Source organism: Sporosarcina sp. JAI121 (assembly GCF_013408665.1).
In the GTDB taxonomy this organism is placed as follows: domain Bacteria; phylum Bacillota; class Bacilli; order Bacillales_A; family Planococcaceae; genus Sporosarcina.
In genome coordinates, this window is record NZ_JACCCL010000001.1 from 386,498 (window position 1) to 444,168 (window position 57,671).

The following is a 57,671-nucleotide window of genomic DNA, read 5'->3' on the forward strand; positions in this document are numbered from 1 at the left end:
AGTGTCCAACAAACGGAGAGGTTTCCAACATAACCTTTAGAGTGTCCAACGGAAGTCGGTAATTGTCCAACCAACGTAGTGGAGTGTCCAACCAATGTTGGGAAGTGTCCAACAAACGGAGAGGTTTCCAACATAACCTTTAGAGTGTCCAACGGAAGTCGGTAATTGTCCAACCAACGTAGTGGAGTGTCCAACCAATGTTGGGAAGTGTCCAACAAACGGAGAGGTTTCCAACATAACCTTTAGAGTGTCCAACGGAATTCGATAAGTGTCCAACCAAAATACCGGCGTTGGAGTAAGAATTTATATGGTTGGTATTTCCAATTTAATTAAAACCTGTTAAGATAATCTTATAGAACATGGGGACGTCTTCCGCCTGATCGCTATGAATGACCAGGCATCGGGAGGCGTCTTTTTTCTTGCAGCACAAAAACTAGAAAAGGAGGCCGTAACTATGAAAAAAGTATGTACCGTATTACTATCAATTGCGATTGCCGTCAGTTTCTCATTCAGCGCCGGGCAAGTCGAGGCCGCAACTCCAAAAGCCGTGACCTATAAAAACTGCACTGAATTGAACAAAGTGTATAAAGGCGGCGTAGCAAGAACAGCCTCAGTTAAAAACGTAGGCGGTAAAACAAATTACCAACCATTCGTATCCCAGGCACTTTACGACGCAAACAAAAAAAGTGACCGTGATAAAGATTTGATTGCATGTGAAAGGTAAAAATAGAAACAGCTCCATCCGGGTTTTATTATCCGGATGGAGCTGTTTTTTTGTGAAGTTACCCAATTGAGTAATTATCGGAATAGTTTCAGAGTAGACTGGGTGACTGTCACCTTTTGGGGGGCGTCCAACGTAAATGGTAGAGTGTCCAACCATGCCGGCGGGGTGTCCAACAAACCATGGGAAGTTTCCAACGAACCTCGTGAAGTGTCTAACAAAACCAGAAAAGTGTCCAACCAACGAAGAAGTGTCCAACAAAACCGGTAGAGTGTCCAACCATTCCAAGAAAGCATCTAACCATTCCCCGAAATCTCTGAGGGAAAATGACAGAAACCCTAATCAAATCCCTTATAAGTAGTCTCGAATTTAACAATTAGATAAGATTGGAGGTAAATGATCGTGTCAAAGTTTTGTATTGAATGTGGCTCGACGCTGAAAGTGGAAGAACGATTTTGTCCTTCATGTGGGGTGGAACAAAGGACGCCCGCCGAGCAAACCATAGTTGAAGAGGTATTGCCAAAGCGGACTGTAGAGAAAGCACAGAAGGAGAAAATGTCGGTAGGGAGGAAGGTGCTGCTCTCTCTGGCACTAGTTATCATTGCAACCGTCGCCGTCGGTCATTTGACGATTAAATCGATGACAGAGCCCGATAAAACAGTTCTTCCTATTTTCAACGCAATTCTTGATGGCAATGAAGCGGAGTTTTTCGCTAATCTCACAATGCCAAAAGACGTTGAATATGATGCGAAAGCCTACATATCTCACGTAGCGAATCAGCAAATGGACCATTTTCAGAAAACGGTAATGGAGGCGGCAAATCATGTTTGGGACGATGGGATTACTCGTGTTGTTAAACATGAAGATGGGTCAGAACTCTTCCGTTTGAAGGAGAAAAAGTTCTTTTATCTTTATCCCACAGTCGAGGTCATTCCGATTGGATCGGATGTACAACTTGAAACAGATATAACAGGGGCGCAGATTTCATTAAACAAAAAAGAGTATGAATTGAATGGTGAAAATATCGAACTTGGAACGTTTCTACCTGGAAGCTACAACATGGAAGTCACTACAGAAAACGCAATCATTCCTAATAGCGCTATGTGGCCGATTCCGATTACTACGAATGAAAAAGTGAATCTTATTTCATTACTGAATGATGATTTTATGGTGTCGTTGGATGGTGACCAACTGGATAGCATCGTATTTGTGAACGGCAAATCAACGGAAAAGCCCCTTTCAGAATTGCAGAAAATCGGTCCTATTTTCAGTGATACTGAGGTGAAGGTTTTCATTCAAAAGGAGACGCCTACTGGTGAATTGGCAAAAAGTAACGAGGAAATTGTCACAATTGGGTCGGACGTCTATTTATCCTATCCATCCGACGTCAGCTTTGTCGTAAAAACACCTGAAGAAATTGCGGAGGAGACATTTGACCGGAATGACTTAGGGCAATTTGTCATAGGCTTTAGGGATGCCTACCAAATAGCGTTGAACAACAAAGATTTCGCCATCATTGAACCGTATTTAGCGCCTGGATCAATCGCTTCCAAGGAAATTAAGGACTTCATCGGTGACATAGGCAATGAGTATTACAATTATAATTTCACGCGTAACGAAGTGCGTGGAATCGAGTTGAAGGTGGATGAAGCATCCGTTAAAACGTATGAAGAATTCTACTTCACAAATCACAAAAATGACGTCATTTTCTACGAGCGTGATAAACAGTACGATATTCAAATGGATGCCAATGGAGATTTTAAAGTATATAAAATCCACATCTCCGATACGAAACGAAATCGATAAGAAAGTTGATTTTATAATAAAAAATGGGGGAGAATTCGAATATGAATTGTGTGAATTGTGGTCATTCACAACAAATAGGTAAATTTTGCGGGAAATGTGGGACGCCTTTCGCCCCTATAAATAATGGAACAGAAATGCCGGAGAAGGCGGCAACAGCGCCAAATATAACGCATGCACAACAAGCTTCGGTAGAACCAAATATTCATGTAGAAAAGATTAAAGGCCAAACAAAGATCTACGGAAACTATTTTATGCAACACCTGAAACGGCCTTCGCACGCATTCAACCGATCCCATGAAGGCTTTCAAAACGGGCTGATTAGCGTTATTCTATTAGGTGTCTTTTTCGCATTAACAGTATCCGCCTTTTCAAGTGGTTTGCTTTCCGGGAATGGATCGAATTTCATTTCAGTTTTCAGTAGCACAATTTTTTCAATAGTAATTATGATGGGTCTTCCGATAGTTAGTTTATTCATCATCAATAAACTTTTTGGACCGCAGTTTTCATTCAAATCGATTATCAGTATCTATGGTGCGCATTTATCGCCATTAATCATCGGAGCCGGAGCGGCCTTTTTACTGGTATTATTGAAGTCTTTTATAGTTGGAAATATAATATTGGTCGTCGTACTCCTATTCGCCATCTTCATTTTGCCCTTATACGTAATTAGTGCCTTACTAACAAAAAAATCGACAAACACACTTGATCCGCTTTATGGATTCACCCTTTATCTTGTCTCATTTGCCATCCTACTCATCATCTCCATCACCATTTTGGCTGACTCCGCCCTCGGCGAATTCATCGAGATGTTTGAAATATGGTAATGATATTTTTGAGGAACACCATTAAAAACAGCCCCAAACCAGACATCATACCTGGATTGGGGCTGTTTTTTGTTGTACTTCTTGATTTTTATTATTGTCAGAATTGTTTCGGATTTGACTTGGTGACTGTCACCCACTATTGATAAATGAAAATATCCGAAATCCGGTAGTACCCGGATTCGTCAATAATGACCGTATAGTCTTTTTCACGTTCGTAGTAGATAAGTTCACCTGCAGCTGTAGTAAAGTCGAATTGTTCAAGTGTCGATACGGTCGCAAATTGGTCATGGATCTCGATGCCAGTGACCGCATTATTCTTGAAATCAAATGTCATTCCTTGACCCGCAATCTCCGCTACATAGTCTTCCAGCTCGTTGTACGCCGCACCGCCCGGCATCAACATATCCTGGATCCAGTAGAAGTCTTCATCCTTTAGTGCCAGTGCATAATAATCGCGAAACTCGAGGATGAAACTTTCCAAGGTAGCTTCATTGAAAGAGGCATTGGCATTGACTTCTTGCTCCTCGACGTAGTCCTCATAATAGGACTCCGCTTCCGTACTAGCACTGTCATCGATGTAATCATCGTAGAAATCGAATGCCCCGGCAACTTGATTGGTCGTCATAGGTGACTGCGCCCAAGAATCCAGGAGATCGACCATGCTATACATCGGAATCGAGAATGCGAAATTATTTTTATTCGTATATAAGAGCGAATTGATTCCAATCACTTTTCCAGTTTTGGCATCCAAAAGCGGGCCGCCGCTGCTTCCTTGATCAATCTGTGCATCAACTTGGTACACATTTTCATAGCTGAAATCAAAATCGATATTGCGATTAATGCCGGTCAAATAACCGACGGAAGCGGAGTTTTCAAAACCTTGAGGGCTACCGAGCGCAATCACCTCGGTTCCAATCATCGATTCGTTCTTCTCGACGGAAAGCGGTTCCACATTTGCATAGTCCGCAACCCGGATCAATGCGACATCATAGCGATCCGATATGCCAATAACCTGCCCGTGTGTGTCCTTGCCATTCGAATTCCTGACAATAACATCCGAGTAACCCGCCACAACATGCGCGTTCGTGACAATCAAACCGCCCTTTTTATAAAGGAATCCGGATCCCAATCCATCTTGTGTGAAAATCGTATAAACCTTCGGCAACGAATCTTTAATAACCGCCGTCTTCTCTTTTTCAAGACTCTTTGCCTTCTGGACGACAGGTTGCACAACGGCCTTTTCGACAGGTTTTTTGACCTGTTTCACTTCTTCCGGTTCTTCTGCAACAACACTCTCCACAACTTCGCTCGGCTTCTTCTCGTTCAATACTTGAACCAGCGTATATCCGACGCCAGCCATGACGAAAATACTAACGAAAATGCCTATCCATAACCATACTCTTCCCGTTGAACTTCCCGATTTCTTCAAAGGGGTGCCACAACTACCGCAAAACTGCGCATTCGCTTCATTCTTCCCCCCGCACTTCTGACAAAACATAGTAAAACCCCCAGTAGTTTATTACTATTAGTATCGGCCTATTCACATGGAAATGAAAGGAGTTTTTGAAAGTTCTCCTTCCGAATTGAGGGGGAAGTGAGGGCGGGAATTCTAAGAATGGAATAATTATCTGAATAGTGTCTGATTTGACTTGGTGACTGTCACCCAGTGGAGTGTAAGTGTCCAACGAAGTTCATCCAAGTGTCCAACGAACTCAGTAAAATCTCCAAACAACCCGCGTAGATGTCCAACGAACCCAGCCAAGTGTCCAACGAATCCACGTAAGTGTCCAACAAACAGGAGAGTCTCCAACGAAACTCTCCAAGTCTCCAACGAATCCAATAAAGCCTCCAACCAATCCCCAATAGTGTCCAACCATACCAAGAAAGTGTCCAACCAAACCTTCACCGGACACCAATCACACCTAACTTCCCGTCACAAAAACCATCTCATAATCCTTCCCATGCTCCACAAACAGCAATAATCGATAGGTCGTCCGAGGAAGAAGCAATCCGGTAGGGGAAACTATAATCTCTTGCTCTTTGATATTGGATGTCAACGTCGTCTTAACTTCCTTATCCCCTCTAAGCAGCTTAATCTTAACCACGTCCCCATCGGTTAATTGCCGATCGAATGTAATCGTCCATTTTGCATCCAGCGGAACATTGCGTTGCTCTGGAAATGGGATATATTTCGTGGAAGCTGTATCTTCTTTATTTACAAAAAGTCCTTCATCATAGCTCGTGACATTGACGATCCCTTCGCCGAAGAGGGGGTCCCATCCAGTGGCGCCGCGGTCGTCGACGTATTTCTTCAGCAATCGGTCGATGTCCGCAACCGATCTTGTTGGGTCTTCCAGTTTCAACATTGTAGCAAGCCCGCTTACGAATGGGGTCGCCATCGATGTACCGCTCATACTGGCGAATCCATGGCCGGGCATGCTTGAAATGATGTCGACTCCCGGTGCGGATACGTCAATGGACGCACCTGTATTACTGAAACTCGCTATCGAGTCACGTTTGTCCGTTGCGGATACGACAATCACTTTATCTTCAGACGCCGGATAAAAATTTTTGGTATCTATGCTTTCATTCCCAGCAGCGACAACGACTGGCACGTTTCTTGAAAGGGCATATTCAATCGCGTCCGCCAAGTAGGGGGAGTACTCTTCACCGCTGAAACTTAAATTGATAACATCCGCCCCATTATCCACAGCAAACCGGATGCCGTTTGCAATATCCGAATCATACCCTTTGCCTTCCTCATTAATGGCGCGAATCGGCATAATTTTAACATTCGCGGAGGTCGTTTCCGCGATGATACCCGCAATATGCGTGCCGTGGAAGTGCACATCCATCGGGGTCGTATCGTTGTTAATAAAATCAAAACCACTCACAATCCGATCTTTCAGCAATGGATGTGTGTAGTCGACGCCTGTATCGATAATAGCGACAATGGCGCTGCCCTCAATCGGGTTGGTTATTGATTTCAACCTATTCGCTCCGACCCGTTCAGTTCCCCAAGAAACAGTTTTGACGCTGTTTTCTTGTATGTCAATCGAACGGATGAAGTCAGGCTGAAGCACTTCCACAACCCGTAATCCCTCAACTTCTTCCAGCAATACACTTTCCACAGACTGATTGCCTTCATCGTCCACCACTTGAACAATGATGCGATCAGTTTCCTCAGCGAATACAGGGGACGCCAAAAATACGCCTGTTAAAAAGACGGTACTTGCCAATAAAAACTTCCTCAATTACAACACCTCGGATTCATAGTTACTGCTGTATTTATCGGCTATAACTATGAAGTATTGAACTGCATGCTGATTATATTTCATTAGTCATTTCATGAAAAATCCCTCCATCGGCACGTCATATTCCATGAAAATATCACTAAATAATGCCTCATTAATCAATTTACGCAAGACGCCATCGTAGTAGCCGGGGATATTACGAATATCTTTATGCTTGGATGCCTGCACGGAAATTTGAAGAGCCCGAATCGCTAACTCCTCGAATAAATCGCCCTTATCCTCGTAGATGCTGAACTTCAACATACGAACCGATTGACTCCGATAGACGCCAAAAATACGACGTGCCAACGTGCTATCCCCAATTGTCGATGCAAGTAAAGCCTTCATTTTCCCGAACAGCGTTGTAGGGGACAGTTCCGCAGGAGACGTTCTCTTAAGATCTTTAGTTATTATAGATTTAGAAAATAATGGTTCAGAGTCGGCATTATCCACCTGCGGCTTACTGTCACAAGGCTTCACAGCTTCTTCAGGAGTGGTCAATTTCGACTGGTCAATGAAAGGCAAAATGATATAAATATTGGCGCCCAGACCGCTCATAACGGGACGGATGAAATGTATGCGCTCGATGATACCGAGCTTCTCCAACTTACGGATCGCCCGCCGAACAGTCACATTAGACTTAACCACACCTTTTGCCATCGTGTCATGTTTCAAATGGGCGGCACCATATTTAACCGAATAACGGCGAATCAAATCAAGAACAGCCCGATCAGTAGCGTTCATTTCATTCCAGTTGGCAGCAATATGCCGCTTCGCAGCCTCGTCCATATCATGCTTGTCCGTAAACTTTGCGTACTCTGTTAAGTAAGTCGTCATCGAATGTAATCCCCTTTATTCTTTATATAGAAGGAAAACACCAAATAGGGGACAAAAATGTGAAATGATTTTTTGAAATTGGAAAAGCCCCTCGATTGGATTGAGGGGCTGGAGATAAGGTGGTGTCTAACATAGTTAGGGAAGTGTCCAACGAAGCCGGCTAAATTTCCAACCAAACCGCGGGAGTGTCCAACGAAGGGAAGAGTGTCCAACCAAAACGGTAAAGCGTCCAACCAATCTGGTGAAGCGTCCAACAAAGCCGGTTAAGTTTCCAACCAAACCGCGGGAGTGTCCAACGAAGGGAAGAGTGTCCAACCAAATTAGTGAAGCTTCCAACCAAGCTGGTGAAGCGTCCAACAAAGCCGGTTAAGTTTCCAACCAAACCGCTGAAGTGTCCAACGAAGAGACGAGTTTCCAACCAAACTGGCGAAGCTTCCAACAAAGCCAGCCAAGTGTCCAACCAACTCCCTGAAGCCTCCAACCAAACCCCGAAACCCTCCAACCATCCCCAGTCTGATCTCCCAATCCACACCAAAAACGCCAAGGAGAAAAAATCCCCTTGGCGTTCCACCAATCCTAGTTATTCACCCCATGACTAATCAAGTTCGTCAATATCCGATATCCTCCAGGAACCTGACTTTGCGTTTGGCGATAAAAGACAAGGTTCGTATAAAGGTAAGTGCCTTTACCGTGTTTGGCCATCAAGATGCCGCCTTCGAAAGGAGATTCGTCGGGGTCGGCCATGCTGACGAATGTTTCAAAATTGGATGCCCATTCCATCGGGTAATAGAGGCCCCGTTCTTGGACCCAGTTCGCCCAATCCGAATCGCCGACTTTGTTCGGGAATGAAAAGAGTGTGGAGTCCGGTTGTGTGACAGTTACTTTTGCATTTTCGTCCGTTACGCGCCACTTAATGGATGGATTTCCGATGACCAGCTTGAATGGAGCGGATGAATCTGCATTCCAATTGTCATTTGGTTTGTGGTATTGCATAACGACGTGTCCGCCGTCTTCTACATATTTCAATAGGCGGTCATTGTTTTCGAAGAGATCTTCTCGTGACAAATATGCCCGAATGCCAACGACAATCGTATCGAATTGAGATAGATCTCCGCTTTCAACGTCTGCGGGGGATAGTTTTGTGATGTTCATTCCGGCGTTTGTCAGTTCGTCTGCAACGGTATCGAATCCGCTTTCGATATAACCGACGTTAAGTTTTTCAGGAATATTTAATTCAAAAGCGACTGCATTGAGCTGGGCTTTAGATTCCAAATAGTATTTTCCGATATGGTCATATTCGATTTCTTGGATGACGGATGTGAATTGCTTGCCATTCCACTCGGCTGTGATAGCGATTTCGAGTGAACCTTCCATCATTTTAGCGGGTGGAGTCAAATGGAACACGACTTCTTGTGTTTCATACTTTTTAGTGAATGTTACCTTTTTTTCATTAGAAGGAGTCGTCCACCCTTCTGGAACATCAATTTTGATCGTTGGTTCTGCAGCGCCGTCTTGGTAGTTTTTCACTTGAACTTTTATTGGGATTTCTTGTTGGGGATGAAGCGTATTCACCACAACGCTGGTCGGATCGGTTGTTACGCTGAATTCGGGCAGAACCGCAACTGTCCCCTCGAAATTTTGAATATGACGGACTTCTTCACCAAGCTCTTTAAATGTAAGTTCAGCTTGCAGGGCAGGTTCATTGTACGCGTGGTAATAAGCTGCATCTTTCGGGACAGTCACTTTGAAATCAATCGTTGCAGATTCACCGGGCTTCAAAGTCGACACTTTAGACGTTTGGACAATCTGCCAATCCTTATCAGATATAAGGGAAGGCGAAAGATTTTTCAAGTTAGCTGTGCCGTTGTTCGTGATCGTTACTGTTGCAGTCGCTTCTTCACCAGCTGTCAGAACGTTGTCGGGTAACATTGCGACGATCTCTACACTTGATGCAATATAAGACGTTTCTTGTAATTGCTCATTTTTCGTTTGAAGTTTGCTGAGCAATTTTGTTTTTGTAGCATCGGGAAGCTTGGATTTGTTTACATCTTTCATTAGACTGCGAACTTCCTTTAAGCTTTTTTGAGAAAGTTCAAGAACCGCTGAACGATCTGGATAGGCGAGTTGTGTTTTATCCAACGCGTTTTGCAGGGAAATGAATTTTTTTGCTAAGCTTTTATCTGTGTTTTCGAGTTGCTTTGCCCAGTCCGAAAAGTCATAGGGAACTCCGGCGAATAGGGAAGGATCGTCTGTTTGATTGAAAGCAGTATGAATTAATTCAAAATTAACGGTTCGCGGCTCGACTTTAATCGTGGATCCCATACCTTGGCTCTTATGCATAAAGCGGGAAGCTTCTCCTAGTTGGGGGTAACTCATCCCGTAAATCTCATCATACATGCCGATTTCAATACCGAGAGTGGCGGTTTCCGCAGAAGCAGCCGGCAAGTAAAGTTTCTCGATTTGCCACGGCGCTAAGCCTTCTTTAAACTGTTCAGGGAAAATCGTTGGATCTGCAGCATCCTGAAATGCCTTTTCCGTCAAAATGGAAATCGTTCTATGATGTCCATGCTGAGAATCAACATTTCTGAATGAAGGCATGACAATATCAGGCTGATAACTGCGAATAAAGCGGATCAACCTTTCATATGTGACCTCTTCACCCCACTTTTTCAGCGTTTCTTCAGGCGTCTTTTCAAACCCGAAATCATAGATGGAATCGGAAGTCGTTTCACTTAAATGATACGCTTTCACATTGGTGATTTTCGCAGCTTCGATCATTTCCTGGGAGCGAATGATACCCAATGCATTCCCGAGTTCAGTGCCGATTTCATTTTGTCCGCCTTCCCCGCGATTCGCGATTAAGCTGGACGTTTTCACACCTACCCCTCGGGACAGGTAGGCTAATAAATCGCTGCGCTCGTCATCGGGATGCGCGCCAGTGTTTAGAAAAGAGATAGTCGTATCGAGAGGTTTCAGTACATTCCACAATTCCGTATCGTGCTGTTCTTCGGACGACGCGGATCTCGGAAATCCACTGATGGTGGAAAGGGCCAAGAGTAAAGAAAAGAAAAGTATCGCGGTTTTCTTCATTGCAATTTCCCTCCTTATTTTTGGAGGTTATTTGCTGAACAAGGGGGGAGTATCTAAGGTGATTTGACAAATAACCTTACATTTGATGCTATAGGTAACGTGCTTATAAGTAAAGTGAGTGTTCAGTTTACTCGTCAAAATGGTAGCAAGCTCCCTTTAAAACCGGTGAATCGGTGACTTTATACTTACTGGGATTTAGGAGATTAAAAAGAAGGACAGTTCGTTTTTCGTGAGTGAATTGTGTCAGAATTGACTGGGTGACAGGTACTATCTGGTGACGTAAATTGTCAGAATAGTTCCGGATTTGACTTGGTGACTGTCACCCCACCAACCCCAACCAACCCTATCCACCCCTCATCCACGCTCATCCAACGCACTGTCCAACCAACTCGAAGGAGTGTCCGACAAAAAAGAGGAAGTCTCCAACATAGTGAAAAGTCTCCAACAAACCTGTCAAAGCGTCCAACCAAACCCCGCATATATCCAACCAACTTGGCTGAGTGTCCAACCATCTCCGCAAAGCCTCCAACAACCAACCCTTATACACGCTCAGAAAAAAGTCCTCATTTCAAGCATCTTTATATCGAGATATCGGTCAAACATACAAAGAATGTAAAATGAATCTAAAGTATCAAATGTGAAACGGTAATCTTCATAATTTACCAAGTAAGTACCAGTTAACTAGATTACTATCAACTAATTATCACCTAATAAAAGTTAAGGCTATCTATTTAGTGGGCTGAACGGTCTACGTCTAATTCATTAATTACTGGAGTTATTTGACAGTAGGTTATCCAAATGATATTTATTAATATAATGGAAAATCTGTGTGAATTAATGAGGTAAACTTTATAGAAGTGTGACTGAAATCTACTTTAGAAATTTGAGGTGTAGTAGTTGAAGAGTGGCTATAAAAAAATACTGGCACTAACTTTGGGCTCATCGATACTAGTAGGAGGATGTACGGGTGTGGACAATTTAACTAATAGGGAAAAAGTAGAGGTTACTAAACCGTCAACTGAAAATAAGAAAAATGCCTATGAAACAGAGAACTTCGTACGCATACAAGACTACAAAGGGGAAGGCTATAAATTGCGAGATAGCCGACCAGAAACGGGGCAACTGGCTGAAGAAAATCGTGAAGAAATTGAAGAAGCGGTACAACAATTCTTCAACAGTACCTATAAAACGGAAGTCATTGTCCATAACATCGTCGGGGCTGAAGATGGTGCTTCCGTGTTCGTTGAATCGGTGGGTGAACCTCATTTTTACACGTATGCGATTATACCCATCGATGTGGAAAATAAAATCGTGAAAACCGACAATGTATATTCTGAAGCAGGGCAAGTGGAAAATGCGATTCAAGGCGCATTATATGCAATGGTTTATCATCAGGAATTTTCAGCGTTAGATGACTACTTGGAAACCGTGATTCAAGAATATCCTGTTGTAGGGATACCGATAGAAGCGGTGGAAAAGGTCGGGGGTTCGGGTTTCTCAAATTCGGTATACAGAACAAGTAAGCTAGGTAAGGAACTTGAAGGGATTTATAATTTATATTTGAAAAACCCGGAAGTGAGTAAAGAAGAATTAAAAAAGAAGTTGAGTGAAGCTAATTTCAAGCCGGATCAAATGTTGATACTTATCGAATTATATATGAAAGAATCTGATGTGGAACCCGATCAGGCAGTCTTTGATAAAATCGTTTCAGATATTGAGGAAATGAAAGGCATACCAAGTGGTTCATATTCAATTATTTTAAATGATAATTTGATTGATAAAAGAAGAGGAATCGGGACAAAGGATAATTCGTTGGAAAGAACGATGCGTAATGGAATCATGAAAGAATAGGGAAGGAAGGAGAGCGATGCCAAAAGACACTGATGTTTTGCATTCTACTAGTAAGCCCCCTGTTCAAGGGCCAGTTGAATCAGTGAGTATGGAAAAAGTGAATCAAGTCTCGAATACTGCGACAAATGATAAAGATTTAGTTGAATTGGCAGGATATCATGCCTATAAGCATCATGCCACAACAGATGTAATCAATGTTAACGGAACAGATTTTAGTGTAATCCATACTAAATACAACACTGAATCAGGCCTTGACGCATTAACTGTTGAAAACTTTGACACGAAAGAATTGACGATTGTCTTTGTTGGAAGCGAACAATTAAAAGAAGACTGGCTTGGCACGAACTTGAAGTTATTAAGTGATACACCGCCTACACAACTAAAAGAAGCCGTAGACTATTTCAATGAAGTAAATAGGGATCATGGAAAAGTCTCCTCTGTAACAGGAAACTCACTGGCAGGCGCTCTAACAAATGCTGTTGCCATAGAAAATCCTAGCGTCAAAGCAGTTACATTAAATCCGGCTATGCTTCCTGAAGGCATGGTGAATCCCGCAAAAAATTACTCCAATATAACAAACTACTACAGCAAGTATGATTTCCTGACAAGTACACAAGGCACGATTCAATTGGAAAATCGTATTCCAGGCAACAAATATAGCATCAACAACGGGCTCCCGCTATTCTCCATGTTCACATCCAATCATACAGGTTATGTGAAAGCAGACGAAAATGGCAACCATACCATTCAGATAGGACTTGAAGGAGAACCGGGTTACGGCTTCATACATATCGGAGCAGCCGACCATATTGTGACCAGCCTCTGGACAGGGTCCCCCCTTTACGGCGGCTCAGCTGAAAAAATCGCCATCAATCATGAAAACATGACAGCTCTTGCGAACGGAATAAAGGAACATGTGAAAGGTCGAATGGGTTTGGCAACCGGTTATTTGGAAAAGTCCGTCAGTATCGTGGATGATGAAAGTGCCCGTTTTTCTTTACGCGTAACAGTACTGCAGGAAATGTTCAAACAAAAACTGGAAGAAACGGCTGGCGACCCACTTTTCATTGGCATTGCAGGCACAGGTCATCTGATAAAGGGGTGTATTGATAGTCTCATTTCACTTCTGGACAAAGCGGAGGAAAGATGCCGGTTTTTGAACGCAGTTTTGAATTCGAAACCCGCAGAAATTATTGAATACGTAATGTCCATTAACATTAGTGTGGATAGTCTCTTTGCTCCTGTAAGAAGCTACTTACAAGACTTGAAAGATGATGTTGATAACTTAGTCGCTGGTGCGCAAAATATTATTACAAAAGACATACCTGACTTCTTTAGAGGTGGAAAAGATCACTTCGTCGACGCGGTTGTCGGGGAATTGACTGCACACTATGCCGTGATTTTTGCAAATAAAAACAAAATGCATGGGCAGTTGAATGAGTATGAAAACCAAGTTCAATCCGTGGCAGATGCATTTATTAATAAAGACAATAGCTTGGCGGGAGTCATCAGCACAAATGCCTCGACACTTGGTGATACCGATTCAGTACAAAAAACGTCTGTCTTTTCTCTCGATCCCTCGCCGTACTTGGAGACGAGAATGAAGATCAAAGAAATACAAGTCGACTTCGCCCATGCCAATATTACAACAGTAACCACGATGATCCTTACGCCCATTCTTTATGCGATGGAATTTGTACTGTCATTAATAGAGGCTGCTCTGGCAGCAATCGTTTCGAGTATTCATGCGGTCGTAAATGTCGGGTTGTACGGAAATCCTGTCGGGCTGATTGTCAGTCTGTTTTCGGATTACGATCAAAAAGTGAAAGCCGCCGCAAATCGTGCACTGGAACCGATTAAAGAAATGCTATCAACAGTTGAAGGTCTTCGGAACGGGGTCGGTAGAATGATTGTGAACCTGCCCGAAATGATCAGTAATTTCAAACCCTATATTGATACAGCTATTTTTGAACCGGGTAAGTTTGAGAATGTGCGTTTATATAACGTTGCAGCCTCAGCAATCATGGATGAAATGGAAATTCTTTTTAAAGACATTACATTCCAATTATCCCATGAAAAAGGGGATGCAATTGAAGCCTCATTGGAGATTTCGGAAAGTGTGTTACACAATATTCAACTTTTAAGTGAACAGGTGGATCGGGGAACAATTCAGTGATTCATCCACCCAGTAAAGGAGGTGATGCCGCAAAACCTACCGCGGCGAACTTGGAAGTACCTGTAACGAAACGGCTTGCCGTTATCAATACAGTTATTTTATAAAGAAACTAAAATTCTATCTTAAAGGGAGATGTTTTGAATGTCAGGAATTATTCGCGTAACACCAGCAGAACTGGATGCAATGGCATCACGCTACAACCATGAATCAGGGGAGGTTGCTTCACAAATCGGCCGTTTGGACGGAATGATCGGTGAATTGCAATCGATGTGGGAAGGGGCTTCAAGTGCAGCGTTTGCTGAACAATACGAGCGCCTAAAGCCAAGTTTCAATGAAATGCGTGAATTGCTGAGCGAAGTCGGCGTACAACTAAGCCGCGCAGGACAAGCATTGCAAGATGCGGATCAGCAAATCGCAGGACAAATCCGCGGGTAATTGCCCGGATTCAGAAGTTGAAAATAGAGAAGCGTCATTCCTTCAAGGGAAGGCGCTTTTTCCTTCAGTGGGGTGAAAAGGCATGTATATAGAAATTACGGTGGATCTTTCAAATTACGAAGGCGATGTGATCGACCTCAGATTATCCGATTATTATACGATGAAAAAACTGGTTGATATTGCGTGGCAAGCAAATTCCATTTCACAAAGCCCGCGCGAAGGTCACTGGATCCGTGTAGTGAATAAAGACAAATTATTTCCGGGACATTTGACGCTGGCACATTGCGGAATTACGACAGGAGACCGTATTGAAATCATTTGAAGGAGTCAAAAGAATGGCAACTAACAACCATACATATGTAAAAGATCTCATTGGTGCGGACATTACTGAAGAATCAAACAAAAGCACATTTGTCTTCCAAAAAGAACGAATCGGTTTGAAAAAAAGTACGGAGATCACCTTCTTACAAGAAGTCAGTCCAGAAATCGAAAAAGAGATTGTACTGACGGATGACGAATTGATCATCCACGCAACGATACCAAGTTCATTGAAACGTTTCGATGAAATCCAAACGGAAGACGCCAAGTCTAGATGGATTTTTGCGCATCAGCTTGTCAAAAAAGTCGATGCCCACCCATATCCCCGTCTCAATCAAATCGTCAGCCCCGAAAACATCGTTTACAGCAAAGGGATGACACCCGTTTTCATCTATTACGGGGTAACGGAAAGTTTGCCGCCGTTTAAAAATAACGCAGAACGTGTCTGGCTGGAAACAAAAGCGGCAGTTGCAGCTGCGGTGGATGATTCGTTCACATTTGAAGACTATTTAAAGTATAACGAAGTGCTGGAGCTGAAAGAAACCGGCGCGAAAGTGATGGAAATGCCAGATAGCCAATCACTGCTCGACTATATCGCGCAACAACTAGAACTGTTGGAGGTGAAAGAAAAGACTTATGTGAAACTGCCGCGTAAAAAGTGGAAACTGACGAAATGGTTATCTATCGGGCTTGGTGTGCTACTTATTCCCGCTCTTATATTTGCAACTTTCTATTTCATACACGAAAAGCCGAAAAACGAAGCGTACATCGATAGCCATGAATACTTTCTATTGCGGAATTACAGTCAGGTCGTCACAATTCTAACTCCCTACAGCATAAAGTCGATGCCTTATGTGGTGCTCTATGAGCTGGCACACTCATCCGTGGCGAATGAAAGACTGGACGAAGAACAGAAAAAGAATGTATTGACGAATATCACGCTGCAGACGGATACGGATTACTTGAAGTATTGGATTTACATCGGTCGGGGAGAAGCCGAAAATGCGCTTGACCTGGCCAGGTCCATGGAAGACGGCGAGCTTATCACTTTCGCATTAGTGAAAAGGCGGGAAGAAATCCAAGCTGATGATAAACTAACCGGTGAAGAAAAACAATATCACTTCCAAGAAATCGACCGTGAATTGGAAGAATATAAAAAGTTAATGGAGCAAAATGAGGAAGAAACTGAAGAAGATAAAGAAGTTGAAGTAGAGAAGCCAGAAAAAGTGGATGCGGTAGAAAAGGAAGTTGAAGCAGAAGCAGCAGATAAAGTGGAAAAGGAAGTCAAAGTAGATTCGGTAGAAAAAATAGAGAAGCCAGTAAAAGTAGAGAAAACGGAACCAGTAGACAAAGAACAAGTAGACAAAGAACCTAATTCGTAAAAGGAAACGATATATATACTTGGTACTCAACAAATGGAAAGTTAGTGGGTGTTTTGTGAGTATTGGAAAATAGTTTCCAATGCCGCTTCGTCGCTTGGTGATGGCCTCTCGTAATGAGCCCGCCAGAAAATCACTAGGGAGGGATTGAACTGCATCCCTCCTAGGTCCCATTACTTCGGCTCACACTTGTCGCTCTTTCGCTGGAGTCGCGCGATGTATAAGGCGATTATTATAGTTTCTATTGAATACTAAATTGATAGTGCCGAATATCTAGATAGGAATTATGAATATTAAATGGAGTCATAAATATTACAGGGAAATCTAGCGAAGGCGCCTAACAGCGGTAGCCGAAGCGAAAAGACTGGCGGTGGTTTTCTGCCTGGCTTATCGCGAGAGGCATCCGCAAGCGCCGAAGCGTGTACTATGGGAAACATTTAGTTAAGTCTATATACTCGGCACTCAACAAATAGAAAGTAAGTGAGTTTTTTTGTGAATCTAACTAGCAAGTAGTTTCCAATACCGCTTCGTCGCTTGGTGATGGCCTCTCGTAATGAGCCCGCCAGAAGAACACTGTCAGTCTCATTACTTCGGCTCACACTTGTCGCTCCTTCACTGGAGTCGTACGTTGTATAAGACGATTATTATAGTTTCTATTAAATACTTATATACCCAGCATTTTTAAAAGTAGAAAATAAGTAAACTTTTTGTGATTAGTACTGGTTAGCAGTTTCCAATACCGCTTCGTCGCTTGGTGATGGCCTCCCGTAATGAGCCCGCCAGAAGATCACTGTCAGTCTCATTACTTCGGCTCACACTTGTCGCTCCTTCACTGGAGTCGTGCGTTGTATTAGGCGATTATTACAGTTTCTATTGAATTCGAAATTAAGAGTGCCGAGTATATAGATAGTAGCTATATACGTTGAGCATTTGACTACAGCGAAGGCGCCTTACAGCGGTAGCCGAAGCGAAAAGACTGGCGGCGGTTTTCCGCCCGGCTTATCGCGGGAGGCATCCGCAAGCGCCGTAGCGTGTAGTATGGGAATTCTTTCTTTCAGTCTATATACCTGGCACTTAACAACTGAAAATTTAGTGAGTTATTTATGATTACTACTAGGAAGCAGTTTCCAATACCGCTTCGTCGCTTGGTGATGGCCTCCCGTAAAGAGCCCGCCAGAAGATCGCTGTCAGTCTCATTACTTCGGCTCACACTTGTCGCTCCTTCGCTGGAGTCGTACGTTGTATAAGGCGATCAATACAGTTTCTATTGAATACTAAATTAATTGTGCCGAATATATAGATATTAAATGTAGTCATAAATATTAAAGGGAAAACCAGCGAAGGCGCCTAACTGGGGTAGCCGAAGCGATAAGACTGGCGGCGGTTTTCCGCCCGGCTTATCGCGGGAGGCATCCCCAAGCGCCAAAGCGTGTATTAGAGGAATTCCCAATATCAATTTATATAAAAAAAGAAGGTGTACAAGATGAATCAACTATGGGTGTTTTACGACGAACATTATCAACGCATCGATATCGACGAAAAAGCCGTTACCTCCCTAACAATCGGACCGGCTATCGAAAACGACATTACTATACTGTCATTTCCATTTACATCAGGACCTCTAACCGTAACAAGTGATGAGGGCGGCTTCACCGTTCACGATGGAACCACCACCATCGGCCGGTTATCAGCCGAGGAAAGCCTGAAAATCGAACAAAAAGAACAGGTACTCGACTTCTGCCTAGTACCCGCTCCCGCCTCTTCCAACACATATTTTCTGGACTATGAAAATGAAATTTCATTTGCAAGAACAACTGAATCAGCGACATTCAATAGAGGAGAAACTCAATTTCCGGAAGCCGAACCCGGTCAATTTTCACTGAACAAAACATCTGCAGGCTGGATTATCAAGAAAAGTTACAATTGCCCACTCTACGTCAACGGAAAAAGATACGAACTGAATGACCCCCTTCAAATCGGCGACGTCCTTCAGTGGGGCTTCATGGAAATGAAATTAATTGAACAAGATGTTTTAGAAATCCATTCCGCTGTTGAGTACACAACGAAGTTGTCGGAAATCGACTTGCGGGAGTCCGAAATCGTCAGCATGTATCCCGACTATAGGCGAACCCCGCGAATGATCTACGATTTGCCCGACGGAAAAGTATCGCTGTCCTTTCCGGCGCAGGAAAGTGAAGATTCAGGTCGCGGGCTTTTACTAATCATTGCACCACCGCTCGTGATGCTCGTAGTCATGGGGCTTGTTGCAGTTTTAATCCCGCGCGGAATATTCATCATCATCTCCATTTCGATGTTCCTGATGACACTTGTGACGTCGACTGTACAATATTTCAAAGACAGGAAAAGACGCAAGAGGAACGAAGCAAAGAGACGCCGTGTCTACACCGCCTACTTGCAAAATATGCGCGAGGAATTGTATGAGCTGTCCCATAAACAGAAGAACGTATTGGACTATCACTTCCCGCCATTTGAACAGATGAAACAGTTGACTGCTCAATTATCAGGGCGGATTTGGGAGAGAACGCTCGACAGTCACGACTTTCTGGAATTCAGGCTTGGTACAGGCAATGCGCCCGCCAGTTACGATATCACGCTATCGTCCGGGGATTTGGCGAATCGGGAAGTCGACGATTTGCTGGAACAAGCGCAGCGCATGGAAAAGGTATACAAGGAAATCCCGGACGCTCCCATTACAGCTCCATTGTCAGCAGGGATTTTAGGGCTTGTCGGAAAAGAATCGATCATTAAACGTGAACTGGACCAGATTGTTGGGCAGCTTGCCTTTTCACATAGTTACCACGATACGCGTTTCATCTACATCTTTAAGGATAAGGACTATGCAGACGTCGAATGGATGAAGTGGCTGCCTCATTTCACACTGCCTAATAAGCACGCGAAAGGGTTGATTCATAATGAAGAGACCCGTGACCAGCTGCTGTCGTCGCTTTATGAAATAATCCGCGAGCGTGATATGGATGAAATGAAAGGGAAAGTAAGATTCTCGCCTCATCTCATTTTCATCGTCTCCAATTATCCGTTGATTGCAGAGCATGTCATTTTGGAGTATTTGGAAGGCAAAAACAATGAGGAGCTTGGCATTTCTGTCATCTTTGCCGAATCGGCGCAAGAGCGGATGACTGAAAATGTCCATACCCTAGTCCGTTATGTTAATGAACAAGAAGGTGACATTCTCATCAATGCCGGGAAAGCGGTGGATACGCCATTCAAGCTAGATCAGTATGACCGGACCACGAATGAACGGTTCGCTCGGATGTTGAAGACGCTCAACCACCAAGTCGGCATGAAAAATTCGATTCCGAACTCCGTCAGTTTCCTGGAAATGTTCGGTGTGAAAGACGTGGAAGATGTTCCGATCGGCCGCAATTGGCTGATGAATGAATCGGCGAAATCCCTGGCGGTGCCAGTCGGATTCAAAGGGAAAGAAGAACGTGTCGAATTGAATCTGCATGAAAAAGCGCACGGCCCCCATGGATTGTTGGCGGGAACGACCGGTTCGGGTAAAAGTGAGTTTCTTCAAACGTATATTTTATCGCTTGCCGTCAATTTCCACCCCCATGAAGTGGCTTTTCTGTTAATCGACTATAAAGGCGGAGGAATGGCACAGCCGTTCAGGAATATCCCCCATCTTTTAGGCACGATCACAAACATTGAAGGCAGTAAAAACTTCAGTATGCGAGCACTTACTTCTATTAATAGTGAACTGAAACGAAGGCAGCGTCTTTTCGATCAATATGTCGTTACGCATATCGATGATTACACGACGCTTTATAAGGAAGGGAATGCAGCGGAACCGTTGCCGCATTTATTCCTCATTTCGGATGAATTCGCAGAGTTGAAAAGTGAAGAACCCGAATTCATCCGCGAACTGGTCAGTACAGCCCGGATCGGTCGAAGCCTTGGCGTCCATCTCATTTTGGCGACACAAAAACCAGGCGGTATCATCGATGAACAGATTTGGAGTAATGCCCGGTTCCGTGTTGCCTTGAAAGTGCAGGATGCATCAGATAGTAAAGAGATTTTGAAAAATGGCGATGCCGCCACGATTACGCAAACCGGTCGGGGCTATTTACAAGTAGGCAACAATGAAGTGTACGAATTGTTCCAATCCGCATGGAGCGGTGCACCGTATATGGAAGAAACGCTGGAAGGGGAAGATGACATCGCAATCGTCACGGACCTCGGCCTGTATCCACTTTCCGGCATCGAAACGAATGTCAGCAAGAAGAAAAGCGGCCTGACCGAAATGGAAGCCGTAACAGCAAAAATTGCCCAAACTCAGGCGGAAATGTCCATCCGAAAACTGGCAAGTCCGTGGTTACCACCACTGGCACTGCGAATCGAAAAAACGGAAGAAAACACTGTAGTACAAAACGGTTTCGCAATCGGCATGATTGATGAACCCGAAAAACAAAGTCAAACGCCGATCGGCTATGACTGGACGAAAGACGGCAACCTGGGCGTTTTCGGTTCTTCAGGATATGGAAAGTCGTATACATTACTGACTGTACTTCTTGGGATAGCCGATAATCTGACGCCGAATGAAGCGCACATCTATATATTGGATTACGGCAATGGATCGCTGCTTCCACTCAGACAACTTCCTCACACAGCCGACTACTTCACGCTGGATGAAGAGTTGAAACGTGAAAAACTCGTCAAGTTGTTGAAAGACGAAATCGCGAATAGAAAAGTGATATTTCAACAGGCGGAAGTCAGCAATATTAACATGTATAACGAAATCTCTGCCCATCCTTTACCGCGTATCTATCTTGTCGTCGATAATTACGATATCGTCCGTGAAGAGATGGAAGAGCTTGAAATGCAACTCATTCAATTCGCCCGGGACGGACAGTCGCTCGGTATTTATCTGTTCATCGCAGCGACAAGGGTGCAATCCGTTAGACAATCGCTCATGAATAACTTGAAAACGAAAGTCGTCCATTATTTGATGGATGCAACGGAAAGCTTTACAGTCATTGGACGTGTGCCATTCGAGTTGGAGCCGTTCCCTGGAAGGGCCATCGTGAAGAAAGAGGACCCGCATTTCGCGCAAATCCATCTTCCAGCGCACGGAGCAGATGATTTCGAAGTGCTGGAAGCCATCAAAACGAACGCACGGGCACTGAAAGAGACATACCGCGGGCACGAACTTCCGCAGCCGATTCCGATGTTACCGCTGGAATTGACTTCGACCATTTTCCCTTCTTACGTAAAAGAAGAAAAGGAAAATGGACTTGTCGCCCTCGGTTTGGATGAAGAAACGGTTCGTCCTGTGATGATTGATTTCAGGAAAAACCGCCACTGTATTTTAGTCGGTCAAGCACAGCGTGGAAAAACGAATACATTGAAGTGGATGTTGTACAACTTGATGGAACAAGAACCGGGCTTCATCGCCATCTTCGACTCATTCGACCGTGGATTGGCTATGTTCGCCGATGAATCGAAAGTCGATTACTTGGAAACGAAAGAACGACTCGTCGAGTGGATTTCAAGTGCTGAACAATACTACGCACAAGTCGAAAACGAGTATTTGGAAAAAGTTCAGTTTGGAAATGGGGCGGCAGAAATAATCCCTTCCTATTTCGTTATCGACGGTTATACAAGATTTTTACAAACTGCGGATATCACAATACAAGACCGGCTCTCGAAACTGATGAAAAAGTATTCCCACTTAGGATTCAATGTCATCATTTCCGGTAATAACGCAGAAATCACGAAAGGCTACGATGCATTTACGAATGAATTGAAACTCGTTCGTCAAGCGCTCATCTTCATGAAAAAATCGGAACAGACGCTGTATACGGTTGCGTACGAACGGAAAGAAACGGAACTTCCGTTAGGATTCGCCCATTATATTCTGAACGGCAATGCAAGAAAAGTTCAAATTCCGTTAAGTGAGATTGAAAGGAAGATCCTGCAATGAAAACGACTAACAATATGAAGATGGTAAAAATGGCTGTAGGAATTGTGCTGATTGTAGCGATTCCGATTTTGTTCTTTCAGCTCCTCGGCGTGAATATCCTGAATCCGGACAGCTCGAACAAGCGCATCATCGCGATTGTCAATGAAGACCAGGGCATTTCGAAGGATGACGAAAACGTCGAAATGGGAGAAGAGGTCGTTTCCATTCTAGCTGAAGATTCACCGTATGAATGGAAAGTCATGAGCCGCGGTTCCGCGGTGAACGGATTGAAATCGAATCAGCATGAAGCGATCGTCTATATTCCGTCCGACTTCTCGGAAAACATCATGTCTTATGATGAACAGAACCCACAAAAGGCGGAATTCTCCTATGAAGTTCAACGCGAAAAAGCGGGTTCGCGAAAAGAAAAAGTGCTCCATGAAATTGAAACGGCTACCAATCGTGTAAACGAGAAGGTTTCAACCCTTTATTGGAGCTATGTTGCACAAGAAATGGATCACATAAAAAAGGAATTCACCAATATAGTAGGAAAAGAAACGGAATTCCTCACTGCAATGTCCGCATATTATAAACCGGGATCCGAGAAATTAGCGGAAGAGATGAAAAAGCAGAAAGAACAGATGGATGGACTCCGTTCCGTCATCAAAGATGCGAATGACGGCCATACCGCCCGGATCGAAAATGCGGACTCATTCGCACAGCAAATGGACGGTTTCGTCACATATGTACAGCAGTACAAAGATTTCCAGCAAACACAGAAAGAGATTTTACAAGCGGTCCAAAATGACAGTCTTGCCAAAATCCATGCAGCTGCTGCAACCCAAGCGGACCAATTCAACCAATCGGTACAAACGCTTGAAGATAGTAACGAGAAGTTGAACGGTGAAATTCAAAAAGTGAATGAAATCATCGATGAGAACAAACAGCGATTCGATGCACTATCCGATTTACGCAAAAGCGAGGTCGACCGTCAACTCGATGATCTCCTCGTCGTCCAAGGTACAGCGATCGACCGCTACAACAACTCGATTTTAAGCAATTTGGAAAGAGGGATTGCGGCCGGAAAAAGCGGGTCAGCTGGAAGCGGTACGTCCAATCCGACAGCTGATGAGCAACGGATGACTGCGATTCAAGAAGAAATGGATCGGCAAGCGGCTGCCCAACTAGCGACCGCACTGCCGGGACTTGAGGAAGAGCAGAACAAAGTGAACGCAGTACTTTCAGCACTTTCTACAATGAAAGAAAATGTCGCGCAAACGGACCCTGAATCCTCAGTCATCGGTGAACTGGCGAAGCTTGAAGAAGAGCTGTCATCCATCAAGGCCGTCCTGTCCGAAAAAGAAGCCCTTTGGAACGGTTCCAAAAAAGAAGGAACGGACCAGTACGTAAAAGCATCCGCTGATTATAAGGATGCCGTCAAGAAGTACAATGCATTGAACAAAGAATATAGCTCGATGAAACAAGTCTTGAATTCAAACCCTGCCGATACGGCAAAAATCCTAATGGAAATCAAACAAAAAGAAGCATCACTTCTTGACCACGGCGGATTATCAGCAGCCCAGCGCAATCGGTTGGAAGAAGTATTTGCAAAAGGCGCCGCCAACAAGGACACACACGCATTGTTAACGTATTACGCAACACTTCAACAATTTGGCTTCACCCTCGACGAACAAGGGCAAAGCATGCACAAAGATGAAATTTTGAAGGACGAAATCTTAACGGCTTTATTGAAAAACGTCGTTGATTTGAACGAAGCCGAACTCGCAGGCTGGGATTTGGTAGGGGGAAGCATTCCCGAAACTGAACTCGGCATGACTGATTTAAGCACAACGTTCGCTGCAATCATGTCCGGCTATAAAGAATCGGTGGAACAGCAGCACGCCGCATTAGTGAATGAGCTGAATGCGATTGATGAGCAGGCAAATGTACTGCTTCAACAAATACAGAATCCTGCCACGATGATCACTTCAGGCGAACCTGTCCCAGCAACAACTGAGGGAGAAGTGGTCACAGGGCAACAGAACATCAGCCACCAACTTGTCGCGCTCAGCGGCATGATGGATTCACTATCCGACAGACAAAGTGGTCTCGTGGATTATGCCAATGATCTGCATGTCAAAGCGGATGATCTCAAAAAGACGTCCTCCGCATTCAGCGATAAGTGGGAAACGAATGTCAACGCAATGTCGGCGTTCGGTTTGGATATAGAGAATTTCCTAGGCAACACCTACGTGGATGGACAAGAGAACGGCTATGCATTCAATCACTTCGTCAATCCGCTCCAAGTAAAAGGGGAAGCGATTGCTGCGGATGAAGTAAAGAAAGTACCGCCTGTCATTCTCTTGATCATGTTGCTAATTAGTAGTTTATTGATCGGCTTCTTCAGCTATCGCATCAAAGAAGGCCCGATCGGTTTCCGTTTAGGATTGACCGGTATGCTGTCCTTGCTCGTCGGACTCATCATCAGTCTATACAGCATCAATATGTACGTACTGAACGACCAACGTGCAATCGAATGGACAGTATTCACCATCCTTCTGTTATTGGCAAGTGCAGCGGTCATCCGTGCAGCACTTGAATTCGGTCAAGTTGCAGGATGGATAGCAAGTGTCGCGCTGATGTGTTTATACATTAGTCCGTTGCTGATCATTGCCGTACCTGAACTGAATATCCCGGATCTATTGTCGACCGTCTATATGTCCATAAAATATGATCCTGAAACAAGTTTCGTATGGGGAGCGGTTACGACTGGAGCCATTGCCATTGCGATGCTCGCGATTTCTTATATCATCAATAAATACAATACAACTGAAGCAGCGACGGCGGAACAGGCACATGAAAACTAAAACGGTACGCCTGCTGCTTGTCTCGTTGCTACTCGCGTGGATGGCAGGAGGAACTGCCGTTCAAGCGGCCGGGGATGAAGAACCCGATCTTGACTTGGAACCGGTCATTTACGAAAAACTGAAATTCAAGAAAAACACCGATTATTTGCATGACAGGAAAAAGGTTGAGATGAAGAACACGATACCTACCAAGCAATTCGACATTTACTTCGACGGCAGAAAGCAACTTCCGAAGAGAGACGACATATCCTCTCTCTTCCAATCGGATGAACGCGGGGAAAAAAGCACCGTAGCAGCCAAAACCGCCGAACTCGGACTCTTCACAAAAGCGGGCGACGGCAGCAATACCAGAACTGTCCCTGAAACCATCGAAGAGGGCAGCGCAAGCAATACCTCGCGGACAATGATTTTGCTACTCATCATCGCCGCCGGTCTCGTAGTTTTATTCACGATTTTCTTACCGAAGCTTGTCAATGATAAACCGAAACTTCAATAAGTTGATAAGTATAATTTTAATGAACCGCGAGCAGGCGTCTTCAAAGGGGTAGGCGAAGCTGACTAGATTCCTTCAATCCCGTTGATTTCCGTTTCGAGCGGACGCTTTCCGCGGGCACGGCTTCAATCTCCTCGTCACTGCGTTCCTGCGGGGCTTTCAGCTCGAGCTGTTCCCGCTGGAGTCGCCGCTCGCCACTACAATCAACTAGTTCTTACTTTAAAAAAGAACTTTTTCAGTCTGAAAAATGTGGAGTTTGTTAAGTAGTGAGAATTACTTATCACTCTATCAGTTGAACAAATGAAACCAGCGAAGGCGCCTTCAGTGTCAGTTGCTGTCACAATTCGAAGGACGTGAATTGTGTCAGAACTGACCGGGTAGCCGAAGCGATAAGACTGACAGCGGTCTTCTGTCCGGCTTATCACGGGAGGCATCCACAAGCGCCGTAGCGTATTCAATGGGATTTATTTATATCTTTACCTTCTAAAAAAGTGTGGAGTTTGTTAAGCAGTGAGAATAACTTTTACTCTAAAAGTTGAACAAAAAACAGCGAAGGCGCCTTCATGTGGTAGCCGAAGCGATAAGACTGGCGGCGGTTTTCCGCCCGGCTTATCGCGAGAGGCATCCACAAGCGCCGCAGCGTATTCATTGGGATTTATGTATATCTTTACTCTCTAGAAAAGTGGAGAGCTTGTTAATCAGTAAAAAACCTTCTTCTCTATAAATTGAACACAAGAAACCAGCGCAGGCGCCTTCATGTGGTAGCCGAAGCGATAAGACTGACAGCGGTCTTCTGTCCGGCTTATCGCGAGAGGCATCCACAAGCGCCAAAGCGAATTCAATGGGATTTATCTATATCTTTACCTTCTAAAAAAGTGTGAAGTTTGTTAAGTAGTGAATATAGCTTTTTATTCTATAAGTTGAACAAAGCGCCAAAGCGTCTAGCATGAGAAATCTTTATTCCAACCTATATTGCCTAGCCATTGTGGAATTACCGTAATAACCAACAGAATAGGAGGAAACAGAATGCTTGCCTATTACTATGCACAAGTAAAGAAAAAACAGGAGGAAATCATACGGCTCAACGCTTGCCGGGCTTCCTTACAAGGTAAACAATCGGAATTTCAAGCGAACGAACAAAAATGCCTGCAACCCGAACTATCAACAAGCACATGGCACGGCACCCTCGCCGCCGCCTTCCAGGACATCCGCGAAGCAGGAATCCACGCGCCTTATCTGGAAATAACCGGTGCCCAGTTCACAAAAGTATTCAATGCGATTGACGACAAAATTATAGCGCTCCAAGCTGAAATCGTATCTCTTCAACAAACCATTGCAAGATTAGAAGCAGAAGCAAGAGCGAAAGCAGAGGAGGCGAGACAATCATGACTACCGAAGTAAAAATCGTGTATGCAGACGTTGAAAGTAAAACAAGCGACATGACCAACGCAACCACAGCGCTCAATTCGAAAGCGGAACCGCCCATTACAGGAAATACACTGGATGTCGTAACAAAATTGACAGAGCTATCGACAAAGCTGGAAACATTATTGACAAGATATCAAACGGTGCTACAAGCGAATATCGCGACGACTACCAATTCAGTGCAATTCATGCGCGAATCTGACGACAAAGTGGCATCTGCCATGCAATGCACATTGCCGGGGTCGAAGAAGGTAAGCCAATGAAAATACTGGACGTCAGCCCATTTGAAGAAGGCTTACAGAAGAATAGTGCTATGCTCGGCCGCCTGGATGGCGAGATGAAAGCAATTGAATCTTCCATAGAAGGGCTTGTCGTCCTGGAAGATTCCTTGAAAGGGCAAGGCGGGAACGCAATCCGGGCTTTTTATAACCATTGTCATTTGCCCTTCCTGCAATTTTTCACGACGTTCAACACTTCCTATGACAGTGTTCTTAGCCAAATGAAAGCTGCACTAAACACGCTGGAGCCGGCTTCAAATGGTTTCATCCAAGAAAGTTTCCTTGAAACGGATGTCAAAGAAGGTCTGACAGAAATCGCTAAACTGACGACAAATCTGACAGATGAATCGAACGGCATCATGGATGGTGTCTCTGATATAGTGGCACTTCCGCATCTGAACGACAGTGAAGTGCAAGAAGGCGTCAGCGCTGCACAGATCAAGCGTGAAAAAACAATCACCGATCTGAATGAATTCGATGCAACGCAGACGGCGGCGTTGACGCAGGTTGAGTCGGATTTGCTGACGATGGAACTGTGGTTGCTTGAAATAGAAGGTATGATGAACGATGGATTGACCGATATAGACTTTCCGGCCGAGCGTTGGGCGGAGTATTCGGAAAACCACCCGCTTAAAACAGAGCTGGAGCACCGTATTAACGAGATGAATGGCGTTGTCGAGGACGGCACTGAGGAAGAGACGGGGGATGTTTCTTCCGCCAATCAGCATGTATTGAATTTAAGAACAGCTGTAGGATGGGCTGTTAGGGCAAATACAGGTATATCTGGATTCTATTCAAGTTTTGGGTTGTACCATGCGGGCAAAGGTGGCGGTTTAAGTACTTCAAAACACCCTAATTTGCGAACAGGTGCCGATTCCTACCGCATCAATGCAACCCTAAAAGCATTGGAGGATTTACGTGTCAAACCCGATGCAAGTGCGCTAAGTGCATTCAATTATAAATTGCCGAAGGGCGGAAAAAAATGGTCGCCTAAACATTATGAGATTGCGGCAACCAATCAGACGATGTTGAAGTTTGCATCGCAAAAACCCGGCCAAAGTGGCTGGTCCAGCGTCGGTGAACAAGCACTGAAACAACATCCTTCCCTTGCTTATTTTAATCCCGAGGCGACACTAGGCCAAAAGGGGAAAATGGTCGGAAGCGCAGCACTTAAAGGTGCAGGTGATTCCTTCAAGGAAATCGTTGATGTGAAAGGCATTGCGAATAGCGGGTTGGCAAAAGGTTCCGTAAAAGCACTTGGCCCCGTGGGCGCTGGGTTAAACTATTACAATAACTATCATGAAGCGAAGGATAGCGGTTTAAGCACAGAGGTGGCTGCAACTAAAGCAACGGTCGACACTGCAATCGATACAGCTGTCGCAGGAGCAGTACAAGCGGCTAGTATAGCATTAGGCACAGCATTCATACCAATTCCGGGAGTCGGGACCGCGGTCGGTGTCCTTGTAGGATTGGGAATCAACGGCTTCTTAAATAAACGATCAAAAGACAAGGATGGCAAAGAGAAAAAAGACTCGCAGTTGGATAAACTCAAAGGTCTTATCAAATGGAAATGAATGGAGGACACCCTGTTTTGTTGAAAAAGTTAACAATTGAAGATGTATCCGTACTACGTGAACCACTGGTATCGGGCAGGCAAAGCCCCAATGCACTCGGCGGAACATTGGTATTGGCCGTCTTCATGCAAAGTCTGATTTACTATCTGGAATATACAGTACTGGGAAGAATGACGAACTTCCCGTATAAAGATCAGATACTTACAGTACATTTCTGGATTACAGTGATTTTAGTTATTCTTTCTGCGATATATGCAATTCCATTTATTTATAAGAGAAGTCAAAAAACACAATATCTAGTAACTATTTTAGTTTCACAAAACGCTTTTACATTATCCTTTTATATCTGCGGGTTATTTTTAGTAGGAGAGAATCAGGAAGTTTCAGAAAGCTCACTACTGACATTTACAATGGTGACATTGTCACTTGGAGTCTTGCTTTTCGTTGCTACTGTCATCAGATTTTCTAATTTATTGCGAAAAGGGAAGTATCGTAAGGGGTCGAAACGAGATGAACTGAGAGCGAAATTCGAAACTAAATCGTATATTCCGGCCGTTGTTATAGGAAGTACTGCCCTTTTGTTCATCACTCAATTTATTATAAGAACATTCAATATGGCTGATTTCGAGGATATCATGCTTACATTCATTTGCTTCGCGATATTCTATACGATGATTTTTGTGTTGCCGGAGCAGCTCGTCATCTTGTATTGCAAGTTCCGCTTCAAAAGCTTTAATTTCGATAAAAGAGGTTATTTAGATTCTGAAGACTCAGCTAAAGGAAGGAAGTTGTGAGATGGAAATTGACATTCGTTCACTGCAATTTGACAACTGTTTGCGCTATGAAACTAGACAAAAGAAGGAAGATTGGCTGATACCATTCAATAAGCTAGAAGATTTCATAGTCAGTCAAGACATTTACAAGGATGGGCCTATCTTTTTCTCTGTTAATTCCAACCAAGAAGATGATTACACTTATTATTTACCTATCAACGCACCCGTCCAATTGCCAGAGGAAACGGAATTCAGTTTCCAGGATAGCTTTAAACTGGAAAAAGCATTGTTTTTGCGTCAGGCAGTGGGTGTAATGGATGTTAACGTTGCTGTACAGAAACTAAAAGATTATGCAGAGTTCAATGAAATCGAATTGGAAGATACATACTTTTTCGTCGTACATGAATTATATAATGACTACATCATTGATTTATTTTGCCCGATTCTAGAAGCGGGTGGTAAAGAATGATCGTCGAAAACCACCAAATCGCTTACAAAAATGTAGCTTCTAAATACTACAATTTTGTCCCGGCAGAAATTGATCTAGCTATCCAAGATTTTGATGCAATCTTAAGCGGACATGGGTATCACTCAGTTGGAAAGATGTTTTTTTCCATTCTGAGCAATCCCACTGCTGAAGTGATGACGGCCAAGTTGTTCATTCCGATTGAAGAATATGATTTTACCATTCCTAAAGAAGAGGAAATTAATTTCAACAGTTATTTCCTGATTGACCGTATGATCATGACACGGATAACAGACGACTTTGATGCCCGGTCACAGGCGACGTTTTCGGAGCTTCTTACCTATATTGAAGCACATGAAATGAGTCGAAAAACACCTATGTTCGTTGAGTTCAAAGAAACGAATGCAGGGAAAACAAATGTGGAGATGTCTGTAGGTGTCTCGGTACTTTTTGAAATTTGATGAGGAGGATTCACATGAAAAAAATATTATTTTTATTGACAGTAGCAGTATTACTTTTGGCAGGATGTGCCTCAAAGGACGACAATAAACAACAAGGGGCTGAAGAAAAAGTGGATAAAACAGTTGAACAACAAGTTAAAGAAGAGAAACTTTCGCTACAATTATTGAAAGCGGACGAAGAAGCCGGCGTAACAATCGATAACAATGAACTCTATAAAGAGTTAAATCGAATGATTACGGAAAACCCAGATATGGGACTCGCCAATGATTTCGGTATAAATATTATCGATATCGTGGACAGTGGAACAGAAAACGCTTCATTGCTTTTCTTAGCCATCAACCGCCTGGATGAACCCATGAAAAACATCAGCTTCGATTATACGTTGGGCCTTGATTCTGGAGAATTCGTATGGGAAGGCGTCGAAGTGAACCTTTCTGAACAAGATACAGGCATCATTCAACCGAATCATGCAGTTCCATTTTCCCTCGGCATCACAGCAGAACAGGAAGCCCTAATCGACAAACTCGAGCAGGACAACCAAGTCGTGAAGATGGATAATTTCAAGTTTGAATAAATAATAAATGAGGATGCGTTGCAATTCCGAACTTGGGAATGCAACGCCATTTATTGTTAGCTTGAGAAAGGAACGAACCTCAAATCGAAAAAAGTAATGAGTGAATTGGGAGATTGAGTGATGGAAAAATCAAGTATAGATGAAATTACGCTATCATATTTAAGATTCCAAACACCTAAGGAAAATAAGGGGAATATTATTGCATTTTTCTTGATTTTATTATATGTAACCGGAATGATTCCCATAGTTGCTGTTCCATTCTCGGCTGTAATCTTTAAATTGGCAATTGTTCCAGTCGTCATGTTACAAATCTGGGCATTGCTTTATCTAATCGCGCCATACAAATTTGAGAAGTCTTATTATTTATTTTTCGGTGTATATGGAGTTGTCAATACATATGTCTATTTTTTGGCAACACAAAAAATCCTATATTTCCATATAGGGGTGGAAGGGAAAATACCATTTGTAATTGGTTTAGTCCTCTTTCTTGGTTTATTGGTACTAGTAAACTGGCTAAATGTAAAGGCGCTTTACACGGGAACGTACCATAAATTGCAGCAGATGAAGAGTGTCAATGTTTGGTGGCTTTCATTCGCGGGATTGGGGTATGTGATAGGTCAACTCATCTTAACCTTCGTCTATAGTGAGTCTGCAAAAATGATGATTTTCATTTTTTTAATTTCAGCATTATCAATTTTTACCGCATTTGTTTCCGCCTCTCTCCATCGTTACTATTACATTATTAAAAACATGGATTTTGTAAAACAGGTGTATCCGGAATTTGGTTTGCCAATGAATGAAAGATATATAAAATCCAAAAAACGTAAGAAAAGAAAGAGGTGAATCATTCATAATCACCGCTGTTTCGAGTGTTATTAAAATACTACGTCTAAGGAGGAGATTTCATGAAAATAGTAGATGTCGGTCCATTTCAAGAGGGGTTACAACGAAATCAGGCAATGCTCGGCCGTCTCGAAGATGAGATGAAAGCGATTGAATCGTCCATACAAGGACTTGTTGCGCTGGAAGATTCCTTGAAAGGACAAGGCGGGGACGCAATCCGGATGTTTTATAGCGAATGTCATTTGCCTTTTGTTCAATACTTTCTAGTTTTCAAAAACACCTATGACAGCGTTCTTGCGCAAATCAGGTCATCCCTACATTCGCTTGAACCGAGTTCGACCGGTTTCATTCGTGAAAGTTTTCTCGAAGGGGAAGTTGAAAGTGGTCTAACGGCAGTATCACAAGTGACAGCCGCGTTAACGGATGAGTCAAATACGATTATGGATCAGGTTTCAGATATTGTCGCCTTGCCTCATTTGTATGACCAGGAAGTACAGCAAGGTGTGAGTGATGGAAAAAGAAAACGTGATGAAACCGTCACCAATGTGCATCAGTTTGACGCTGAACAGACGTATGCCCTTTCAACGATTGAAAGCGACTTGAGAACAATGGAAAATTGGCTGATTGATTTGGAAGGCCTTTTTGAAAATAAACTGACGGGCATAAACTTTCCGAAGTCAGAGTGGGTTGCGTATTCTGCGTTGAATCCGTTAAAGAAAGACCTAACTCATCGGACACTGTTCGATCTGCCTTTATCTATGATGGGAAAAACGTCAACTCTCGGTGGCGTTTCAGGAAATCAAAACCTGTTTCAGTACGCAAACTCACCTCTCTTTACGAAAGGAGATTTTACAAGTATCGGATCTACCACCGGATTCCTTCAATACATGAGCAACATAGGTAGTCATGCGAAAAAAGAGGATTCTACAAAACAAACCGCGGAAACTGACTTTTTCATTGATGGAGATACTGTAAAGGTCAATGATTATGTAACTGTCACTGGTGGGGCAGGTATGTATAAAAATGATTGGTCCGGTTTTGATGGGTATGCCGTAGGGGATAACAAAATTGGTGGAAGTTCAGAGGCCAGTTTGATTCACGGAAAAGTGGACCTTGACACAGATATTGTTGATGGGGAAGGGACGATAAATGTATTAAAAGGTTCTGTTGACGCAAGAATCGGCGGGGAATCTGTGTTAGGCTTGAATTTACCACTGCCACTGGCAAAAGTTCAAGGCAGCGTTTATGAATTGGAAGGTAAAACCCAATTTGACAGAGATATGCCCTATCTTGGTAAAGTGATTGGTGGAACCGGAATAGGTGCTGGTGCCAATGTTGGTACCGCTGAAGCATATGCAGGGTTTGATAAAGGATCAGTTGGAATAGGCGCAAAAGCTTCATTATTGGAAGCGGAGGTACACCCAACAATCGGAATCCCATTCACGGATACAAACGCGAAATTTACATTTGGTGTATCCGCGGTCGGTGTTGGGGGTGAAGCAAAGATTGGTAAGGAAATATTGATAGACTTACGTTTATTATTCGGAGCCAAAGTGGGAATAACCTTTGAAAGTGATTCACAATAAGTTGCATTCTACTTAAGTACTGGAATGGAGTGTTATATAATGAATGAACAATTTCAATCAAGATCAATTGATAAAGGAAATGACCTGTTGCCAATCGGGACAGTGCTAAAGATAGATGGTGTAGAGCCTTTTATCATGATTTATGGAAGAAAACAAAACCAAGTGGACGGCGACGGGAAGATGTGGGATTATGTTGGATGTCCGTATCCGCAAGGACATCTATCTACGAACACGAATCTTTTCTTCCAGCACGAGGATATTGCCGAAGTCGTATTCAAAGGGTTTGAAACAGAAGGTGAACTAGCTTTCCGGAAAGAGTTGGACAGACTGCTTGCAACAAAAGATGTATGATAAATTACTAGATATGTTGAAGTATTGAATCCGGTGTATAAACGGAGCGAAGGCATCCCCTAGCGCCGTAGCGGTTCAATGGAATTCTTTATTTCAATTTATATCTATAAGTAATCGTCAGTAATTTTAATTCATGATTGGAGAGTCTCAAAATGAAGAAGCTATTTGTAATGTTATTCGCCGCAATCCTATTAGCAGGTTGCAACGCCGACAATGACCAAAAACCGAAGACGGGAGAGGAAGAAAACGTGAAAAAAGAGAAAGAGCAACAAGCGCTATCGATGCAAGTATTGAAAGCAGACGAGGAAAATGGCGTCACTTTGGAAGCAGAGATGTATCAACAATTGGCGGGACTTGTAGAAGCGAATCCCGCTATCGGAGTTGCAGAAGACTTCAGTATTCACGCAATTGACCTTGTAAAAACGAGTGCAGGCGAGAGTGTCATGCTATTCTTAGGCATCAACAAGTTAGAAAAGGGAATCAAAGATATTACGTTGGAATATACGTTGGGCGTAGAGACGGAAGGTACTGTGAAATATGTATTCGATCGTGAAGAAATAAAACTGCTTGAACCGTTTGCAGGCGTTATTCAGCCAAACCATGCAGTTCCATTTACCGTTCCGGTTACCCCGGAAGGAGAAAAACTGCTTCAAGTGATGACCGAAGAAAATAAAACTATGAAAATCGAAAACGCCAAATTTGATTTGGAAAAATAACAAAAGCGCTACAGCTTTTCACGAAGTTGTAGCGCTTTTGTATATGGAAAAGTGATGGAGGTCTCGAAACATGCAGAAAATAATAATGAATATACGGGAAGTATTGAAACAGTCCACAGCTGAAATTAAGGCGAATTGGAAGTTAAGTCAACGCGTACAAGGAAAAAGGAATAAAATTTCCATGTATGTATTAGTCTATATGAATACGGGTTTTTTACTAGTCTACGTAAGTCTTTGTTTGATTTCCATGCTTTATATTCTGTTTGGTATCATAGGCGGGACAATCTTGGGCATCAAGGAAAGTCCATATTGGTTCTTATTATTCCTATTGCCAATTGCCGCACTGCCCTTTTTGTATTTTGTACATAACATGTGGACATCGCACTATCCCAGCTTTAAAAAGGACTATTTAACAAAACATTCAATTCAAGTGCCGACAGAGGAATGAATTGTCTGAATAGTGTCTGATTTGACTTGGTGACTGTCACCCGTGTTTAACCGACCATATAACGCGTCTGACCGACCAAAAAACATAGCCGACCGACCGTAACACGTGGAGTAGCGGCCATATCAACCGCATGACCGACCATAAAACATGGAGAAGCGACTATATAATGCGCAGGACCGATCATAACTCCGCACACGCTTGGCGTCTTTCTCTCCAGTTTTCATAGAGGAAGGAATAAAATGAAATGCGTGACGCGCTGAGGGGAGGGGTACCTAGTTTTGAGTAGTGTTATTATCCATCGCTATTTTCATATTGTTAAAAATATGGATCTTGGCAAACAGGTGTATCCGGAGTTTGGATTGCCGATGAGTGACAGATATACAAAACCTAAAAAGCGGAATAAATGAATTGGGTGATTTATAAATGGGGAAATCAAATGCTCAAGCAGGAATCGATAAAATTACGTTGTCATATTTAAATTTGCAAACCCCTAAAGAAAACCGGAGAAATGTCATCACATTTGTCCTATTGTTCTTAGACTTTTTCGGGATTTTCCCCTTACTTGCTGAACCCTTCTCATTCGAATTTTTACTAGCAGCAGTAATTCCGACCGCCTTGTTACATATATGGGCGATTATTTACATTGTAGACCCATACCGTTTTGAGTTATCCTATTACTTGTTTTTCGGGATCTACGGAATAGTAAATACGTATGTTTTATTTCTGGTCATTCAAAAGTTCCTCTATTACCATCTCCGAGTGTCAAGTAAGTTTCCATTTATTTTCGGGATTGTACTTTTCCTTGGACTATTACTATTCATGAATGGGGTGAATTATAAAGCTCTGCATAGTGGTACTTATTATAAATTACAAAATAAGAAAGCGGGAAATACTACCTGGATTGTTACTGCGTCCGGAATCGGTTATGTAGTGGCGCAAATGATAATAACATTCATTTTTAGTGAATCGATCAAAATGATTATTATACTGTTTTTATATTCGCTTCTAACTGTATTAACCGCTTATTTTTCAACATCCATTCATCGATACATATTTTTACGAAAGAATAGGGCGGCACTCAAGAAAGTGTATCCCCATTTTGGATTACCGAAAAATCAAAGGAACCTGCGAGTGAAAAAGCGGAAGAAATAGTAATGATGACGATGAAAAACAGCTCCAGCCGGATTGCACATCTGGAATGGAGCTGTTTTTTGTTAGGGTCTAGAAAGAGAGGGGGAGGGAGTATTCTGAATAGTGTCTGATTTGACTTGGTGACTGTCACCCATGTTTATACAAGCAAAATACTAATCACCTGAGTCGGTTCACTGCCATCTAATTCAGTAAGCTCATGAATAACCCAATTACTAGATAACATCTGTTTAAGTGCAGGATAAGATTCAGACTCTATTTTCAAATGTGAAATGCCGTTATCCGTAAGTTGATAATCTCGATTCTCAATTTTATCGAACTTCATTTTCAACAAGTTTTGCAGACCTTTCATGGTAATGAACTTCACCGTATATCCATCTGAAAGTATGGATATAAATGTACTCGGGTTTTGGTCAAAAAACTTAATCAGTTCATTAAAATCAAAAGTAGGTTTCACATTCTCCCAAGGGCTAATGTTTTTCTGCTCAAGGCGGGAAAGCAGCTCATCATCCGAAATGCCGTTACCGCGAAGCGTTTCAATCATATAAGCATCCATCAATGTAATTCTGTTATTCTCCATTTTTAGTCCTCCTAGTAAAGTTGAAACGGTGACAGGGAATTGTTTGGGTGACAGTCACCCAAACAATTCTAAAACAAACATGAAAGTCCGGATAATCATGTTTGTTCCAACAATCAACGCAATTTATTCTATTATTAGTATAGGGGAGTGCATTGCGTCATTCCAACAATGCACATTCAAAAAGGACATCCGTCATCTAGTTGAATGACGGATGTCCTTTAAAACGATAGTTACGAATCTCACCATTCAATATCAGTCGGATACTCTTCATCAAAACGAATCTCATATTGTGACACACCGTGATAAGCCGCTGCTTCGCTGACTTCTGCCTGGGCTTGAATATAACGATGATCACGTTCGGCTATTCTTTTTGCCATGATGCTGATGTTATTTAGCCGTTTGTCCTTGTCCATTTTAATGAATCCGATATTAAGCTTATCGATATATTGCGTTGTATAGTTGGCATAGTCGTCATATAGACGGGAGTTGAAGTATTTCTTAATAGTGGCGAATTTCTTTTCCGTCAGCGTTTCCTGCAGACACTTCGCCACGCCCGCCTGGAATTTTCGCACGGCAGCGGCTTCCGGGTCCCAGGTGTGAACAGTTTTACCCCGTTCATACAGTACCAAAAAATCAGTTAACGACAATGAAACGAAAAGAAGTTCGGGCCATAGTACTTCGAATTGATAATAAACATTATGATCCGAGCCAACTAATCCAATATATCGCATCCGATCGCGGTCAAGACCATTCGGCACATTCACCGCTTGACGGTTTCCCATCATCGCGTGACGCAAATCGTAACAAATGGCTAGAACACGAATACGAACGCCATCATAGTCTATCCGCTCGCCTTCCTCTCCAACAACAGTATGTAACGCATCGTATAGTTCTTCAAAATCATAAATATCACCGGAAATAGTAACGCCCGCATGATTTTTAGTACTTTTCATTTGTATCATTAGATGCACCTCCGATTAATGCAGTTTCGATGTTTTTATCGTACCACATAGGGGGAGGGAAGTAGTGCAGTGATGCAAGAACAGCTGATTTGTGTATGAATTGTCTGGGTGACTGTCACCATGTTTGACCGACCATATATAAAAGCCAACTGACCATATAACATCGTAGACCAATCATATATCCCCGTGGACCGATCATATACCTTAGCAGACCAATCATAAACTACCGCGAACCAATCATATACCGAGGAAGACCGACCATATCGCTAAGACAAAATCGCTTCATATAGAGTGACAACGACACAATTACACATCGACACTTTCGTATCGGGGAATTGTCTGAATAGTGTCGGATTTGACTTGGTGACTGTCACCCAGCCAACCCACCCACCACCATCCCACACCACTCAATTCACACTATAAGTCACCAATCCTTTTGCATTTGCATACAGTGCCGCGTGTGTCCGGTCAGCTAGTTCCAGCTTTGCTAATACTTGGCTGACATGCTTTTTTACTGTGTACTCCGTAATATATAAGGCTTGTGAAATTTGTTTATTGGAGTGGCCCATGCCGAGTTCAAGTAGTACTTCCTTTTCCTTTGGCGTCAGCTGTTCGATATGCCGCTCATCTTCAAACGGGCTCTCCCGTGATTTCATCACAAAATCAAGTACGCCCGGGTCATAATACTTTCTGCCTCGGCTGATGATTCTCAAGGCATGCAGTAGTTCCTCGGGTAATGCCTCTTTCAACACATAGCCATCGACTCCAATTTCCTTCGCCCGTTCAAAGTCGTGTTCGTCCGCCGATGAAGTGAGCACAACGAATTTACTGGTTATCCCTTGCATTTTCGCTTCTGTAATTAAGTCCAAACCCGATTCATTCGCTAAACGAAGATCAACAATCGCTATATCGGGATTTACATTATGAAAAAGAATCAAAGCCTCTTTACAATTCGCTGCTTCTCCAAGAATTTCTATAGCCCCGTCTAAAGAGAGGATAGACGTTAAACCTTTTCTTACCAATGGATGATCGTCGACAATAATAACTTTCATTATCCAACCGCCTCTTCCTTCTCAAGCATCTTCAAATTTGGAATTTCCACTCGAATTTCAGTTCCTAGACCAGGTAACCCGCCAATTGAAAACGTGCCAATAAACGAACTTGCAATACTTTGCATGTTAAAGAGTCCAATACCATTTTCTTTCTTGTCATCATAATCATATAAATTAAACCCAATCCCGTTATCTTTAATTTCCAAAACAGTTTGTCCATCCGCCAAAGATAACCGGAGTTCAATAGCGGTGCATTGTCCATGCCGCACCGCGTTTCCACAAGCTTCACAGACAATCCTATATAGCGCATGCTTCAATTCTTCTGAAATCAAAACCTCATCACCCGTTAGTTGATAATCAACTCGTATACCATGCAACCTCGCAAACTCGCCCAAGTATTTTTTCAAGCGGTCAAAAAAGGGTTCGGAGCCTTTTTTCATCGAGCTGAGTCGATAGATGGCAGCCCGAAGTTCTTTTAGAGTGGTATTCGCCGATTCAGAAAGGAAAAGGTACTCATCATTCAATTCGTCATTTGTCATAACTGTACTTTTCACTTGTAAACTGTGCAGTGCACAAACAATGCCGAACAATCTTTGGGACACACTATCATGGATTTCATTGGCGATGCGATTTTGTTCTTCAATAAGGATCATTTGCTCCCGCATTTGATTGTTATAGATTCTTTCAAGCATTATTTCACTCAATTCGGCTAAAAAATCAAAAAGGCGGTTGAGGAGGAATGCCTTTCGGGCCTCACTTGTATCGGAAATCTTGACACCTAAAACACCGATGTTACGGGAGGTTCTGATTACTCTCATCCCGAACCAATCCCCGTTTAGTTCATCAACAAACAACCCATCCTTCCCACGGATGTTAGTCCATTCTTTTATCAGGGCAGCTTCTAGGCTGACTTTATTCATAGAAGAGGCCAGGTGGCTATTTTTATGGTTTACATCCGTCAACCAAAAGAAAGCTTCGTCACCTTGCGTACACTCGATGATATACGTAGTTATTTCTTTAATTAACATCTGAGGACTCTTAGTAGAAGGAAAGGTATCCATTAAGTGGTGGAGGGAAGGGATATCCTCCAGTGTATCTTGGCACATATCACTTGTTTCAATTAGATTCTTATGATTCCTTTTTAGCATATTACCAAAAATCTTTCTGATTTCCATCACTCCTCATGTCAAAATAAAAACCCGAATAAATTGAACATACTGTTCAGATTTAATCAGGTCGGTTGCACCATTAACTCCATACATCCAAGGTGCCCACATTGAGGATGTATTTCACAGTTTCCGTAATTGATATTCTTTTCTAGTTCAGTATAACCATATAACTGTAAATATCACGTCACCTCTTGCGGTTGAAGAGGTTCTTTTTATTGGATATACACTTGGATTTTAGCGAATTACGACTAAACAGTTACTTCCGATCCATCCTCAATTCAATAAACAAGTTTCTTCTATAAGATATACTCTCCCATTACTGCATTTTAGAGTATGCACTTCATCCACCAAGGAAGAAGTGAATTGGTACGAAAGTGTACCGATCCAAAACAAAAGTAGAAAACCGAGGTAGACAATCGATATCAGAAAATCACCCTTTGGAGTGAGGATGCCCGATAGGAATAAACCTATACTGAAAGTAGTTACAGAAAAGGTGATGAGCCGAAAAAGTATTGGAGGAGATTTCCATCAAAAAGTATGAAACTTACTAAAGAGGTGTCTACGATGAAAAAAGTTCTGAGCACCTTTCTGCTAATCACACTCTTATTCAGTGCAGGAACAATCTACGCTAGCAGTAATTCGGCACAAAACCTTTCTGACTGGTATAAGAAAGCATTTCAGAAAGAGAGTGAAGAATTGGGGGCAGCTACTGCAACCGGTATGATTTCGATTTTCATAGGGGTCAACACCTCGTTGAAAGAAGCAAAGAAAGACATTGATACCGTGATTGCAAGTATCAGAGGACAACGGATAAACGATGCGAAGTCGGGCATCGAAAGGTATCAGACCAAAACAATAAATAGTCTGAACACCACAGTCGCCGAACTTGAAAACGTAAACTTCGACGAATACGTGGACGGGCTGCACATTGAAGAAGAAATTGATCAAGATTTCGAAAAGATGGTAGAAGAAGTATTTGGCAAGTAAGCACTCATAAAAACCAATATGATAAAAGGGGATAGTAAATTGATTAAAACAGTAAAAGGTAAAGTAATCGCAGGAACAATGGCTTTTGGACTTGTAGCAGGTGGCGGGGTAGCGTTTGGTGCATCAGAAGCGGGAGCTAACTTGAAATCTTGGTATGAAGGGCAATTTGGCACAACAACTCAAGCTGTAACAGACCAAGTCGCAGCCCATGCGTTGGGAAAGGTTGATGGATTAACAACTGAATACAACGGACTGAAAACGGCTGCTACAAATAGCATTGATACTACAAGAGGAATGGCAACGACTGTAGGAACAACAAATATTAATGAGCAAAGCGCTGAACATATTGCCGCAATTAATCAGCAGAAAGTTGCAATCTCAAATGCAATGGCTGCTCAATTTGATAAACTTTCAAGAGACGCAGCGAACTTAATTAACGAAACTGGCACTGCAGGATTGCGAGCTGCAACAAATGATTTAACTTCACACACAGATGCAAAAGGTGCAGCGGCCCTTACGGCAGTCACAACGGATTTGGGGAATGCAAAGGGCGCGGCCGTCGGTGAATTACAAACTGCAATCACCAACGCTAAATCGGAACTTCAAACTCAATTAGCAAGGGAAAAAGCGTTGACGGTTACAGAAATCAATGGTCTAATTGATGCGAAAATCATTGAACTTCGTCGACAAATCACAAAAATTAAAAACGATTTAGTTGCTACACAACAAGGATTAATTACTGCTAAAGCAATCGAACTTGAAAAAGCTGCTAAAGCAGAAATGGCTACCTTGGTAAACGGTATTAACAAATAATCCAAACGCTCAATAAGGACCTCATCTGGTGAGGTCCTTATTGTTTTAAATGGAGGTGCAAACATGTTAAATAAATTCAAAAAGTATAAAAAAGACTTCAGTTTTAAAAAGGTTGGCCTCTTACTCGGAGCTCTCCTGTTAACGATTGGTCTGGGAAGTGGAATGAATAATGCCTTTGCAGGACAGGATGCCGGGAGTTCATTAATAAATTGGTTTGGAGCCAAAAAGACGGTATCCGAACAAGAGATATCCGAGGCAATCGTTGCAGAAAAGAACCGGCTAATGGGTGAACTCAAAATAGCCATGCAAGAAGAGAAGAGACGGGCCGAACAAGAGTTGGCGGCATTTACTGAAAAGGAAAAACAAGAACGTACGAATGCATTGCAGGAATACGCCGCTACCTTAAAAGCAAATATGAAAACCGACCTCACTGAAGAAAAAGAAGCAATCACTGCTGAGCTGGATGCGGAACATAATCAAGCCATGGAAGACTTGGAAAAACCCGCAACTCCAATCAAACCAACACCAAAGCCAAAACCAGGAACAGTAGTAAAACCGGATTCAACACCGAAACCTGAAGTAGAAACGCAGCCAGTGCCGACACCTGAAAAGGCTGAAGAGAACAAACCGGAGCCAGCACCTGAACCTGAGGCAGCGCCGGAACCATCAGCAGAAACAGAATCAGCCCAATAAAACCATGAAAACTCCTATTTCATTCAAAACGAATGAAATAGGAGTTTTCTAGTATTCGAATGTCGGTATTACCTGGGGAAAGCGGAATTGTCTCGGTGACAGTCACCAAGTCAAATTGGAAACTATTCAGATAATTTGGAGTTGATATTGTACACCACCCCTAAACAACGAAAATGCCTCCCATCATACAAAACGTAAACCTTTGGAAGTGATGGCGTGAATAAGAATCGGGTCTTATATTATTTACAAAGAAAGGGGAGAAGAGGATAATAACTAGTAAATACTTTATTGTAAAAAGGACTGTACTTCCCTTATGAAAAAAGAACATAAAAAAGAAACACGTATGCATTTCGTTTTTCGCTACTTTTTCATTTTACTAGGTGCCACGATGGCGGCGGCGTCAATTGAACTGTTCCTCGTTCCAAACTCCATTATTGACGGCGGGATCATCGGGATTTCACTTATCCTGACCTTTTTAACAGGGATTCCCTTCGGTTTACTCATTCTGATTATTAATTTGCCATTTTTATTTTTCGGTTATAAGTTCATTGGAAGAAATTTTTTCATTACATCTTCCTTTGCGATTGTTGCGCTCGCGCTTGTGGAAGTTCCACTTAAATCGGTTGAACCGTTTGTGACGGATCCACTGCTTGCGACCGTTTTTGGAGGGTTGTTGCTTGGAGCGGGTGTCGGGATGGTTATCCGTAATGGCGGCGCGCTCGATGGGACGGAGATTCTCGGTATTTTATTGACAAAGAAAATCCCTTTTTCAGTCGGGGAATTCGTTATGTTTTTCAATATCTTCATCTTTGGATGGGCAGGTTTTGTACTCGGTTGGGAGCAGGCAATGTATTCGATTTTGACGTATTATATCGCTTCGAAAACAATCGATGCCGTCATTCAAGGGTTGGATGAAACAAAAGCGGTGATTATCGTGTCGGATGAATACGAGGAACTGGGCAATGCTATCAATGAGCGTCTTGGTAGAAATATTACGAATCTTAAAGGAAGCGGCGGCTATAATAATAATGATAAAGATGTCATTTACGTAGTGGTCACGCGTCTGGAAATTAGTAAGTTGAAACATATCGTCCACGAAGTCGATGCACAAGCATTTTTAACAATCATGAACACCCAGGAAGCACACGGCGGACAGTTTAAATCGGCGATTCATTAACGCTTAAGTAAGCGGGCTGGCTAGGTGCTGGTGAATTGTGTCTGAATTGACTTGGTGACTGTCACCAAGTCAATTCAACTTAATAACGAAAAAAAGAAGTGCAGACCAAAGCCGGTCCGCACTTCTTTTCGTTAAATGGAATCCAACCTTTTCCTGTTTGTGTCCAAAGAACTGGAGAGTCTCCAACAAAACCCTTAAAGCGTCCAACCAACTCCGGAAAGTGACCCACCAACCCAGGGGAGTAACCAACCAATTTTGAAAAGTGTCCAACGAACCAGGTAGTCTCCAACAAAACCCCAAAAGCCTCCAACCAACTCTAGCAACTGTCCAACCAATCTTGAAAAGTGTCCAACGAACCGAGGAGTCTCCAACAAAACCCCAAAAGTCTCCAACCAACTCCAGCAACTGTCCAACCAACCCTGGTGAGTGTCCAACCAATCTTGAAAAGTGTCCAACGAACCGAGGAGTCTCCAACAAAACCCCAAAAGTCTCCAACCAACTCCAGCAACTGTCCAACCGACCCTGGTGAGTGTCCAACCAATCTTGAAAAGTGTCCAACGAACCGAGGAGTCTCCAACAAAACCCCCAAAGCTTCCAACCAACTTCTGCAACTGTCCAACCAACCCTGGTGAGTGTCCAACCAATCTTGAAAAGTGTCCAACGAACTGGGGAGTCTCGAATTGACTTGGTGACGGTCACCCTCGCGGTCAACAAATAAAGAAGCGCAGACCAAACCCGGTCTGCGCTTCTCTTCATTCACTTCCTGATCTCCATCTTGACATACCGATGTCCAGGTAGTTCATTTCCATAACTATCAAATGCGATAAACACACCTTCACGATACAAGTCGAAATTCGAGATTTCATTGATTTCCTTCGTAAGAGCGAACAAACCTTGCCCCCGTGGAATCAATTCATAATCGATATCACCTTGCAATGAATTGAAGCGCAACACCACTCGCGCGACATTTCCACAGCGTTCGTTAACGAACGTGCTCATGAAGAATGTTGAGCTGGTGCGTTCAAGTACCGGTGATCTGAATAATTGGCTCGCTGTCGTACACGACGGGGCAGGGATGCCACATGTCACTTCGGAAAGAATGGACTGGTAAGCTGCCCCTAGGTCGATGCTTTCCGCAACATGGTAGTATTGTCCGCCAGTTTCGTTAGCAAGTTTTTTCAATAATACTTCGTTCAAGTTCTTTTCGCTTCCAAGCCCGATTGTGTGAATTGTGATGCCTTGAGCGTGAGCTTCATCAAGCATCTTAAGAATTTTGTTTTCATTTGAATTGCCATCGGTCAAGAGAATGGCTACTTTCGGCTTGGTGTTAGTGAATGCTCCAAATGCCACTTTCATACCATCTGCAATATTCGTTCCACCGGATTCTCCTACCCTGTAAATCGTTCGTCTAACATCATAGGCAGGATTGACTCCGCTAAGTAATCTGCCTCTAGAATTAAAATCAGATGCCAAACTGTCTGATGAACCCAGTGCATCTAAAAACTGTTCTGTTTTTGTTACACGTTCGCGATACCGGTCGTTCTTTTTCATACTACCCGAAGAGTCGATGATGAACGCGACTTCCGCATTGTTGGAACAACTAAAATCACTACGTAAAGGTACGTCATATAACATTTCTTTACTATGTTTTTTATTCAATACAGATGTAATTTCATCTTTGTAACGCGGATCAACTTGATCGATTTCCGCACTGATTTCATCGAGTATTGGCTCCGTGTTCCAAATCGATCTAGTCGTCGTGGTACTTGCCACACCATTCACAAAGTAGGCATATTCATTCGACAAATAAGCACCTACAGATGAATGGAAACGGACGCGTCCAGTAAAGTTTTGAATCAATTCGCCGCCTGGACGGACTATTTTTGAGGTTACGCGATTCGACGCTACACCTTGGTTATCAAACACTTTCTCAGTTTCAATCCGCAACTCCGCTTGAGGGATGTAATCCAGCTGCACACTGACCGGCTTATGATAGCAATCCATATTCGGGTTATTTTTCCCGTTGATTTGGAATGAAAGTGTATCCTTTTGCGCCACGGTCACCGGTGGGGCAGTTATTTTCACTATCAAATCGGGGCCGTCGCTGTTAGCTGATGAGCTTGTCGATTGCAGTGCAATTGGATTGGAATTAATGCTGGCACGCACTTTTGATAAGTTGGCTAGTGCAACTTCTACCTCGGCATCTGCTACTTCAGCGGCCTGTACTGCTTTTTCTACTAACATTTCTAATATCACTACATCAGTTTCGAAACTTAATTTCATTTCCTCAGCATTTTTCACAGCCTGCCAAGCTTGTACAGCATTGGCCTGAGCCGCTGCGACCCTCTTTTCAGCTTCCTCCAAATTTAGCTTAGGCGCAAAAATCGACGTTCCAAATTTGCCATTATCAATCTTCGCCCCAGCCGTCGAAGTCACGCTAAACGACAACGAATCCTCATAACTAATCGGCTGCCCTGAACAGGTCTTCAGCGATACTGTCACAAACGTTGAATCCACGCCATTCGCAATCAGTGAACTTTTTTCAATATCAAATGCGACAAGTTGCGAATCGGAAGGCTTTGTTGCGACGGGCGGTTTTGGATTTTTCTCCGGTTTAGGGAAGAAGACGGTTTCATTTCCAGTAAAGTTTGGCGGAATGTAGCCCTTAGTATCGTCGCTGCCACTGGCTTTCTTGTTCAACCCGACCATATAACAGTCGCCGTATTTTGCAAGACGCTTGAAAAATTCCGCGGCATCTGCGCGGGTCATGGAAAGGTTCGCTCCATAATCTTTGTAATCGTTTTTGCCGGTTGCACCTGTCGCCAAATCGTTGGCATACATATAGCTCACGGCGTTTGTTTCGCTCAAATCGGACCCGCGGAATGCAGCGAAAACGCGCGCGACTTGGCCTTTCGTGATCGGCTTACTGCGCACTTTCATGTTCGTATAGCCGTTCAATGGAATGTTTTTGCTTTGCATATAACGATAATTGTCGCTGGAATTGCCCGACGAACAGTCGAAACGAACGAGTAGGGCAACGAATTGCGCCTCCGTCAATGTGGCATCAGGTTTAAATGTGCCATTCGAATACCCTTTGATAAGCCCCTTTTTGTACGCCCACTCAATGGAAGAGTAGGCTGGGTGTGTCGTTTTGACATCTTTGAAAGGGCTCGCCGCACTGGCAAATGAGGGAACTGCGATAAGCATTAAAACCGCCAAAATGACAAAGGATAGAGCCCTTTTTTTGTAAGTAATCATCAAGTTTCGTCCCTTCCTCACTCAAAAAAGAGCATGTCATCACGATAATTTTGTTTCAGATCATTCTCAAGAAAATCGAGGAATCGGACAATAAGTGCGGCAGATTGCGCCCGAGTCAACGGGGCATTCGGATTGAAACGGTTCTTTTCATCCCCGTAAATCAACCCGAGTTCCGTCGCCACATACACACTGTCTTTTCCCCAAGCTGGAATTTTATTGTTATCCACATAATTCGTGCGATAACCCGGACTCGGCGCGCGGCCTTCCATGCCTAACGCACGGACAAGGATAGCTACCGCTTGCACACGCGTGATTGGGCCATTCGGATTGAATGCATCAGGTGTGACACCGTTAATAATCCCTTTTTCAACAGCACTTTCTATGAATAAATAATCTGGATCCTTCACATGTAAATCCTTGAATATCGGTTTTTTTGGCACTTTACTCTTTTTAGGCTGTTCCAACACGCGGACGTCGACCGCTTTCAACACACCGACCGTATACTGATACCGTTTCATCGGCGTATTCGGCGAGAAGAACTGCGTTTTTTCATCAAACACACCTAAGGAATACAGTCGCTGAATATTGTCCTTCGCCCAGTGCGTAGAAATATCACGGAACTTAGGAACAATCAGCCTTTCAATTTTAGGGACATTTTCTTTTGATAAATGAATCGTCCCATTCCCGCCGCCATAAGGGATATCGTACGTATATTCACCGATCATATTGGATTTACTGATGACAGCATGTCCTCCTGTAAAGCTGGAAAGGGAAGGGTCATGCGGTTCATATTGCAGCGTACGCGATTTGCTGTCGGACACTTTGCTTGTCACAAAAGACTGTCCAGCTTTCGTACTGATTTCATAATCCATGATCTGCGTTTCAGTCGCGCCCCAGAAATTTTCATACCCCATATTCCGGCCGCTCACATGAACCGTGATCAATTCTTCCGTTTTCGTATCTTTATCAACCATTTTATATATTTTTCGTCCGGCAACATTCCCGGAATAATAATCGGAAGCGGGGCGGTTATCGCTCACCGCGCCTTGCGAAAACTGATAATCATCCAACGTATACGTTAGATTTTTACCAAAAGTCACTTTCTCAGAAAAGCTTTTCACCGACGTCTGGGAAGTCGTTTGCCCTTTATCCACATGCTTATCAAGATCCGTCACATACACGACGCTGCGCGTCAATTTATCCCCAGCCGCACTCGCCAATGTAAAACGGTACGTCGTCGTCACCAAGTCCTTATTTTCCTTCTCGGTCACAGTCGCTTTCCCCTTGAATATCTCTGGATAGCCCGTTAAAAAGAACACTTCCTCGTAATCGTATTCATTGAGGACGCCACCATTGAAGTCAGCCGGCTTAGCCTCCGCCGACGGAACCGCCAAACCTATCGAAATCAACACCGCACATACAAAAACCGCCACCTTATTAATAACAAATCACCCTTTTTAAGCTATTTTGGCTGGCGAATTGACTGGGTGACAGTCACCCAGTCAATTCTGACACAATTCAATCGACCAGCAGAACTCTGCCTTTTACCTTGGATTCGTGCAGTACGTAAACACGTTCACCCGGTTGTAGATCACATGCTTTTATCACTTTTCCGTCGCGAATGATAGTTGCTTGTTCAATGTTCATGCTAGAAATATTACCAGCTGTATTCCAGTAGCCATTCATCCACTGACTAACATTGCGGATGCTGATAACGCTTGGTTTATACGGATTGATAGCTTCAATCCTTCCGACGGACACGAGATTCGCCGTTGGTGCTTTTGGATCGATGAGATGTGCGGCAACGATGGTTTGATTAGCCACATAGAAGTAACCCCAACGCCCTGCATGGTGTCTCATTTCATCTTGCTGTGGAACGATTTTAATGACGGAACCGCCAAAGTCTTCGATTGCAACAGTATCGTTACTGAACGCGAATTTAGGTGCTGTTATCGTTCTCCAGTAATTATTCGACAGCAAGGAGGCATTTTTCAATGTCACTTTATAAGAATGGCCTGAACTGATCTGGCCAAAGTAAATCGCATGGCTCGTCAAATTCGGGCTCGCAAAACCGTCATTCGTAATATGCACGACGTTCGCGTATTGACTATTCTGTTTACCATCGGTTACAACAAATGCCGTTCCGCTTGATTGCAAACTGTTCGAAACAACCAAACGGCCATTGCGAATAAGAATTGTCCCGTCATGGTAACGGAATGAACCGGAATTTTGCAGTCCGATCATTTTCGCAGCAGTGTTGACGAACTTCATCGGCTCGTAAAACGTCCGCTCATTCGTCTTCTTGATGACCATCCTCTCAATCACTTCTTTGCCAAATTGGCTGACCGTCACGAAATAAACATCGTGATTCGCATAGTAACGAAGGCGATCCGATTTAATCTTTTCATTTCCAACATAGATGGGTATTTTTGCAGAATATGTATAGCTGCTGGTGCTTTTTGGGGCGACCGGCTGCCACTTCCAATCCCGGAACATCCGCTCATCTTTGATGTGAAGCTTATTCGTCGTCGGCTCAATGCGCTGAATCGTCCCTTTATAAAGAGCCTCCACTTGAATGCCCTGGACAATCACTTCGATGGAATCAATGAAATTCGTGTCATACTCGGAAAAGATCAGTTTAACCCGGTCTCCCTCGTACATAACGCTCAAATCCGTGAGCGCCGTCCCTTTGATGACGTCGGTTGCATCATTTATATAGTACGTTTTCGATTGGCCAGTATCGAGTCGGATCGATAGGAACTTCCCGTTTTTATCGACTTTGTTGACAGTCCCCGTCACGACTTTATCGCGGTGCTCAATTTTCGCAGGCTCCGTTCCTGTCATGCCCCGGAGTGCTTTGACACGGCGTAATTCAACATCTGCCTCGACTTCCATCCCAAGCTTGAAGGCATCGATCGTCGTCGAAACCGAATCGACCGACAGCTTCGCGAACTTATCAATATTCAACGTCGTCGTCCGACCCTGAGCATTCTTGATGGTGATGCTTTTCAACCGTTTCTCCGTCACATTTTTGCCCAGTTGCACTTCGTCATACGCCACATCCACAAACGTCCCGCTAACCGGAGCACTGGCCGAAGCCAGATTCGTTTGGAATAAACCCATGCAAAATAATGCGACTACAGTCGAATAAATATAGAGTTTCTTCATTACATACAATGCCTCCCACGTACAAATTTTGTTAGGATACTAGGTCTAAGTAGATAGATTTGTCCATAGGTAGTATATCGGAGGGAAGAAGAGGAATGTTAGGCGGAAATTTGGGAAAGAAGATATTAGTTCGGTGTTTCAGAAGGGGAGTTGTCTGAATAGTGTCTAAGTTGACTTGGTGACAGGTACTTTTAAGTGGGGGCAACCTTGGGGAGTGTCCAACCAATCTAGGGAAGTGTCCAACAAAACGGGGAGTGTCCAACAAAATCATTAAAGCGTCCAACCAAATTTAGAAACTGTCCAACCAACCTCTGGTAGTCTCCAACCAATCCTGGAAAGTGTCCAACGAACCGGGGAGTGTCCAACAAAACCCTTAAAGCGTCCAACCAAATTTAGAAACTGTCCAACCAACCTCTGGTAGTCTCCAACCAATCCTGGAAAGTGTCCAACGAACTGGGGAGTGTCCAACAAAATCATTAAAGCGTCCAACCAAATCGAGAAACTGTCTAACCAACCTCTGGTAGTCTCCAACCAATCCTGGAAAGTGTCCAACGAACCGGGGAGTGTCCAATAAAATCATTAAAGCGTCCAACCAAATCGAGAAACTGTCCAACCAACCTCTGGTAGTCTCCAACCAATCCTGGAAAGTGTCCAACGAACCGGGGAGTGTCCAACAAAACCCTTAAAGCGTCCAACCAAATCGAGAAACTGCCCAACCAACCTCCGGTAGTGTCCAACCAATCTAGGAAACTGTCCAACGAACCGGGAAATTGACTTAGTGACTGTCACCCACCCAACTCACCCAGTCCCAAAAACATAGGACTTACTCGCCACATGTCGTATAATAAAACCAACACAAGTCCCAAGACAAACGTACTCTATATAAAACACCCTACACCACTGAACCGAAAGGAGTATGCATCTTGAAAGAACAAACAAGATATTCCCGACTCGCGAATATCACAAAGCTGATCAATACGAAGCGGGAACTGCGTGAAGTATTGGAAGTTGTCACAACGGCAATATCCGAGGAAATCGTTCAATGTGATTCGGTTGGAATCTATCTGCCGCAGGACGATGGATCATTCAGAGGGTTCGTCGGGAAACCGGCACTTATCAACGGAATGACGCTCGATATGCATGTCATTGATACGGAATTTGATTTACTGGCAAAAGAAGTGATTGACACGCAAAAAACCATTTACATACCTGATACATCGAAGGACAATCGTCCAGATCCCCGGGCGGTCAAAGGGTTTCAGATTAAATCCCTATTGGCATTGCCCATCTCCCATGAGAATGAGCTGTTCGGCCTTGTATTCTTATTCGACTATGGAATTCCTATGAATTTGACAGAGTCGGAGATTCAAACAGTTGAGGCTTATGTCAATATGGCTGCCGTGGCGATTCAAAACGCGGCTAATTTATCGCGGAAAATGGATCTCATTGCCGAAAAGCAATTGCTGCTGGACGTGTCCCGCGAATTGTCGATGTGTTCATCGATGAAAGAAGCACTGGAGAAATGTTTTTACTACATAGGAAAAGTGTTGAACAATGACAATGTAGGGGTGCATTTACTCGACCCTTTATCCGAACGGAGAATTAAACCGGCCAGTTTAAGCAAGCAAAGCGACTGGACAGAAGAAGAGTGGATAGAAACACATAAACAGTCAACGATTGACGAAAGAACGGATGCGGCTTTCCAAGATGTGATCCAAACGAAAAAAGCATTATTCATTCCAGATGTTTTTGCAGATGACAGACCTAACCATGACGCTTGTCGGAGTTTTGGCATTAAGGGGATGTCCCTGTTCCCGATCGTCTCCATGGGCGAGGTGTTAGGCGTAATCGCAGTCGTGGATCTGGATGAAAAAGGGCGTGTTTATTCGGAAGCGAATTTGCAGCTGGCCCAGTCGATTATAGATGTCACCGCCTCTACGTTATCGAATTTATTATTCATGGAAAAGCAAGAAGTGATAATAGAAGAAAGAACGTCGGAAATTACGGAGAAAAACATAGAACTTGAAAGTGTAGTGACGGAGTTGCAACAGCTTAGCCGCGAAAAAGAACTGATCCTCAACTCGGCAGGCGAAGGCATATTTGGTTTGGACCTTGATGGAAAAATCACATTTTGCAACCCCGCAGGAGAATTGATGTTGGGTTATGAAACAAAAGGTCAACTGATCGGGCAATCCGCCTGCATTATCTTTAATCGTAATGATATGAAAAAATATAATAACGGCATGCCTATTATTGAAAAGAGTAGCAAGAAGTCTCACACAGAAGGCAACTTCTTCAGAAAAGACCATTCCAGTTTTCCGGTGGAATACGTGATTTCGCCCATCATGGAAGGAAACGAGATTGTCGGCGACGTCGTGACGTTTAAAGACATCACGCAGCGCAAACAAATGGAGGAAGAAATCAGATACCATGCCTACTATGACAGTCTGACAAATTTACCGAACAGAGTGCTGTTGAAAGACAGGCTGGATAATGCGATTACGCATGCCGGCGTCCATGGGGAAAATATAGCCGTTCTCTTCATGGATCTCGACCGCTTCAAATCGGTCAATGACACACTTGGGCATAGCTATGGAGACCTATTATTGGCGGACGTGGCAAATCGGTTGCGTACTTGCATTCCGAAAGATGCAACGGCGTCGCGGCAAGGCGGGGACGAGTTCATCATCGTTTTACCGCATGTCAAAAATGAAATCGATGTACTGAGGATCATTGAATGTGTCGCCGATACGTTTTCGAAACCGTTCTCGTTGCGGGGAAATGAAGTCTATATTAAAAATAGTATTGGAATCAGTCTATTCCCGAAGGACGGGCATACTGCCGAACTGCTAATTAAAAACGCGGATATCGCGATGTACCAGTCCAAAGAAGTGCCAGGTACCAGTTACAGTTTCTACAAAGCCGGAATGGATACAAGAACCTTTGAAAGCGTCAAATTAGAAAATGCATTATACAAAGCGCTGGAAAACAACGAACTCATCATCTACTACCAACCGCAAATAAACTATAAAACGAAAACGGTTGTTGGCGTGGAAGCATTGATCAGGTGGAATCATCCGACAGAAGGGTTGATATCACCGGATAAATTCATTCCGATTGCTGAAGAAACGGGGTTGATCGTCCCTATCGGCGAGTGGGTTCTTGAAAATGCATGTAGGCAAATCAAGCAATGGCAGGATCAGGGGTATCCGCTACTGAGCGTGGCCGTTAATTTATCAGTTCGCCAGTTCGAACAGAATGATCTATTTTCAATCGTCCAATCGATTTTGGATAAAACGGGGCTTTCTTCCGAATATTTATACCTCGAACTGACTGAAAATCAAATCATCAAAAACACAGAGATGACGTTGCAAACAATGGAGCAACTCAAAGCGATCGGCATAAAAATAGCGATCGATGATTTCGGTACCGGCTATTCATCTCTGGGGTATTTAAAGAACTTCCCGATTAACACGCTGAAAATCGACAAATCATTTATTCAGGACTTAAGAAAAGGCGACGACAATGCAGCCATCACGAATACCATTATTACGCTGGCTCAAAACCTGAACTTGAATGTGATTGCAGAAGGCGTCGAGACATCTGAACAAGCAGAATTTCTTTCTTCACGCAATTGTTATTTGATGCAAGGATTTTACTTTGATCGTCCCATGACGGCCGAAGATTTCGAGCAAAAACATTTCATCAATCCAGGAGTGATTTCATGAAAGCAGTCCGCGCAGTAGTCGATTATTTAAAAGGCAATAATGTAAAGTATATTTTTGGCATTCCAGCAGGGTCTGTCAATGCGTTTTTCGATGAGCTTTACGACACACCCGAAATCACACCGATTGTCACAAAGCACGAAGGGGCGGCTGGTTACATGGCTGCCGCTTATGCAAAATACACCGGACAGTTGAGTGTTTGCATCGCCTGCAGCGGTCCGGGCGGCACAAATCTTGCAACAGGCGCAGCCAATGCAATGCGGGAGCATTTACCTGTTTTATTTTTAACCGGCGCCGTGCCTGTCAACACAGTCGGATTGAATGCATCCCAAGAATTGGACGTCGAGCCGGTCTTTCGATCAGTGACAAAATATAGCGTAACGATCACCGACGCAAAAGATTTACTCAAAGAAGTCGTAAAAGCGACCGAAATTGCACTATCCGGCGTGCCTGGACCCGTTCACATCGCCATGCCGATCGATATCCAACTCGAAAATATGGAGCAGCTTGAAATTCCGGCACCTTTCAAACGAGCACCAATTGTTCCCGATAGCGGCACAATAAAAACAGTAGCTGAAGAACTCGTAAACAAGAAAAACGGTTATATTTTCGTAGGACAGGGAATCAGAAACTCCGTCGAACAAGTTCTCGAAGTAGCCGAACTGCTGGATTGGCCGATCATCACGACGCCGCAAGCGAAAGGGTACATAGCAGACAATCACCCGCTTCTAGCAGGGGTATTCGGTTTTGCTGGACACGAAGAAGCTTCCCGGTTAATTAATGAAGGCAATGGCCAGGCATTATTGGTTATCGGCTCAAGTTTAGGAGAAACGGCGACGAATAATTGGAATGAAAACCTGACTAAAAACCGCTTCACTGTCCAGATGGATTTTGACCAATCGGTGTTCAATCGCAAATATGAGGTCGATATCCCAGTATTAGGCGACATCAATTTGAGTTTAGAAGCTTTACTCGTGGAATTAAAGGCACTTGGTTTATCGAAGAAAAGCACCTCCTTCATTAAGAAAGATAGAGAAATAGAGGATAGCGCGGAATACAACACCAAAAACGTACTAGTGCAGCTACAAAAATTCGTCCCTTCATCAACCCGGTATACCATCGATATCGGCGAATACATGGCCTATGTCGTTCATCACATGACTGTACTCGATTCCGATACATATTACATCAACGTCCATTTCGGGGCAATGGGCAGCGGAATCGGCTCGGCGATCGGCTCAAAACTGGCTGAACCTGAACGCCCAGTCGTCTGCATTACTGGCGACGGTTCCTTCTTCATGCACGGCATGGAAATACTAACAGCAAAAGAAAATCAGCTTCCGATCATGTTCGTCATCATGAATAACGCGCGTTTAGGAATGGTCTACCATGGCCATTCACTGCAATATAAACGTTCACATCCAACTTTTGCACAGGAACCCGTCAACATCGCAGCGATGGCGGCGGCCATGAATATACCAAACGCGAGAATTGAAAGCATGGCAGATCTCACGCAAGACACCATCGACCGCCTGCTCGACGCGAAAGGGCCCTCTATTTTAGAAATCGTTTTAGTTGATGAATCAATTCCGCCCATGGGAGACCGCGTTAAATTCCTCTCGTCATTCGGAAAATAAGAAACGCACGGTGAATTTTGCATTGAAATTCACCGTGCGTTTTTTGAAATAACAATAATAAATAAGTGAAGTATGATAAATATTTATTGCGAAACGATAAATAGAGTGTTAAAATTAATGTAACATATAGAAGTGAGGTGCACGAATTGAAACGAGGTTCAACAAACTTTTTAAAAATAGCAGTTATTTTTCTTGGAATCCCAATTCTTGCTTTATGTATATTTGGGTTACCTATACTAGCTAAAGAAGCTACGGAAAGTAATTCGGAGTTCACTTATGTCCTATACGGCATAATAATCGTTATGTATGTATCGGCGATACCCTATTTCATTGCATTGTATCAGGCTTTTAAACTGTTAAACTATATTGACAAGAACAAAGCGTTCGCGGAAATATCTGTGAAAGCGTTAAAAAATATTAAATTTAGTGCAATCACAATCAGCGGCATATATGTGATTGGACTGCCATTCTTCTTTATCTTCGCGGAGTTAGACGACGCTCCGGGTGTCGTATTGATCGGAATGCTCTTTATTTTTGCTCCAATGGTTATCGCAGTCTTTGCCGCTGTCCTCCAAAGACTTTTGAAAGAAGCTATTACGATAAAATCTGAAAATGATTTAACGGTCTGAGGTGAAAAAATGGCGATTATAATCAATATTGATGTGATGTTGGCTAAAAGGAAAATGAGCGTAACAGAACTTACGGAGAGCGTTGGCATAACAATGGCAAATATTTCAATACTGAAGAATGGAAAGGCAAAAGCGATTCGATTATCAACGTTAGAAGCGATTTGTAAAGCTTTGGACTGTCAGCCTGGCGATATTTTAGAATACAAAAGTGACGAAGAGACACTAGGATAATTAAAAATAACAGGTAGAGCTTGGTAACTATCCAAGCTCTTTTGGCATCGTACAAGTGAACCTTATGTGGTTAATACTCACAATTGACCGTAATAGTTATGAATGAATTCCACAATTGTCCCTATCGTTTGCCCCTTAAACGCATCCGGAACCGCCTGGCCTGTAGAGGTCGAAAAATGACAACTTCCCATTTTTTCATCATACGAAAAACCAAGACGTAGTAACGATTGCCGTAATTCACTTGGCAACTCGTTTGAACCCGTTTTCTCAGTGAAATAGTCTGTCGAAAAAATCTTGACGTCTGTATCACCAGCTCCAGTATGAATAACAAACAAATCGTTAGCGTGTTGAACAATCCACTGGCCTTTTGAATAGATAGAAATTCTGGCCTTTTCTAATGAAGCAATCCCATCCAGATTCACACCGAAAAAGTGATTGATCATTCCGCGGACTTCCGTGCCAGTCATGTCTCTACCATGATGATCAAGGTACGAATCAATCACCACGTGGGACAGTGGAAGAGTCGTGCTCTCCCATTGAAGTTCAAAAGAGCCAAGCCTTTCATTAATTAACCGCTCCATAGCATCCAAATCAATTCCGAAAACCTCTTTCACCACTTTGGAAATCCCGGAACCACTCATCTTCCCCTCGAACCGCTCGAGATAATCGTCCATCATTTCTATCTTCGACATCGCTAATTCGACCATTCTGCATCCCCCTAAGTCAGCTGCTGAATAAAGGGAAATTATAACATAGGGAGACCGAGACTCGTATGGTGATGTTATAAACAGGTAATTATTTTAACAGTTTTCAAAATGAACAAAACATAAAAACCCTCATAAAATAATCAAATATGTAAAATATATCCCATATTTCCACAAAAAAATTATACCTTTCAGTTAAACTAGTGG

Annotated in this window: 47 protein-coding genes and 1 riboswitch; of the genes, 33 read left to right on the forward strand and 14 right to left on the reverse strand. The window is 43.2% G+C overall.

All coding sequences use genetic code 11. The annotated features are described in order from the left end of the window. The first annotated feature begins 454 nt into the window (after positions 1–454). From HDC33_RS01890 to HDC33_RS01900, 3 genes are all read left to right on the forward strand, one after another. Positions 455–724: an excalibur calcium-binding domain-containing protein gene (locus HDC33_RS01890; protein ID WP_179390838.1), complete on the forward strand. Its 270-nt coding sequence runs from the start codon at positions 455–457 to the stop codon at positions 722–724. Between the two features lie 399 nt (positions 725–1,123). Beyond that, positions 1,124–2,527: a TcaA NTF2-like domain-containing protein gene (locus tag HDC33_RS01895; protein WP_179390839.1), complete on the forward strand. Its 1,404-nt coding sequence runs from the start codon at positions 1,124–1,126 to the stop codon at positions 2,525–2,527. Positions 2,528–2,568: 41 nt separating this feature from the next. Beyond that, on the forward strand, positions 2,569–3,351 hold the full coding sequence (locus HDC33_RS01900; RefSeq protein WP_179390840.1) for a YIP1 family protein: 783 nt from the start codon (positions 2,569–2,571) through the stop codon (positions 3,349–3,351). A 136-nt stretch (positions 3,352–3,487) separates the two neighbouring features. Here the strand turns inward: HDC33_RS01900 and HDC33_RS01905 are convergent, their stop codons facing one another. The 5 genes from HDC33_RS01905 to HDC33_RS01925 all read right to left on the reverse strand — a co-directional run bounded on the left by HDC33_RS01905 (position 3,488) and on the right by HDC33_RS01925 (position 10,571). Continuing rightward, complete coding sequence (locus HDC33_RS01905) at positions 3,488–4,849, reverse strand: trypsin-like peptidase domain-containing protein (protein ID WP_179390841.1); 1,362 nt, start codon at positions 4,847–4,849, stop codon at positions 3,488–3,490. Between the two features lie 126 nt (positions 4,850–4,975). Continuing rightward, positions 4,976–5,182 carry a hypothetical protein gene (locus tag HDC33_RS01910; protein ID WP_179390842.1) on the reverse strand — a complete coding sequence of 69 codons (207 nt, stop codon included), beginning with the start codon at positions 5,180–5,182 and terminating at the stop codon, positions 4,976–4,978. A 91-nt stretch (positions 5,183–5,273) separates the two neighbouring features. After that, positions 5,274–6,605 (reverse strand): S8 family peptidase, encoded by a 1,332-nt coding sequence (locus HDC33_RS01915; protein ID WP_179390843.1) that lies wholly within the window; start codon positions 6,603–6,605, stop codon positions 5,274–5,276. 87 nt (positions 6,606–6,692) lie between these two features. Beyond that, positions 6,693–7,481: a helix-turn-helix domain-containing protein gene (locus tag HDC33_RS01920; RefSeq protein ID WP_179390844.1), complete on the reverse strand. Its 789-nt coding sequence runs from the start codon at positions 7,479–7,481 to the stop codon at positions 6,693–6,695. 576 nt (positions 7,482–8,057) lie between these two features. Continuing rightward, positions 8,058–10,571 carry an NEW3 domain-containing protein gene (locus tag HDC33_RS01925; protein WP_179390845.1) on the reverse strand — a complete coding sequence of 838 codons (2,514 nt, stop codon included), beginning with the start codon at positions 10,569–10,571 and terminating at the stop codon, positions 8,058–8,060. A 969-nt stretch (positions 10,572–11,540) separates the two neighbouring features. On the opposite strand from HDC33_RS01925, the gene HDC33_RS01930 reads away from it, so the two are divergent. The 20 genes from HDC33_RS01930 to HDC33_RS02025 all read left to right on the forward strand — a co-directional run bounded on the left by HDC33_RS01930 (position 11,541) and on the right by HDC33_RS02025 (position 35,530). After that, positions 11,541–12,422 carry a DUF1672 family protein gene (locus HDC33_RS01930; RefSeq protein WP_179390846.1) on the forward strand — a complete coding sequence of 294 codons (882 nt, stop codon included), beginning with the start codon at positions 11,541–11,543 and terminating at the stop codon, positions 12,420–12,422. Positions 12,423–12,438: 16 nt separating this feature from the next. Beyond that, positions 12,439–14,598 (forward strand): SA1320 family protein, encoded by a 2,160-nt coding sequence (locus tag HDC33_RS01935; protein WP_179390847.1) that lies wholly within the window; start codon positions 12,439–12,441, stop codon positions 14,596–14,598. 141 nt (positions 14,599–14,739) lie between these two features. After that, on the forward strand, positions 14,740–15,033 hold the full coding sequence (locus HDC33_RS01940; protein WP_067212644.1) for a WXG100 family type VII secretion target: 294 nt from the start codon (positions 14,740–14,742) through the stop codon (positions 15,031–15,033). A gap of 82 nt (positions 15,034–15,115) precedes the next feature. Then, a complete protein-coding gene (gene yukD, locus HDC33_RS01945) occupies positions 15,116–15,355 on the forward strand; it encodes an ESX secretion system protein YukD (protein ID WP_179390848.1) in 240 nt (79 codons plus the stop codon). Positions 15,356–15,368: 13 nt separating this feature from the next. Then, the gene (gene essB, locus HDC33_RS01950; protein ID WP_179390849.1) at positions 15,369–16,733 is read left to right on the forward strand and encodes a type VII secretion protein EssB; all 1,365 of its coding nucleotides are present in this window, start codon (positions 15,369–15,371) and stop codon (positions 16,731–16,733) included. Positions 16,734–18,213: 1,480 nt separating this feature from the next. Then, positions 18,214–22,695: a type VII secretion protein EssC gene (gene essC, locus HDC33_RS01955; protein WP_179390850.1), complete on the forward strand. Its 4,482-nt coding sequence runs from the start codon at positions 18,214–18,216 to the stop codon at positions 22,693–22,695. Then, positions 22,692–25,541, forward strand: coding sequence for a type VII secretion protein EsaA (gene esaA, locus HDC33_RS01960; RefSeq protein ID WP_179390851.1), 2,850 nt, complete (start codon positions 22,692–22,694; stop codon positions 25,539–25,541). Before essC ends, esaA begins: the two co-directional genes overlap by 4 nt. Further along, on the forward strand, positions 25,531–26,037 hold the full coding sequence (essA, locus tag HDC33_RS01965; RefSeq protein ID WP_179390852.1) for a type VII secretion protein EssA: 507 nt from the start codon (positions 25,531–25,533) through the stop codon (positions 26,035–26,037). The genes esaA and essA overlap by 11 nt, the downstream gene beginning before the upstream one ends. Before the next feature lie 1,023 nt (positions 26,038–27,060). Then, the gene (locus HDC33_RS01970; RefSeq protein ID WP_179390853.1) at positions 27,061–27,423 is read left to right on the forward strand and encodes a YwqH-like family protein; all 363 of its coding nucleotides are present in this window, start codon (positions 27,061–27,063) and stop codon (positions 27,421–27,423) included. After that, the gene (locus HDC33_RS01975) at positions 27,420–27,722 is read left to right on the forward strand and encodes a YwqI/YxiC family protein (protein ID WP_179390854.1); all 303 of its coding nucleotides are present in this window, start codon (positions 27,420–27,422) and stop codon (positions 27,720–27,722) included. The genes HDC33_RS01970 and HDC33_RS01975 overlap by 4 nt, the downstream gene beginning before the upstream one ends. Next, positions 27,719–29,311, forward strand: coding sequence for a ribonuclease YeeF family protein (locus tag HDC33_RS01980; protein WP_179390855.1), 1,593 nt, complete (start codon positions 27,719–27,721; stop codon positions 29,309–29,311). Before HDC33_RS01975 ends, HDC33_RS01980 begins: the two co-directional genes overlap by 4 nt. Before the next feature lie 17 nt (positions 29,312–29,328). Then, positions 29,329–30,105, forward strand: coding sequence for an ABC transporter ATPase (locus HDC33_RS01985; RefSeq protein ID WP_179390856.1), 777 nt, complete (start codon positions 29,329–29,331; stop codon positions 30,103–30,105). 1 nt (position 30,106) lies between these two features. Next, on the forward strand, positions 30,107–30,553 hold the full coding sequence (locus HDC33_RS01990) for a DUF5085 family protein (RefSeq protein WP_179390857.1): 447 nt from the start codon (positions 30,107–30,109) through the stop codon (positions 30,551–30,553). Beyond that, positions 30,550–31,011, forward strand: coding sequence for a DUF5085 family protein (locus tag HDC33_RS01995; protein WP_179390858.1), 462 nt, complete (start codon positions 30,550–30,552; stop codon positions 31,009–31,011). The genes HDC33_RS01990 and HDC33_RS01995 overlap by 4 nt, the downstream gene beginning before the upstream one ends. A 14-nt stretch (positions 31,012–31,025) precedes the next feature. Further along, positions 31,026–31,586: a hypothetical protein gene (locus HDC33_RS02000; RefSeq protein WP_179390859.1), complete on the forward strand. Its 561-nt coding sequence runs from the start codon at positions 31,026–31,028 to the stop codon at positions 31,584–31,586. Between the two features lie 120 nt (positions 31,587–31,706). Beyond that, a complete protein-coding gene (locus HDC33_RS02005; RefSeq protein ID WP_179390860.1) occupies positions 31,707–32,429 on the forward strand; it encodes a hypothetical protein in 723 nt (240 codons plus the stop codon). A gap of 62 nt (positions 32,430–32,491) precedes the next feature. Continuing rightward, positions 32,492–34,015 (forward strand): ribonuclease YeeF family protein, encoded by a 1,524-nt coding sequence (locus HDC33_RS02010; protein WP_179390861.1) that lies wholly within the window; start codon positions 32,492–32,494, stop codon positions 34,013–34,015. 39 nt (positions 34,016–34,054) lie between these two features. Further along, on the forward strand, positions 34,055–34,366 hold the full coding sequence (locus tag HDC33_RS02015; protein WP_179390862.1) for a DUF4176 domain-containing protein: 312 nt from the start codon (positions 34,055–34,057) through the stop codon (positions 34,364–34,366). A gap of 152 nt (positions 34,367–34,518) precedes the next feature. Next, complete coding sequence (locus HDC33_RS02020) at positions 34,519–35,082, forward strand: hypothetical protein (RefSeq protein WP_179390863.1); 564 nt, start codon at positions 34,519–34,521, stop codon at positions 35,080–35,082. 70 nt (positions 35,083–35,152) lie between these two features. Beyond that, entirely contained in the window at positions 35,153–35,530 is a 378-nt protein-coding gene (locus HDC33_RS02025) for a hypothetical protein (protein WP_179390864.1), read from the forward strand. A gap of 46 nt (positions 35,531–35,576) precedes the next feature. Here HDC33_RS02025 and HDC33_RS02030 read toward each other — a convergent pair whose 3' ends face one another. Continuing rightward, positions 35,577–35,714: a hypothetical protein gene (locus tag HDC33_RS02030; RefSeq protein ID WP_179390865.1), complete on the reverse strand. Its 138-nt coding sequence runs from the start codon at positions 35,712–35,714 to the stop codon at positions 35,577–35,579. A 94-nt stretch (positions 35,715–35,808) separates the two neighbouring features. On the opposite strand from HDC33_RS02030, the gene HDC33_RS16465 reads away from it, so the two are divergent. Beyond that, a complete protein-coding gene (locus tag HDC33_RS16465; RefSeq protein ID WP_255457276.1) occupies positions 35,809–35,937 on the forward strand; it encodes a hypothetical protein in 129 nt (42 codons plus the stop codon). Positions 35,938–35,953: 16 nt separating this feature from the next. Beyond that, the gene (locus tag HDC33_RS02035) at positions 35,954–36,682 is read left to right on the forward strand and encodes a hypothetical protein (RefSeq protein WP_179390866.1); all 729 of its coding nucleotides are present in this window, start codon (positions 35,954–35,956) and stop codon (positions 36,680–36,682) included. 136 nt (positions 36,683–36,818) lie between these two features. Here the strand turns inward: HDC33_RS02035 and HDC33_RS02040 are convergent, their stop codons facing one another. From HDC33_RS02040 to HDC33_RS02055, 4 genes are all read right to left on the reverse strand, one after another. Next, complete coding sequence (locus tag HDC33_RS02040) at positions 36,819–37,259, reverse strand: hypothetical protein (protein ID WP_179390867.1); 441 nt, start codon at positions 37,257–37,259, stop codon at positions 36,819–36,821. Between the two features lie 239 nt (positions 37,260–37,498). Further along, positions 37,499–38,221, reverse strand: a complete 723-nt coding sequence (locus HDC33_RS02045; protein WP_179390868.1) for a DUF6904 family protein — start codon at positions 38,219–38,221, stop codon at positions 37,499–37,501. A 407-nt stretch (positions 38,222–38,628) separates the two neighbouring features. Then, complete coding sequence (locus HDC33_RS02050; protein WP_179390869.1) at positions 38,629–39,273, reverse strand: response regulator; 645 nt, start codon at positions 39,271–39,273, stop codon at positions 38,629–38,631. Further along, positions 39,273–40,301, reverse strand: coding sequence for a sensor histidine kinase (locus tag HDC33_RS02055; RefSeq protein ID WP_179390870.1), 1,029 nt, complete (start codon positions 40,299–40,301; stop codon positions 39,273–39,275). Before HDC33_RS02055 ends, HDC33_RS02050 begins: the two co-directional genes overlap by 1 nt. Before the next feature lie 198 nt (positions 40,302–40,499). Further along, positions 40,500–40,582: riboswitch (cyclic di-GMP riboswitch) on the reverse strand. A 424-nt stretch (positions 40,583–41,006) separates the two neighbouring features. Here HDC33_RS02055 and HDC33_RS02060 point away from each other — a divergent pair. The 4 genes from HDC33_RS02060 to HDC33_RS02075 all read left to right on the forward strand — a co-directional run bounded on the left by HDC33_RS02060 (position 41,007) and on the right by HDC33_RS02075 (position 44,112). After that, on the forward strand, positions 41,007–41,429 hold the full coding sequence (locus tag HDC33_RS02060) for a hypothetical protein (RefSeq protein WP_179390871.1): 423 nt from the start codon (positions 41,007–41,009) through the stop codon (positions 41,427–41,429). Positions 41,430–41,468: 39 nt separating this feature from the next. Further along, on the forward strand, positions 41,469–42,242 hold the full coding sequence (locus HDC33_RS02065) for a hypothetical protein (protein WP_179390872.1): 774 nt from the start codon (positions 41,469–41,471) through the stop codon (positions 42,240–42,242). Between the two features lie 63 nt (positions 42,243–42,305). Continuing rightward, a complete protein-coding gene (locus HDC33_RS02070) occupies positions 42,306–42,935 on the forward strand; it encodes a hypothetical protein (protein WP_179390873.1) in 630 nt (209 codons plus the stop codon). A 313-nt stretch (positions 42,936–43,248) separates the two neighbouring features. Continuing rightward, positions 43,249–44,112, forward strand: coding sequence for a YitT family protein (locus HDC33_RS02075; RefSeq protein WP_179390874.1), 864 nt, complete (start codon positions 43,249–43,251; stop codon positions 44,110–44,112). A 756-nt stretch (positions 44,113–44,868) separates the two neighbouring features. On the opposite strand, the gene HDC33_RS02080 is transcribed toward HDC33_RS02075, so the two are convergent. From HDC33_RS02080 to HDC33_RS02090, 3 genes are all read right to left on the reverse strand, one after another. Continuing rightward, entirely contained in the window at positions 44,869–47,370 is a 2,502-nt protein-coding gene (locus HDC33_RS02080) for an S-layer homology domain-containing protein (protein ID WP_179390875.1), read from the reverse strand. A gap of 17 nt (positions 47,371–47,387) precedes the next feature. Continuing rightward, complete coding sequence (locus tag HDC33_RS02085) at positions 47,388–48,782, reverse strand: S-layer homology domain-containing protein (RefSeq protein WP_370457394.1); 1,395 nt, start codon at positions 48,780–48,782, stop codon at positions 47,388–47,390. 106 nt (positions 48,783–48,888) lie between these two features. Beyond that, entirely contained in the window at positions 48,889–50,538 is a 1,650-nt protein-coding gene (locus tag HDC33_RS02090) for a hypothetical protein (RefSeq protein ID WP_179390876.1), read from the reverse strand. A 920-nt stretch (positions 50,539–51,458) separates the two neighbouring features. On the opposite strand from HDC33_RS02090, the gene HDC33_RS02095 reads away from it, so the two are divergent. The 4 genes from HDC33_RS02095 (at position 51,459) to HDC33_RS02110 (ending at position 56,760) form a co-directional block, all read left to right on the forward strand. Further along, positions 51,459–54,266 carry a bifunctional diguanylate cyclase/phosphodiesterase gene (locus tag HDC33_RS02095; RefSeq protein WP_179392584.1) on the forward strand — a complete coding sequence of 936 codons (2,808 nt, stop codon included), beginning with the start codon at positions 51,459–51,461 and terminating at the stop codon, positions 54,264–54,266. After that, the gene (locus tag HDC33_RS02100) at positions 54,263–55,900 is read left to right on the forward strand and encodes a thiamine pyrophosphate-binding protein (protein WP_179390877.1); all 1,638 of its coding nucleotides are present in this window, start codon (positions 54,263–54,265) and stop codon (positions 55,898–55,900) included. The genes HDC33_RS02095 and HDC33_RS02100 overlap by 4 nt, the downstream gene beginning before the upstream one ends. A gap of 146 nt (positions 55,901–56,046) precedes the next feature. Further along, positions 56,047–56,529, forward strand: coding sequence for a DUF2975 domain-containing protein (locus HDC33_RS02105; RefSeq protein ID WP_179390878.1), 483 nt, complete (start codon positions 56,047–56,049; stop codon positions 56,527–56,529). A gap of 9 nt (positions 56,530–56,538) precedes the next feature. Further along, positions 56,539–56,760, forward strand: coding sequence for a helix-turn-helix domain-containing protein (locus HDC33_RS02110; protein WP_179390879.1), 222 nt, complete (start codon positions 56,539–56,541; stop codon positions 56,758–56,760). A gap of 77 nt (positions 56,761–56,837) precedes the next feature. Here HDC33_RS02110 and HDC33_RS02115 read toward each other — a convergent pair whose 3' ends face one another. Further along, positions 56,838–57,467 carry a hypothetical protein gene (locus HDC33_RS02115; RefSeq protein WP_255457277.1) on the reverse strand — a complete coding sequence of 210 codons (630 nt, stop codon included), beginning with the start codon at positions 57,465–57,467 and terminating at the stop codon, positions 56,838–56,840. Positions 57,468–57,671: the final 204 nt, after the last annotated feature.

Bases quoted from the DNA above. Each gene is read 5' to 3' on its own strand.
- HDC33_RS01890 (WP_179390838.1), top strand. From the start codon at position 455: ATGAAAAAAGTATGTACCGTATTACTATCAATTGCGATTGCCGTCAGT.
- HDC33_RS01900 (WP_179390840.1), top strand. From the start codon at position 2,569: ATGAATTGTGTGAATTGTGGTCATTCACAACAAATAGGTAAATTTTGC.
- HDC33_RS01905 (WP_179390841.1), bottom strand. From the start codon at position 4,849: ATGTTTTGTCAGAAGTGCGGGGGGAAGAATGAAGCGAATGCGCAGTTT.
- HDC33_RS01920 (WP_179390844.1), bottom strand. From the start codon at position 7,481: ATGACGACTTACTTAACAGAGTACGCAAAGTTTACGGACAAGCATGAT.
- HDC33_RS01925 (WP_179390845.1), bottom strand. From the start codon at position 10,571: ATGAAGAAAACCGCGATACTTTTCTTTTCTTTACTCTTGGCCCTTTCC.
- HDC33_RS01935 (WP_179390847.1), top strand. From the start codon at position 12,439: ATGCCAAAAGACACTGATGTTTTGCATTCTACTAGTAAGCCCCCTGTT.
- HDC33_RS01940 (WP_067212644.1), top strand. From the start codon at position 14,740: ATGTCAGGAATTATTCGCGTAACACCAGCAGAACTGGATGCAATGGCA.
- yukD (WP_179390848.1), top strand. From the start codon at position 15,116: ATGTATATAGAAATTACGGTGGATCTTTCAAATTACGAAGGCGATGTG.
- essB (WP_179390849.1), top strand. From the start codon at position 15,369: ATGGCAACTAACAACCATACATATGTAAAAGATCTCATTGGTGCGGAC.
- essC (WP_179390850.1), top strand. From the start codon at position 18,214: ATGAATCAACTATGGGTGTTTTACGACGAACATTATCAACGCATCGAT.
- esaA (WP_179390851.1), top strand. From the start codon at position 22,692: ATGAAAACGACTAACAATATGAAGATGGTAAAAATGGCTGTAGGAATT.
- essA (WP_179390852.1), top strand. From the start codon at position 25,531: ATGAAAACTAAAACGGTACGCCTGCTGCTTGTCTCGTTGCTACTCGCG.
- HDC33_RS01970 (WP_179390853.1), top strand. From the start codon at position 27,061: ATGCTTGCCTATTACTATGCACAAGTAAAGAAAAAACAGGAGGAAATC.
- HDC33_RS01975 (WP_179390854.1), top strand. From the start codon at position 27,420: ATGACTACCGAAGTAAAAATCGTGTATGCAGACGTTGAAAGTAAAACA.
- HDC33_RS01980 (WP_179390855.1), top strand. From the start codon at position 27,719: ATGAAAATACTGGACGTCAGCCCATTTGAAGAAGGCTTACAGAAGAAT.
- HDC33_RS01990 (WP_179390857.1), top strand. From the start codon at position 30,107: ATGGAAATTGACATTCGTTCACTGCAATTTGACAACTGTTTGCGCTAT.
- HDC33_RS01995 (WP_179390858.1), top strand. From the start codon at position 30,550: ATGATCGTCGAAAACCACCAAATCGCTTACAAAAATGTAGCTTCTAAA.
- HDC33_RS02000 (WP_179390859.1), top strand. From the start codon at position 31,026: ATGAAAAAAATATTATTTTTATTGACAGTAGCAGTATTACTTTTGGCA.
- HDC33_RS02005 (WP_179390860.1), top strand. From the start codon at position 31,707: ATGGAAAAATCAAGTATAGATGAAATTACGCTATCATATTTAAGATTC.
- HDC33_RS02010 (WP_179390861.1), top strand. From the start codon at position 32,492: ATGAAAATAGTAGATGTCGGTCCATTTCAAGAGGGGTTACAACGAAAT.
- HDC33_RS02015 (WP_179390862.1), top strand. From the start codon at position 34,055: ATGAATGAACAATTTCAATCAAGATCAATTGATAAAGGAAATGACCTG.
- HDC33_RS02020 (WP_179390863.1), top strand. From the start codon at position 34,519: ATGAAGAAGCTATTTGTAATGTTATTCGCCGCAATCCTATTAGCAGGT.
- HDC33_RS02025 (WP_179390864.1), top strand. From the start codon at position 35,153: ATGCAGAAAATAATAATGAATATACGGGAAGTATTGAAACAGTCCACA.
- HDC33_RS02030 (WP_179390865.1), bottom strand. From the start codon at position 35,714: ATGATCGGTCCTGCGCATTATATAGTCGCTTCTCCATGTTTTATGGTC.
- HDC33_RS02035 (WP_179390866.1), top strand. From the start codon at position 35,954: ATGGGGAAATCAAATGCTCAAGCAGGAATCGATAAAATTACGTTGTCA.
- HDC33_RS02040 (WP_179390867.1), bottom strand. From the start codon at position 37,259: ATGGAGAATAACAGAATTACATTGATGGATGCTTATATGATTGAAACG.
- HDC33_RS02045 (WP_179390868.1), bottom strand. From the start codon at position 38,221: ATGATACAAATGAAAAGTACTAAAAATCATGCGGGCGTTACTATTTCC.
- HDC33_RS02050 (WP_179390869.1), bottom strand. From the start codon at position 39,273: ATGAAAGTTATTATTGTCGACGATCATCCATTGGTAAGAAAAGGTTTA.
- HDC33_RS02055 (WP_179390870.1), bottom strand. From the start codon at position 40,301: ATGTTAATTAAAGAAATAACTACGTATATCATCGAGTGTACGCAAGGT.
- HDC33_RS02060 (WP_179390871.1), top strand. From the start codon at position 41,007: ATGAAAAAAGTTCTGAGCACCTTTCTGCTAATCACACTCTTATTCAGT.
- HDC33_RS02070 (WP_179390873.1), top strand. From the start codon at position 42,306: ATGTTAAATAAATTCAAAAAGTATAAAAAAGACTTCAGTTTTAAAAAG.
- HDC33_RS02075 (WP_179390874.1), top strand. From the start codon at position 43,249: ATGAAAAAAGAACATAAAAAAGAAACACGTATGCATTTCGTTTTTCGC.
- HDC33_RS02080 (WP_179390875.1), bottom strand. From the start codon at position 47,370: ATGATTACTTACAAAAAAAGGGCTCTATCCTTTGTCATTTTGGCGGTT.
- HDC33_RS02090 (WP_179390876.1), bottom strand. From the start codon at position 50,538: ATGAAGAAACTCTATATTTATTCGACTGTAGTCGCATTATTTTGCATG.
- HDC33_RS02100 (WP_179390877.1), top strand. From the start codon at position 54,263: ATGAAAGCAGTCCGCGCAGTAGTCGATTATTTAAAAGGCAATAATGTA.
- HDC33_RS02110 (WP_179390879.1), top strand. From the start codon at position 56,539: ATGGCGATTATAATCAATATTGATGTGATGTTGGCTAAAAGGAAAATG.
- HDC33_RS02115 (WP_255457277.1), bottom strand. From the start codon at position 57,467: ATGGTCGAATTAGCGATGTCGAAGATAGAAATGATGGACGATTATCTC.